The sequence below is a fragment of the Actinopolymorpha cephalotaxi genome (assembly GCF_013408535.1).
In the GTDB taxonomy this organism is placed as follows: domain Bacteria; phylum Actinomycetota; class Actinomycetes; order Propionibacteriales; family Actinopolymorphaceae; genus Actinopolymorpha; species Actinopolymorpha cephalotaxi.
The window spans coordinates 6302953-6359047 of the sequence record NZ_JACBZA010000001.1 but is presented as its reverse complement, the minus strand read 5'-3'; the positions used below and the strand labels follow the sequence as shown (position 1 = coordinate 6359047).

Below are 56095 nucleotides of genomic sequence, written 5' to 3'. Positions count from 1 at the left end.
GGCCCGTGGTGGGCCTGTCGGTTCCCCCGTACCGCCGGGCGCCCGCGGGCTCGGCACCTCCACGACAACGAACGGAAGGCTGACCAGATGCAGCGCCTCGTCAAGGGTCTGGTCGCCGGATGGCTGCTGGTGCTCGTGCTGGCACAGGCGGCCGTACTCGTACTCGTGTGGTGGATCTTCATCCGCACACCACACGGTCAGGTCCTGGACGCGAGCGTTCTCCGAGCGAGCGACATGGGCCGGGACCGGGTCGACGGACTCGTCACCGTCGTACTCGACGCTGTCTCGCTGGCGTCCCTCGTGGTGGCGACGGCCGTCGTCGCGTTCATCGCCGTCGTCCGCCGCCGGATCCGGCTGGCGCTGGTCGCCACCGTGCTGGTCGCGGGCGCGAACCTCACCTGTCAGGTTCTCAAGGACTACCTGATCGACCGGCCCGACCTCGGGATTCCCGGCACCAACATCGGCGCCCCCAACAGCATGCCGAGCGGGCACGTGACGGTGGCCGCGTCCATCGCCGTCGCCGCCGTACTGGTCCTTCCGCCGCGGCTACGTGGCCTGGCCGCGATCCTCGGCGCGGTCTACGTCTCGCTCACCGGGATCGCGACGTTGTCCGCGGGGTGGCACCGGCCGAGCGACGCCCTGGCCGCGCTCCTCATCGTCGGGATCTGGGCCGCCGCGGCGGGATACCTGCTCATCCTCGGGCAACGGCACGAACCCGTTCGCGAGCCTTCCAACCCTCACCACCGCACCGTGGCCGGCCTCGCCCTGGTGGGCGGCGCGTTCCTGGTGGTCGCCGTGCTTGCCATCGGGCTCGCCGACCGAGGCGGGTTGACCCCGCCGGTCGACCTCCACCCGGGCCAACTCGCCGGCGCGTACGTCGGTGGGGTGAGCGGTGTCGCCGGGGCGACCTGCCTCGCGCTGGCACTGGTGCTGTCGACGTTGCATCGCGTCGTCCCCGACCTCGAGCGGCCGGGCCTGGTCGAGACACTCGTGGAGAACCTGCGCCCTGGGACTCCCCCGACCGGCGTGGTCGCCTCGGCGGCTGACGGTGTGGCGAACACGCCGGGTCGGGAGAACTGAGACCTAAGGACCTTCGAATACCTATCCGAGACTCAGCGACGGGATCAGCGCCAGCAGGAGTCCGAGCCCGAAGAGAACCGCCGCCGCAATTCGTGCAATGCGGCTGGCTCCGCGACGCAGGAAATGGGCCAGAGCGGCGGCGAACAAGCCGGCAAAAAGAAGTACGACCAGTGTTTGACTCATTACGTCTCGCTTTCCTGCAGCATATTTCGGGGAATTGAGACCGGGCACCTTCCGAGGTGACCGGCGGCCGGATCGAACAGTGAGACATCACCTGTCCACGACGGACCGGACAGCGCTGACATCCCTTGCGTGGCGGGCGAAAACCCGTTCGGGAGGGGACGCTTCGTGCTCGATGAGCAACGCTTCGGCAGCGCCTCGATCAAATGCCGCACGGGCTTCTTCGGACTGGTCCCAGCTGTCGTATCCGTCGAACTCGTGCGGTGCCCGCCCAAGGCGTTCGTCCACCAATTTGTCATACGTCGGCGTGTCACTCATCGGTCCTGCTCCTTTGCCCTGGAAGGGCTCGGCCAAAGGTCCGCTTTTCCGGATCGGAACAGGTTAGCCATATCTCGGTCTTAGCGCACGACGAGAGCGGTGCGACAACAGATTCATCGCACCGATCTCACTGGTGAACTACTCGATGTGCCCGTACTGACCACTGGCCGTGTTCCGGGCGTCCCCGCGACGAGTCGTACGTCAGTCGGTGGAGGCCAGCGAGCGGAACGCGGCGACCCGCTCGGGCTGGTCGGTGGGGAGCGCCACCCGGCCGTAGATCCACAGCATCAGGTCGGCGACCGTGCCGGAGACGGCGGCCGGGCCGTCCGCGCCCGGAGTCCACGTCAGCGCCGCGGTGGGATCGGCCTGGGACACCGTCCACGACCGGTCGAGGTCGGTGGCGGTGAGCACGAGCGGCCCGGCCAGCGTGCGCCCCAACCGCGCGATGTCGTCGGCGTCTGCCAGCGAGCAGGTGAGGAACTCCTCGATCGCGTCCGCCGCCACCTCCGGGCGCACCGCCCAGGCGGCGCCGGCCGCGTTCGCCGCGTCCCAGTGGTGCACCGCCGCCTCCTGCACCTGGTGGCGGGTGATGAAGCCGATGTCCCGGCGGCCGGGGAACCAGGTCCACACCGGTGCGTCCTGATCGGCCCTGCCGAGCACGTCGACCAGCTCGGCGGCACCCCGCTCGAACGTCGCGACCAGCTCGGGCCGGTCGGCGCGGGCCGGTCGCCGGGTCCCCTCCGGCGGCGCGTCCAGCCGCTCGGCTGCGATGGTCCGCCAGAACCAGTGCACCTCGGTCAGGTGCTCCACGAGATCGGCGACGTCCCAGTCGGGACAGTGCTCGACCCGGGCATCCAGGTTGTCGCGTACGGCGGCGGCGAAGCCGGTGGAGTGCTCGGCGATGGCAGTCAGGCAGGCGTCGGTGGAGAGCGTCATGGCGCCACACCCTAGAGGTCGGTGCCGACAACGGCATCGAACTTTTCCCGAGGCTTCTCCGGACGGATGTCGAATCCGGGCGACCCGGATCGAAGGGTCGCTGAGGGGACCGGCCCCTCCATCGAAGAAGGAGATCGCCATGAAGCTCACAGTGCACACGTTCCTCACCGTCGACGGCGTCATGCAGGGCCCCGGAGGCGTCGAGGAGGACCCCAGCGGCGGCTTCACCCGCGGCGGCTGGCTGGTGCCCCACGCCGACCAGGACATGGGCAGGATCGTCGACGGATGGTTCGCCCGCGCCGAGGCGATCCTGCTGGGCCGGACGACGTTCGTGATGATGCGCGACTTCTGGAAGCAGATCACCGACCCGGACAACCCCGCCGCCACCGCGCTCAACGGACTGCCCAAGTACCTCGTCTCGAGCACCGTCACCCAACCGGACTGGAACGACACCACCGTGCTCCCCGGCGGCGACGCCGTGGCGCGGATCGCCCGGCTGAAGGAACGTCCGGGCGGGGAGCTCCAGGTCCACGGCAGCTGTGCACTCGCCCGTACGCTGCACGAGGCCGGCCTGGTCGACGAGTACCGCCTGCTGACGTTCCCGGTCGCCGTCGGGACCGGCAAGCGCCTGTTCACCGCGCAGGCTCCCGCCACCGGCTTCCGCCTGGTGGAGTCCGCCACCACGAGCACGGGCGCGACCTACGCCGCACTGGCCCCGGCGCCGTTCACCACTGGCGGGATCGATGCCGTGGACGGCAAGGAGCAACTCGTCTGAAGGCAGTGAAGGCAGCAGGAAGCCCGAACCTCTCCAACCGGCACAAAGCTGCCGTCGAGGTCCGCGTGATCTGACCCGAACCCCTGCCAGGACTCGTCTTTCCCGCGACGGAAGCGTAGAACTGTGCAGGGGCGAACACCCGGTCGGGGCAGGTGGGATCCCCTGCCTTCGCATAGATGACAAGTTCGGCTTGACAGTCGATCCGGTACGTAAAGGCTGTATGGCCCGTATTGACGTGCACTGACTTGAACTGACACCGACCGAAGGCGACGATGTTCGACGCGGTGAAGCTGACGCCTCTGGAACTCGCCGAATGCCTGCACCTCCTCGGCAGCACGCAGATCGGGAGGTTCGTGTTCCAGGACCGGATGCTGCTGAACGCCCACCCGGTGCACTACGTCCTCGACGGGGCGAGCGTGGTGTTCCGCACTGAGCACGGCGCGAAGTTCCGGGCCGCCTCACAGCGCACCGTCGTCGTGTTCGAGGTCGACGACATCAACGCCGACACCGGGGTGGGGTGGAGCGTCCTCGTCCGCGGACCGGCCGAACTCGTGACCCAGCCCTACGAGATCGGGCTCGTCGCCGAGGCGCTGCCCCGCCAGTGGGCGTACGACGAACCCACCGACTTCGTCCGCGTTCCGCTGGACGTCGTGCAGGGGCGGCGGTACAACGGCCACCTGCAGACCCCCCGTGGGCGGCGACGGCAGCGGGCGGCGGCCGGGCGGGGACCCACGCTGGAGTGGCCGCGGCTCACCCCGGACTGACGGCCGGACAGTCTGGCCCGGACCTTCACGGCCGGGTGCCGGCCTGTCCCGCGCCGACCTGGCTCGCCGTCCGGCCGAGCAGGTCGACGAACCGGTACCCACGTGCGGTGTACCAGTCGACGATCCGGGGCAGGGCCGCGACGGTGTTGCCGCGGTAGGAGGAGACCTTCGCCTCGTCCTCGTGGGACGCCTTGGCGGCATGCATCAACACGATCGGGTGCCGGCGGTGGTCGGGGTCCGGCGAGGTCGCCCGGTCGACGATCCGCGTCACCGCGTCCGGATCGGCGTACCCCGGCTGGGACCAGTCCCGTGCGTCCACCGACCACCGAACGGTCGACATGCCCTCCCGGGCCGCGGTCCTCAGGACGTTGGTCAGGTAGCCGCCCGGCGGGCGGAAGAAACAGGTCGGCCGGCCGGTGAGCCGGCGCTGCTGCGCGGACGTACGGCTCAACTGGTCGCGCAGATAGGCGACGGTCCACCCCGAGGGGGTCCCGGCCGGGTACTCGTGGTCCCAGGTGTGGTTGCCGAGGAGGAACCCCATCGAGGCCACCTTCGTGACAGTGGCCGGATCGGCCGCGTCGTGGGCACCGGTGTCGAAGAACGTCGCGGTGACGCCCTTGTCATGCAGGACGTTCGCGATGGCGAGCATCGCCGGGCCGGGCCCGTCGTCGAAGGTGAGGGCGACCGTTTTGCCCTTGCCCGGCGCCGAGCGGACCACCTTCTGCTCGGGCGGCGGGCAGGTGGGAGCGGGGGTGGGCGACGCTGACGTACGGTCGGCCGGCACGGTGCCGCTCGGGCCGGAGGTCCCGCCCGGCGCGGCGTTCCCGGTCACCGGCGCGGTCGGCTGCGGACCCGTCGGCGCCGGGGCGCACGCGGACAGCACCAGCCCTCCGGCGACCACCGCCGCCAGTCCACCACCCGCCAGTGCCGTCGTGAGGGACGGCCACCGGACTCTCGACATACCGCGAGCTTCCCCGCGCCGGCCCGCCTTCACGCCGGGGCGCGTGGACTCACAGGGGCGCTCGGGGTCTAGGTGGCCTGCCCGGCCGCGCGCCACTCCGGGGCGAGCACGGACCAGATCTCCACGTCGTGCCGCGTGCCTCGGTGCGGGGAGCTCTCCCGGAGCACACCCTCCCTGGTCATCCCGAGCCGGCGCGCGACCGCGATGCTGGCGGTGTTTCCCGTCGCCGCCCGCCACTCCACCCGGTGGATGCCCCGCTCCTCCACCGCCCAGTCGATGATCACCCGGGCTGCCCGGGTCACCAGCCCACGGCCCACCGCCGACGGCTCCAGCCAGCAGCCCGCCTCGGCGTTGCCGCGGGCGACGTCCATCGTCCGGAACAGCACGCCGCCGACCAGTTTGCCGTCGAGCCAGATGCCGTAGATCCGGCCGGTGTCGGTGGCGGCCTTGTCGGCGTACGACCGGAGGAAGGCGCGGCTGGAGTCGAGGTCGGCGACGGCGTCGGCCAGCCCGATGTACTCACCGACGAGCTCACGTCCCCGGTCCATGTGGGCCAGGAACTCCTCCGCCCGCCAGGGTTCGAGCGGACGCAGCTCGGCGCCGTCCTCTCCCAGAGACCTTGCCCACATGGTGTCCTCCTCGCTCCGTCCGGCCGCCCCGAGGAGGACGGCCCCCGAGGATCATGCCCGACGCCGCCGGCGGCGGGACGTGGGAGGTTCGCGGCGGTCAGGTCGCGAACGGTACCCGGGTCCAGCGCAGCACCTGGGGGTCGTGGTGGTCGACCGTGACCTTGAGCCAGTCGTTCACTCCGGTGGAGCCGTCGACGGTGATGCGGCGGAGGTTCGGGACCGGAGCGGAGACGCCGTAGAAGGAAAGCCAGCGCGACCCCGCCGCGAGGGGCTGGTCGGAGTTGTAGACGTGGCTGTCCCCGTTGAACAGGTAGACCGGCCCGTGGAAGGCCGCCGCCTGCTCCGCGATCACGTCGACGATCGGGGTGAAGGCCCCGAATCCGGCGGGGTCCGGCTCTGTGGCACCCGGGTCGAACATGTCGGCCTGGGTGAGCAGAACCACCGCCTTGGCCTTCTCCGTGTGCGCCTGCGCGAAGGTGTCCCGGATCAGCCGCACGTCGGCCGCGGTGCGGCCCTGCACCTCCGCGCGTTGCTCCACGGTCGGCGCGGTGTTGCCCGTCCACGGCGCGAGGCTGTTGTCGCTGCCCACGATGTGAACGGCGGCGAAGGTGACCCCGGCCCGGGTGTAGCGGACGTTCTCGGGATACCCCTGCGCGGCCTGGGACCTCACCGCGACGGGGTGCCGGCCGAGTGTCCTACCCGGCTGTGAGAAGAAGGTGCCGCGGACGGCGGTGAGACGTTCCAGTGGGTTGTACGAACCGTTGCTGGGCCGGTGGCAGTCGGTCCACTCGTTGTCGCCCGGGGTGTAGACCAGCGGGTCGGCGAACCTGTCGAAGTCGGACCTGATCAGCGCGAAGTAGTCGTCGGTGCACAGCGACGAGCCGTCCTTGATGTCGCCCAGATGGTCGACCATACGAACGTCGCGGTCGGCGTTGATCTGGTCGATGACATTCGGGAAGTCCGCGATCTGAGCCGCGCCGTACGGGATGTCGCCGATCACCGCGAAGCTGAAGTCACGCTCGTGGGAGTCCTGGGGGTTTTCCGCCGATGCTGTCCCGGGTGAGACGCCCACCGCCAGCGCGCTCGCCGCCATCATTCCCAGCGCCACGTTCTGCCACTTCCGCATACCTGTCTCCCTGCCGTCGCCGGTCGCGGGGCCACTGTGCACCGAGTACGTGAACCTCCGGTGGCAACCGGGGTGATCATCGATGAACACGGGCCGATCAACGGGCGGACGAGCGTTAGGCTGCGCGGACCATGGCAACAGCGCGAGGGCAGTCCGCCGACGGGGGTGACCTGTCCCGGCTCCGCCAGCTCAACGAGCGCGCGGTGCTGGCCGCCGTCCGCGCCGCGGGTGAGCTGCGGGCGGCGCAGATCGTCGAACGCAGCGGCCTCGGCCGGACCGCGGTGGAGGACGTGCTCGCCGGCCTGGTGGACCGGCGGTGGCTGGTCGAGGGGCGAGCGGAAGTACGCGGGCGTGGTCGGCCGGCGCGCAGCTACCGTTTCCGCGCCGAGGCGGGGTACGTCGTGGGGCTGGACATCGGTGCGTACTCGATCCGTTCGGTGCTCGCCGACCTCGGCGGCCGGGTCCTGGCGACGTCGCACCGCCGGGTGAGCCCGGACACCCGCAGGGCGGACCGGCTGGCAGCCGCCGATCGCGCGATCGCCGACTGCGCCCGCGGCGCCGGTGTCGCGACCTCCCGGATCTGGTCGGTGGGCGTGGGCACCACCGGACTGGTCGACCGGGAGGGCAGGGTCGTCCGGGTCAACGCCATCCCGGACTGGGCGGGGGCCGACCTGGCCGCACACTTCCGCCGGTCGGCGCGGCTGGTCGTGGTGGACAACGACAGCCAGTTGGCCGCGCTGGCCGAGCACCGCCTGGGCGTGGCGACCGACGTGGCCGATCTGGTGCTGCTGCACGCCGGCCGGCGTACCGGCCTGGCCCTGGTCGTCGACGGGACGCTGCGGCGCGGCTTCCACGGAGCGGCCGCGGATCTGTCGACGCTGCCGATGCTGCGCTGGGAGCCGGCGATCGACTACCTCCACCACTGCCGCGCGGTGCCGCCGGACGTGCCGCTCGCCGACCGTGCGGAGCACGCGTTCGCGGCTGCCCGGGAGGGCCGCCGGGCAGCGGTGACCGCCGTTCGCCGGTATGCGCGGGAGATGGCGCTCGCGGCCGCCACCGCGGTCGGCGTCGTGGACCCGCAGGTGGTGGTGCTGGGCGGCGCGTTCTCCCAGGCGGCCGACGTGCTGCTGGAGCCGCTCACCGAGGAGCTGACCCGGTTGTTCCCGCAGGGCCCGGAGGTACGCGCGTCCACGCTGGGCGCGGACTGCGTGGCGCTGGGAAGCGTCTGCCTCGCCCTGGACGCGCTGGACGAACGCCTGGTGGGCGCCGGCCGCGGCGCGCTTCCGGTTCTGGCCGCTCGCAGCGTCTGACCGTTCGCCTTACCCGTCACCGATGCGTTGACCGGCGTTCACCCGGTGCGAATAATGTCGGAGCCAGGCAAAAATGATCTCCGGTGCTGCCCGGAAGTCCGGTGCGGCTTCAGGAAGAAGGCTCCCAGTGGACAGACGGATTCCACGTCGCACCTTTCTCACCGCCGCCGGTGCGATCGCCACCGCCACCGCCGTCGGCGACATCGCCTATGCCACACCGGCCGCGGCGCAGGACGCACCCGAGTACGTCGACGTCCAACTGCTGAACATCACCGACCTGCACGGCTACCTGCAGCCCACGACACCCGGTCAGGGCAGCGTCATCACCGGCGCCGGTGGCGTGAAGGTGACGGTCGGCGGCGTGGGCTACATGGCCACGCACCTGAAGCGGCTGCGGGAGGGAAAGCGGAACTCCCTCTTCTTCTCCTCCGGGGACAACTTCTCCGGCTGGCCGTTCGAGGTCGACGCACACGCCAACGAGCCCACCATCGAGGCGCTCAACGCGATGGGCCTGGACTTCAGCACCGTCGGCAACCACGAACTCGACCAGAGCGTCGGCTTCCTGGTCGACCACATGATGAACGGCGAGCCCTACCCCGTGTCCGGCCGGGACGACGACTTCCTCGACTCCACCGGGCAACGGTTCCGGGGCGCGAACTTCGACTTCTACACCGCGAACATGGTGTGGGCGGACTCCGGGAAGACGATCCTCCCGCCGTACAACATCGAGTGGGTCGACGCCGGGAACGGCCGCAAGCTGCCGATCGCGTTCATCCACCTCACCGTTGTGGGCACCGAGGTCGGTTCGACGTCGTACCAGCCAGGTCTTCGGTCGCTGTCCGACCTCGACCAGGCGAACAAGCTCGCTGCCGAGCTCAAGGCCCGCGGCGTCAACGCGATCGTCATCAACATCCACGACGGCGGCGTCGCCGGCAACGACTACAACGCCGGCAGCAACCCGTCCGGCCCGGTGTTCCAGCTCGCGGCCAAGGCCTCTCCCGACATCGCCGCCATCGTCACCGGCCACTGGCACTGCCGGTTCAACATGATGGTGCCGGACCCGAACGGCGTTCCGCGCCCGGTGGTGGAGGCCGGCAACCACGGCTCGCTGATCAACGAGATCAACCTCAAGCTGGACCCGGACACCGGCGCGGTGATCCGCGAGCTCACCACCTCGACCAACCACGCCAACACCCGCGACGTGCCGCTGGACGAGGAACTGCAGGACATCGCCGACTACTGGACGGCGCAGGGCGCGAAGCGCTGGGCCACGCCGCTGGCAAGAACCACCGGCGACTTCACCCGCGTTCCGAACGCCTCCGGTGAGTCCACGATGGGCAACCTGGCCGCGGACTTCGCGTTGTGGGACGCGCAGCAGAGCCGGTCCGGTCGGGCCGACCTCGCCCTGGTCGCCACCAAGCCGGTCTCGGGTTCAGTCGCGCTGACCGGAGACCTGTTGTACGCAAAGGGTTCCAACGCCGCCGACGCGGACGGCACCATCCTCTTCGGCGAGGCCTGGGGCGCGTTCGGCTACGGCAACCCGGTGTTGACAGTGACCATGCCGGGGACCATGGTGCACGCGGCGCTGGAGGCCCAGTGGGTCGAGCAGGCCGACGGCTCGGTGAAGTTCGCGCCGTTCGCGGTGTCCCGCAACGTGTTCTACTCCTTCGACACCTCCAGGCCGGTCGGGAAACGCGTCGACCCGGCCGGTGTGCACATCAGCGGCGAGCCGCTGGACCTGAAACGCGACTACCGGGTCGCGGCCCTCGCCTACACCCTCATCGGCGGCGACGGGTACAAGGTCTTCGAGGGCTTCACCGACCCGGTACGCAACGACCGCGACCACGAGGGTTTCGTCGCCTACCTGCGGGCGCACCGCACGATCACCCCCGCACCCCTCAACCGGGCCCGCCCGGTGGCCTAGGACACGCCCTAGAGGTGTGCGACGTCCGGCCCGGTCGGCCACGGGGGACGACCGGGCCGAACGTCTGTCACCGGTGGCGTTCGCGGTCGCGGCGGTCCAGCGCCTCCAGTGCCTCGGCGAAGGGGCGTTCGAGCCAGGCGAGGTGGTTCGCCTCGCCGTGGTGGTGGGTGGTGAGGTCGTCCGGGCGGCGGATCGCGGTGTGGCGTACGTAGTCGCGGGCGCCCTCCACGACCGTACGGATGTAGTGCAGTCCGTCCGGGTCGGCCATCCCCCACGGCCCGCCACAGGCGACGAACACCGGCGAGGTGTGCGCGAACACCCGGCGGCCCCACTCGTCCAGGTGGTTGTCGCTGCCGAGTGCCCGCAGCGCGAGCCAGGAATGGCCGTCGACGCGGACCTCCTCGGTGAGGTTCAGCGCGCGCTCGCCCCGCCCGGCGACGGAGGCGACCACCTCGCCGTTGCAGACGAGTTCCAGGCCGTGCAGCGGGAAGATGCTGGTCACCGCGGCCTCGACGGTCACCGTGCCCGGCCCGGACAGCTCGACCGTGTCGCCGGCCTGCCGCCCGTCCACGGAGAAGGTGAGCAGCGGGCCGCCGGACAGGAACGTCCGTCCCTGCCGCACCGCGCGGCACCAGCCCTCGTAGGTGAACTCCTCGTCCGGGTCGAGCCGGGCGTAGGTGCGGTAGAGCCCCACCGGCACCGAACTCGACATCTTGTCCGTACCGCCGACGAGCGGGATCCGGTAACCGGAGTTGAGGTAGCGGTAGTACTCCAGCAGCGCGTCGTCGCCGTGGGCGAGCATCTCCACCGCGTCCGCCCGCCCGGTGGTGACCAGCACGGCCGGCTCGCCGTTGGGGTTGGGGAAGTGCGCGGCGACGACGGTGCCGCCCTGCGCGTGGGTACGGTCGGCCCAGTCGCTCAACGTCACGTCCAGGGCGCCGCCCAGCTCCGCCTCGTCCGGGCCGTCGCTGGACCACGGCATGACGGGTTCCTTCAACCCCCACAGCAGCATGTGGCCGAGGACGTGCTGGCGGTTCTCCTGGCCGACGTACGTGAGATAGTCGCCGCCGCCCCTGCCGTCCGCACCGTTGGCGCCGATCACCCGGCCGGTGAAGTCCTCGGTGTTGGTGAACAGCGCGCCCCACTGGGCCTGCAGGAGATTGACCACGCGCAGGTCCTCGCCCTGCTGTTCGAGCTGGGCGCCGGCGGTGGACAGGAAGTGCACGTGGGAGTCGCCGGACCACCAGCCCTGCGCCGCCAGGTCGGACGTACGCCGGATCCGCAGCGTCAGCTCCCGCTGGCCCTTCTCGATGCGCACGGTCTCCCGCAACGGTTCGTACTCGAACCCGCGGGCCACGTCGACGACCACCTCACCGCGCGGAAGCCAGCCCTGGCAGGTGCCGTCGACGTAGGCGTAGGTGCGCTGGCCGAGGATGACGTCGCCACCCACGTCGAGGTGCCAGCTGCCGATGTTCTGGTTGACGTGGTTGTGGTGACCGTGCGGCTGGTACGGAACCCCTTCCGGGGAACGGAAGTGCACCCGGCACGGCACCGGGCGTCCGGTCGCGTCGTCGAGCACCTTCACGTGCACCCAGTTGCGGCCCGGGTCGACGAGCTCGACCCGCACCCGGTCGGCTTCGGCGTGGCCGTCGCGTTCGACGTCACCCCACCGCACCCGGCCGAGCTCCTCGCCCTTGCTGCCGACGGTGAGGGTGGCCGACGGGAGGGCGGTGACGGAGGCGTGCGCGGGACTGGTGGCCGGCGGCCAGTCACCGGCGCCGAAACCCGCACGGTCGTTGCCGGTCGGGATCGGCTGCGGGTAGGTGGCCACGCCGCGGTCGACGTCGAGGTCGAGTACGCCGTCCCGCTTCGCGACGTCGGAGTCCTTGACCACCAGCCGGACCGGCCGTCCCGGCGTACGGACGAACGGATGCTCGTCGAGGTGGCCGAGGGTGACGCCGCCGACGAGGAACGGCAGGCCGCGCGGGACGATCTCCAGGCGTTCGATCACGGTGTCCGGCTCGGGGTTCTCCCACTGCCACAGGTAGAACGTCTGCGCCCAGCCCTTGCTGTGCTCGGTCATCCGGAAGCCGGCCATCCCCCAGCGGCCCTCGAACCGGGGCGAGTTGGCGTCGTGGGTGTCGCTGACCGCCAGGAACGGGTCGCGTCCCCAGGCGTGGCCGATGATCTGGATCTCGAAGCGTTCCCGGATCGGCACCTCGACGGTCCGCCCGCCGGCCAGGTGGAAGACGTAGTCGGCGACGTGTCCGCCGACGCCGTGCCCGGCCGGACCACCGGGCTCCAGCAGCCGGTGCGCGACGATGACGTGCCGGGCCGTGCGCCCGATGTCGACCGACACCGGCTGCGAGGGCGCCACGAAGCAGCGGTCCTTCGCGGGGGTTTCGGAACCTACGAGGAACGGCAGGCCGCGCAAGGTCACCTTGCCGAGCGGGGGTTCCTGCTCCGGAGCGCCGAGGATGTCGACGCCTGCGTTGCACACGGACTCGAGCGAGAGTGGTTCGTAGCCGGGCATTGCCCGATCGTAGATCCCCTTCTCCCCCGTGGCGCAAGACTTTTCGGTGTCCGGCCAAGGCCCGCCTCAGTGACCGGGGCTGGAGTAGTGCCTGATCTGCCGGTGGAAGAGCCGGACCGCACCGGCGTACAGCAGCAGTCCCACCGCCGGCGACGCGAGCGCCAGCCAGGTCGGGACGAACAGCTCATCGGTCCGTCCCAGCAGGATCGCGGCCGGGAAGAATGCCGCGTACGCCAACGGCAGCACGAACGTCAGCAGGTAGCCGACCGCCCGCGGCAGCACACTCAGCGGATACGGCCCGAACGTCACGAACACCCGGTCGGCCACGCTCAGCAGCGGGGAGGCGTCCAGCAGCCGGAACGTCGCCGAGGCCAGCGCCAGCATCACCGCCGACTCCACGAACGCGCTGCCGACCACGGCCGCCACCAGGAACGCGACCCGGCCGGCCGTCCAGTCCACCGGCGCGGCCACCGCCGTCACCGACAACACGACGACCCCGAACACCACGTCGCCAACGGCGGTGACCTGGAACTGCCGGGTCAGCAACTGGACCAGCGGGTCGACCGGCCGCAACAGGTACCGGTCGAACTCGCCCCGCCGCACCACGCTCTCGGTCGACCACAGCTGCCCGGACAACAGGCCGTGCAGGGCGTGCCCGGTGGAGCGGATGCCGTACACGAAGGCGACCTCGACGAAGCCCCACCCGCCGATGCTGCCGAACGCGTGCACGATCACCCCGACGAACGCCAGCGACACCGCCTCGTAGCAGATCGCCCCGACGGAGGTGAGCACGAAGTTCGCGCGGTACTGCGTCGCCGCCTTCAGCCCGATCCGGACCAGGACGGCGAACTGCCGCAGCGTCGAAGGCGGCCGGATCGCTTCGCCGGCTTCGGCGGCGCGGGCCGGGGACCTGGTGAGGTCAGCCACCCTGCACCACCACCCGGTGCCGCGCCCGTGACCACACCCACGAGCAGAGCCCGCCGAGCACGACGATCCACAGTGCCTGCACGCCGAGCGCCATCGGCACCCCGCCGGGTGGACGGCCGAAGTAGATCGCCAGCGGGGTGTACGTCGAGGCCTGGAACGGCAGTGCCACGGCGACCGCCTGCAGCCAGCCCGGCATGAACCACAGCGGCAGGATCGCACCCGACATGAACGTCCGCACCACGAAGAAGGTCATGTTGATGCCGCCCACCTCCAACGTCCAGAACGACGTCAGCGCCATCAGCATCGTGGTCAGCTGCGAGACGGCGAACGCGAACAGCAGGCTCACCGCGAACCACCCGGCCGCCGCCGCGCTCGTCGGCGGCGCGAGCCCGCCCACGACCAGGCCGGTGCCGAGGCCGACCAGGACCGTCGGCAACGAGGCGACGACCGCGCCGGTCTGGAAGGCGAGGTTCTGGGTCAGCAGGCCGATCGGCCGGGTCAGGTCCACCCCGATCAGACCTTCGCGCACCCGGGACGCGATCGACTGGTACGGCGAGGTGTTCAGGACTCCGGAGACGGTGAGGCCCAGGACGGCGTACCCCACCGCGGTTCGCACGTCCGATCCGGCGACCGTGCCGTCGTGACCGGCGTAGATCGCCCGCCACACCACGCTGTAGAGCGCGATCTGGACGGCGATGGCCGGGTAGCCGAGCAGGACCGACGTACGGTAGGCCCACGGTGTGAGCATGCCGATCCGCACCTGGCTCGAGACGGCGCGAAGCCGGGAGTGCGTTCCGTGCCGTGGGGCAGGACGTGGGTCGAGTCGCAGGCTGCTCATGCGACGCTCCGCGGCAGGGCGCGCTGTGTGTAGATCCGGCTGATGACCGCCTCCAGCCGGGGTTCGACGACGGACAGGTCGACGACCGCGTGCGCCGCCGTGACCGCCGCGATGATCTCCGGCGCCTTCACCTGGTCCGAACGGAACCGCAGGGTCACCATCGGTCCTTCCCGGGAGACCTGTTCGGCGCCGTCGACCGTGATGTCCGCGGACTCGGCCAGGGTGACGACCAGCTCGCGGTAGGGGCCGTAGCGCGCCATCAGCTCGGTGAGCGCGCCGTCGTACAGCACCCTTCCGTGGTCGATGAGGACGATCCGCCGGCACAGCCGTTCCACGTCCTCCAGGTCGTGGGTGGTGAGGACGACGGTCGTGCCGTGTTCGGCGTTCACCTGCGCGACGAACTCCCGGATGCGTTCCTTGGCCACCACGTCCAGCCCGACGGTCGGCTCGTCGAGGAAGAGCAGCCGCGGCTGGTAGAGCATCGCCGCCGCGAGGTCGCCGCGCATGCGTTGTCCCAACGACAGTTGGCGAACCGGCGCGTCGAGGAACTCGTCCATGTCGAGCAGTTCGACGAGTTCGTGCTGTCTGCGGTCGCCCTCCCGGGTTGGTACGCCGTAGAGGTCGCGGATCGCGCGGAACGACTCCCGCAGCGGCAGGTCCCACCACAGCTGGCTGCGCTGGCCGAACACCACGCCGATGTTGAGCGCGTTCGCCCTCCGCTCACGGGACGGGTCACGGCCCGCGACGGACACGGTGCCGGAGGTCGGGGTGAGGATGCCGGTGAGCATCTTGATCGTGGTCGACTTACCAGCGCCGTTCGGCCCGAGGTAGCCGACCAGCTCACCACTGTGGATGTCGAACGACACGTCGTCGACGGCCCGGATCACCTCGTGGTCGCCGCGGACGTACGCCCGGAGTGCGCCGAGTCGGCCCGCACCGCGCTTCGCCCGGCGGAACTCCTTGACCAGCCCGGTCGCGCGTACGAGCGGGCGCTGGGCGGTCGCGGCCGTTGTGGTCGATGCGGTCGCTGCGGTCGTGGCCTTCGCTGCATCCGGGGGGAGAGACACCGGCCACCCTGACAGCCGGTCCGGCGTACGGCAAGGACTTATCGAGGCGTACCGCCCACTCCTGGTACGACGGAAGGCGATCTGCCGCGAGCGATGGGTGAACCGGGTAGGTGGTGTCACGGCCATCCCTGCTGGGTCGAGAGGCCTGCCCTGCAGGGCGCGGACACGCTTGTTCTACAGGTGGAACACGCACCTGATCGCTCCTAGCGTTCGGGCATGGCGCTTTCCCCTGAGCACTCCACAGCTGCCCTCCCGATGGCCGACCTGCATGTGCACCAGGAACCCACGCCGCACCTCGACCGGGTTCTCGCGCAACGCGAGGGCAGGCCACCGTACGACTGGGCCGCGTGGCGACGGCGGCTGGTGGCGGAGTTCCCGCCCGGCCCGGAGCGGCTCGCCCAGGTCGGCACCATGCGCCCGGTCCCGCTGGAGGTCGACGCCGACGACGAACTGTTCGTCGCGCGCGTCGCCGACGTGCTGTCCGAGCACGCACGTTCCGGCGGAAGCTACATCGAGGTGCGCTGCGGTGGGGACGTCGTACTCCGGAACGGGTTCATGGAACTCTTCCGCCGGGCCGAACGTCAGGTGCAGGTCGACTTTCCGGCCCTGCGAGCCGAGCCACTGGCGATCGTGATGCCCGGTGCGGAGCCGCCTTCCGAGCTGGCCGCCAAGGTCGACGGGTGCGTACGCCTGGCGGGTGAGGGCCTTGCCGGCGTGGACCTGATGTGTTTTCCGTACCACTCGGAGGCGGACTGGACGGTCGCACATCGGCTGGCAGGGCGCTTCGCCGACGCCGGCCTCGGCATCACCGCGCACGCCGGCGAGCTCTCCACCGCCAACATCGCTGCCGCTGCCGCCACTCCCGGGCTGACCCGGATCGGGCACGGCATCCACGCCATCAAGGACCCCGCACTCGTCGACCTCCTGATCGACCAGGACATCACGCTTGAGTGCGCGCTGTCCTGCAACGTGCTGTTCGGTGTGGTCCAGTCGCTGGCGGAACATCCGCTGGTCCGGTTCATCGACGCCGGAGTGAAGGTGACGCTGGCCACCGACGATCCGGTGCAGGTGGGTACGACGATCGGCGCGGAGTACGCCGCCGCCGCGTCGCTCGGCCTCACCCACAACCAGCTCCTTGGGCTGACCCGTAACGCGATCGAGGCCGCCTTCACCACCGAGCAGCGCAGAGCGGAGCTGCTGGCCGAGATCGACGCGGCAGCCGTGTCCGCTGCGCGCTGAGGTCCGGGCCAAGCTGGTTCCCCGTGATTCTTCCGCGGAAGAATCACGCGACCCGAGGGGACTGCCGGCACGAGCCGGCTCGACCACACCCAGGGGCCGCGGGCAACCGAAGTGTGAAAAGTGCGGGTGGCCAGGACCACCCGGAAGCTTCGCACTACCGCGGCCGGCCGGTCCGGTCGGCCGCAGTGTGAAAGCCCGCGGTGGCCAGGACCACCTGCGGGCTTCACACTTTCCAGCGGCGAGCGCCGGCGGCAGGTCGTCGTCCAGCCCCACCTGGTCGTCCGCGAGTCGACGTAGTTGTGCGCCGGGCCGCGGCGACGCGCCGGCCTGCTTGGACCTCGGCTTCTTGTGCCCTACCAGACGTGTGGTGGCGGTGTCGTTCCGTCCAGGCGACATTGCGCGGCTTCCAGGTCGTACTCGATCTTCTCCGGCCGGAACCCGTTGCTGATCGAACGGTGAACGCTGTGGACACTGCGGTGGATCCGGTAGATGCGCAGGAGGTCTTCACCCAGCGTCGCGGCGAGGATCTCGTCGAGCCGGTCGACGGCCTCCTGAAAGCCTTCGCTGGAACGCCGTTCGATGACGAGGTTGTCACGCATGTCGAGAAGTGCGAAGCGCCGGTCACCGCGGGCGATGCCGAAGTTCCAGTCCACGACGGCGGACACCGTGCCGTGGTCGTCGAAGAGAACGTTGCCGAACGAGAAGTCGGTGTGTACGACGTCGTCGCCGGTCATCTCGAACGGCTCGCCGTCGTCGATCTCCAGGAACCGCTCGAGGATCCGCCGGCTTCGTTCGTCGTAGCGGCCCAGCGTTTCCTCCCACGGATGCTCGCCCGCGACGAGCCGGGGGAACTGTGGCGGCGGAGGGACGTCGGGCCGATCGGCCAGCAGCCCGGCGAACCTCTCGTTCGTGGCCACCATCTCCTCGATCAGGCCTGCACTGAATCGCGTCACGTGCTTGCCGGGAAGGCGTTCCTGCACGACCGTCACCATGCCGTCGGCCAACTGCAGGATCACGTCATACCGTGGAACGGGCAGGCCATGAGCGCGGACCATCCGAAGGATCTCGGCAGTGAGGTGCATGTACGCGAGCGGGATGGTCGGGCGGGTGACGACACCTGCTCGCCCGTCCGGCCACCGTACGTAGGCCGCGCTGCTCACGCCGCCGACCTGGTCCGACAGCCCCGTCAACTCCAGCTTGTCACCCGTCCTCTGGTTGATCTCGGCGACGACCTTCGTCGGAGCCCAGGGATTCTCGGACAGGGTGAACTCCAACGGATGCTCGTCCACTGCTTCTCCCAGGATCGTCGGGCATCGAGTCTGCGCAGGGTCGAGCTCGAAGAACAAGTCTTGTTTCTCTCCTCCGCCGATGGTCAACTTGGCGTGGCACATGCCTCAAGGCGCCGGGCTCCGACCTCTCCCCGGTAGCGCGATGGCGGGGCGGGAACCTTGCGATCCACGCAGAGGCAATCACCAGTCCGATCTTCACACCCGAAGTGTATTTTCTTCGATTCCGCTTGTGGGTAAAGGGTTTCCTGTGCACATGAGTCGATCTTGTGCGGTAGACTCGAACGCGTGAGCGACGGCGGTGGATACTTCGGCGACGACCTGGGCGAGGGCCCGGGTCGTCGCCGGGTGCTGCCGGATGGGTTCGCTGATGTGCCGGGTGGGCCGCGGCTTGCGGTGTTGCTCGCTTCGGTGGATCGCGGGGTGTGTAACGGGTTCGAGGTGGAGGAGCGGGCCAGGGCGTGGCGGCGGTTGATCGGCTGGGCGGAGGCCGAGTGCCTGTCGGAGGTGAACGAACTCGCCTACGCCGAACCCGGTATGCCCGACGAGCCGGCGCAGCGCAGTCCCGAGATGGACCCGATGACCCAGGCCGTCCTCGAACCGCTGCTGCGATGGTCGGGCTACCACACCAGCTGGTACCTCGCGCTGGCCCTCACCCTGCCCCGCCTGCCCCGTGTGCGTGCGGCGCTGGCGTCCGGTGGGCTGGAGCTGCCCGACGTGCGGGCGATCGTGGACCGGATCACCGACGCGAAACCCGACCTGTGGGATGCGATCGAGGACGCGATCTTCCCGAAGGTGCTGGAACTTCGGGGCGGGTTGTTGCGGGCGAAGGTGGAGGCGGAGGTCGTGAAGGCCGATCCCGAGGCTGCCGGCAAACGCCACCGCGCCGCGCGGACAGGGCGGAACGTCGCGATCTGGCCCGCCGTGGACGGGGTCGCCGACCTCGCGATCCGAGGCCTGTCCGCTGACCAGGCCGCGGAGGCGTACGGGTACATCGACGCGATCGCACGTGCCGTGAAGTCCGCCGGCGACCCGCGCAAGCTGAGCCAGCTACGTGCGGACGTCGCCTTCTCCCTGCTCAGCGGCGCCGCCGACCTCATCGATTGTTCCGCCCCCACGCACGCCGACGAGCCACACGACCAGGCCGAGCGGGACGAAGGCGCCCAGGGCCAAGCCGCGCAAGACCAGGCCGCGCAAGACGAGGTGCAGGACGACTCTGGGCAGGACGACTCCGGGCGGCGGCCCGCAGAAGACGAGACTCCCCAGGAGCAGGCCGACGCCGAGCAGGTCCAAGACGAGCCGCGAGCCCATGACGACACGCAGCCGGAGAGCGAGAACGCGCAGGCGCACAGCGAGAACGAGGCCGAGACCGAGCAGGGTGGGGAGGGACACTGTGGCGTTCACCGGTTCCCCGACCACGACCTGCACGACAGCTGGTGTGAATGTGGGAACTGTTCTCTGGCGCTAGGGCGTGTCCTGCGGATCTTCGGTGATCGTTCGGTCACGATGTGTGGGTGGTTGGACGGGGTGAGGTTACTGACCGGGCGTGGGCGCGGATTGAGCCGTTGTTGCCGGACGCTGGAACGCCTGGTGGCAGGTGGCGTGACCATCGGCAGGTGGTCAACGCCATCTTGTGGAAGTTGCGTACCGGGGCGCCGTGGCGTGACCTGCCAGAACGCTACGGGCCATGGAAGACAGCCCATGAGCGGTTAAGGAAATGGACCGCGGACGGCACCTGGGACACGCTGATGAGCGAGGTCGTCACCAAGGACGACTCGATCGGTGAGGTCGAGTGGGTGATCAGCGTGGACTCCACCTACATCCGGGCACACCAGCATGCTGCTGGGGCCCGGAAAAAGGGGGCTGCGCGAACTGGATCGAAGACCTCGCCATACCCGGAGAAGCCCTGGGCAGGTCCCGGGGCGGGCTGACCAGCAAACTGCACCTGGCCGTCGACGGCGCCGGGCTGCCGGTCAGCGTGATCCTCACCCCGGGTCCGGCGGGTGACAACCCTCAACTGCTGCCGCTGCTGGATGAGATCTCCGACCTGCGGATTGACGGGGTGCGGGTGCAGGTCGGGCGAGTGCTGGCCGACAAGGCCTACTCCCATCCCTCTACCCGCAAAGCCTTACGGCGCAGGCGAATCAAGGTCACCATCCCCGAGCGGGCCGACCAGATCCAACGCCGCAAACAACGCGGCCAAGCCGGCGGGCGCCCACCAGCGTTCGACGCCGAGATCTACCGGGACCGCAACGTGGTCGAACGCTGCTTCAACCGCCTCAAGCAGTTCCGCGGCCTGGCCACCCGCTACGCCAAAAGAGCCGCCTACTACCGCTCCGAAGTCCTCATCGCCTGCCTCATCCTGCTCCTGCGATGAAGATCCGCAGGACACGCCCTAGTCGGCAGCTGCAGTGTGTGCGGTGCGGCCGCGATGAACGGTGTCCGGGTCCACGACACCGCCGCCCACCACGCCGCCGCCCACCAGGCCGCAGCCCGCAACGCCGAGCCGCCGGGACAGCCCGATCCACCTGATCCACCTGAACCGCCTGATCCGCGGGGTCGGCCTGATCCGCCGACAGACAACTCCACACCGCCACCACCACCGCCGTGGACCTCTTCGCAGCCGAGCTGGGGTCCGATCAAGACGCGCGCCAAGGTGCAACTCAACATGCCGCTGACCACCCTGATGGGCCTGTCCACCCAGCCCGGGGAACTCGGCGGAGTCGGGCCCATCATCAACGAGGTGGCTCGCCGGATCGTGGCGAACCACCTCGACAACCCCGAAGCCCGCTTCAGCGTCGGGGTCACCCACCCGGTCACCGGACGGTTACTGCACCTGCATCCGATCCCGGCGAGGTTCCTGCGCGGACTGCAGGCAGAGCTCGTCCATGCCCGCGACCAGCGCTGCGTATGGATCACCTGCCGAAGACCCGCCGCGACCTGTCACCTGGACCACAACACCGAGTACGCCGACGGCGGAGAAACCTCCGTCGACAACATCGCCCCACTGTGCCCACGCCACCACAAGGCGAAAACCGAGAGGGACTGGAAACTGAAGCAGACCGGGCCCGGCGAACACACCCTCACCGACCCCTTCGGCCGCCAGTACAAAGGCACAGCGCCGGCCCTCACCGACCCGGTTGACGAACCAGCACCCGCCACCGCAGGCACACGGTCAGCTGACGACGACCTGCCACCGTTCTGAGCCGAACCGTTAATCGGTTGACCGGATGGCGGGCCGGGTCGAAGTTGAGGCATGACGACCGAATCGACCAAGACATCGCGGCCGACACTGCGGCCCGCGACACTCGACGACGTGGAACTCCTCAGTCAGATCGTCTACGCCACGTACGTCGCGGACGACCCGGACATGACGCCCGCAGAGAAACAGAGCTGGCTCGACGACTACCGGGTCAACACCCGGGACGAGGTGCTCGGGCGGGTGGAGAACAGCACGACGAACGTGATCCGCCTCGGCGACGAGGGCGTCGGCCGGCTGCGCGTCGTGCGTACGCCCGAGAAGATCTTCATCGGCGGGATCCAGATCCATCCCGCCTTTCAGGGCAGGGGAATCGGTACCGCGATCATCACCACGCTGCTGGAGGAGGCCAGCGGCAGGGAGATACCCGTCGAGCTGCGGGTACACAGGACCAACGGGAACGCCGAGCGCCTCTACACCCGGCTGGGCTTCCGGCGCAACGGCGAGCTCGGCGACGAGTACGTCATGACCACCGGGTAGGGCCGTCAGGACATCTCCACGATCACACCCGAGGGCTCCGGACGGTGCACGTTCGGCAGCGCCGACGCGAGGACGGCGGAGAACACCTGCTTGCTGTGCGCCATCCGCCCGAGCAGCGCCGCCACCGGCTCGGGCTCCTCGACGACCCCGTTGGCGAAGTCCGTCACGTAGCCGAGCAGGGCGTACGGCAACCTGACCTCACCCGACAGCACCGTCTCCGGCCCGCCGGTCTGGCTTACCGCAGCCACGCCCGCCGTCCGTAGCTGCGCGATCTCGCTGCGGGTGTTGAACCTCGGCCCGTCGACGTGGCCGTACGTGCCACTGCCCGCGAACGGAACACCTGCCTCGGGCGCCGCCGCCAGCAACGTCGCCCGGAGGTCCTCGCTGAACGGCCGGTCGAACACCCAGTGGCTGCGCCGCGGATGTCCCGCCGATTCGTACCACGTGCACAGTGTGCCGTCGGGCAGCCGGTTGGACGGGAAGTGCAGGTCGTCGAAGACCACCAGTGATCCGGGCCGCAGGTCGGGGTCGACGGCTCCGCAGACGGTGAGCCCGATCACTGCCGTCGCACCACACTCCACCAGGGCGGCGATGTTCGCCCGGTGCTGGACGTGGTTGGACAGCCGCTCGTGGCGATGCCCGTGCCGGGACACGTGCACCACCGCACGCCCGCGTACCGTCCCGGTCGTCACCTCCACGGTCCCGTGCACGGTGGCGATCTGCCGCTTCTTCGCGTCCCGCAGCTCCGGGAGCTCGTCGTTCCCGGACCCTCCGATGACACCCACGGGTTCGGCGCTCACGCCACCACCTCCGCCTTCCGGCCTTCCCTGCCTGTCGAGCCCGGCCTGTCGCACCCAGTCTGTCGAGCCTCGAACACTAACGTGCACACGTCGTCCGGCGTCGTGTCAACCTCGGCTGGACACTCGCGCCCGGACACCACCAGAAGGCCGCGTAGCCTTGCCCCGTGGATGATTCGCGGCTGCGCGACGGGACCGGCGCGGACCTGCTCGCCGTGACTGCCGGCGTCGTTCTGCTCGCGGCCGCCATCGTGGTGGGACGGGTGCTCCTCGCCCACGGCGTACCCCTGCACGCACCGGCCGCACCGTTGCTCGGTTTCTGGCAGCCACGCGTGGCGGCCACGACTCCGCTGACCTGTGCCGTCGCCGCCCTCGTGATCGGCTACGGCCCCACACTTGCCGGCCGCCTGCGCTGGCGCTGGACGCTGACCGCGGCCTGGGCCACGTCGCTGGCGTGGATCCTCAGCCTGGCTCTGGTGGACGGCTGGGCGAGGCTGGCCGAACGGCTCCCGAAGGACTACCTCGGCGAGATCCCGGCCGCGCCGCCGTGGCCGGAGCTGTTGCGGACGTACGCCGATCGGATCGTCGGCGGGCAGCCCAACTCCTGGACCACCCACGTGGCCGGTCATCCGCCGGCCACGCTGGGCTTCTTCGTGCTGCTGGACCGGATCGGCCTGTCCGGTGGCTCCTGGGCCGCGATCACCGTGATGGTGCTCGGCTCCACCGCGCCGGTGGCGGTCGCGGTCACCCTGCGCTTCCTGGACGGCGAGGACCTGGCCCGGCGTGCCCTGCCCTTCCTGGTCCTCGGACCAACGGCATTGTGGATCGGCGTCTCGGCTGATGCGATGTTCCTGGCCGTGTCCGCCTGGGGCATCGCCCTGCTGGCCGCGGCGATCAGGCTTCGCGGTGTGCCCGGAGTGCTCGCGGCCGTCGGCGGCGGCCTGGTGCTCGGGCTGTCCCTGTACCTCTCGTACGGCCTGGCGGTGTTCGGCCTGGTGGCGCTGGCGGTGCTCGCCGTTGGCCGGCGCTGGCGCCCGCTGCTGGTCGCCGGCGTGGGCGTGCTGGCGGTCGTCGTCGCGTTCACGGCCTCCGGCTTCTTCTGGTGGGAGGGGTACGACCGGCTGGTCGTGCGCTACTACCAGGGCTGGGGTGGCGAGCGTCCGTACTCCTACTGGGTGTGGGCCGACCTTGCGGCGCTGCTGCTGTGCGTGGGCCTGGCGGTGCCGGCCGGTCTGCGGCGGGTGCTGGCGGTGGCCGGACATTCCGTTCGTACGCGAAGCCTCCCGCGCGCCAAGACAGGGACCTGCGCGGTGGTGCTCGCAGTAATGGTCGCAGTGCTGGCGAGCACCCTGTCCGGGCTCAGCAAGGCGGAGGTGGAGCGGATCTGGTTGCCGTTCGCGCTGTGGCTGGTGGCCGCGTGTGCCCTGCTTCCGGTGCGTACGCACCGCGCCTGGCTCGCCCTGCAGGCGCTTACGGCGCTGGCGGTTCAGCATCTGGTGCTGACGAGTTGGTGAGTCCGCGGTCTCTTCGTGACCGAGGCCGTGCCCGCCAGGCCAGCAGCACCGCCGAGCCGGCGAACAGCGCCGCGGTGACCAGCAGCCAGTGCGAGAGGTACGGCGTGACCGGCCGGCCGGTGATGTACTCGAACCCCGGTGGCAACCGCAGGATCAGCGGAGCGAACACGAGAAACAACAACCCGGACAGGACGGCCGGCACCCGCAGGTAGTTGACCGACGAGCGGGACGGCAACGCCGCGGGCCGACGTCGGAGCACCGCGGCCGCGCCGAGGTCGAGCAGGCTGTAGAGGGGTAGCAGTACGAGGTCGTGGCAGACCACGGCGCCCACGAACCACGCCGCCACACCGACCGGGTTGGCGGGCACGAACCGGATCGCGGCATAGCCGGCGAGCGCGAAGGAGGCCACCAACACCAGCAGGTGCAGGGGTCCGGCGCCGTACCAGCGCCACGGTGCACGGAGGTCGATCCGCCTCATCGCCTCACACCTCGAAGGTCCCGTGGAACGTCATCGCCGAGACCCACTTCGTGTTGTGTACGCCGGGACCGTTCGCGACCATGACGCGGGCCGGGAAGCCGTGGTCCAGGGACAGGTCGGCGCCGTTGACCCGGAGCGCCAGCAGGGAACGCGGATCCAGGAGCTGGTTCGCCGCGAGGTTCGCCGAGCCGAACCCGCCGCCGCGCTGCAGCGATTCGACGTGAGCGCCGGCGAGTGTGCCAGGATCCTTCAGACCGGCAAGGCCGACGAGGTCACGTAGCCGTACGCCGGTCCAGTCCTGCACGGTCGACCACCCTTCCACGCAGGCGATCGGCAGCCGTTCGGTGTGCTGGGGAAGGGCGAGCAGGTCCGCGCGCGACAGCCGGACCGTGCGCCGCCCGACGAGGAGCAGCCGCCAGTCCGGGCCCGTCTCTGCGACGGTGATGCCGCGGTAGGCCGCGGTCTTGTTCACCGGGAAGTCGCCGGGCGCCGTGCCCTGCACGCCGCCGCGCGGGGCCAGCAGCGCGAGCCTTCGCAACGGCCCGCCGATCGTCTGCCCGGCCGACATCGCCAGGATCAGCAGCGAGCCGCCGCCTACCAGCGCGAGCAGGCCGCGCCGGGTCATCGTCGGCGGAGCCGGCGCCTGCGCCACCAGGCCGTGGCTGTCCGGCGGCTCGGGGTGGGTGTCGGCGAGGCCGGTCCGCAGTTCACCGCGGAGGCTGCGGGACCGCAGCGCGGTCACCACGATCCGGGTGCGGAACGCCACGTGCACGACCAGAGCAGCCACGAACACCCAGGCGCCGTAAAAGTGCGCGGCGTAGAAGCCGGTGGGAAAGACGTACCAGTACTGGATGTTGACGATGCCGGTCGCGAACTCGAAGAAGCCACCGCCGACGAGGAGGAGCAGGCTGAGTCGTTCGATCGCCTGGGCGGGCGAGGCGACCGGCGGCCACGCGAACAGCTTCGGGATCACCGACCACAGCTTCGCCAGGAGTACGGGCACCAGCGCGAGCCCCACCAGCACGTGCACGCCCTGCGTCAGCCGATAGAGCCACACCGGCCGGGTCGGCCACTCGAACAGGTAGAAGCCGAGGATCCCCCTGCCCGGTGTCGGGTCGTTGAACTTCCCACCGAGCCAGGGGTTGTACGCGTCGTAGGACAACAGTCCGGTGACGAACACGAGGGTCAGCCCCACCAGCAGGACCAGTCCCAGCACGGACGTCAGCCACGGTCCGCGTAGCGGGCTCCGCCAGAACGTCGGCCGGAACGGGTTCGTCCGCGTCGTATCGGGCATCACGCGTTCAGCCCCGCCATCGTGTGGGCGAAGCGGGTGTGCGGAGCCTGCGCGGCCACCGCGACGGCGTCGTCCCAGGTGTCCACATCCCGCAGCGGTGGCAGATCGGCGACCCGCAGACCGGACGCAAGGAGCCGTTGACGGAGCACCGCGCCGGTGTGGGAGACGGACATGGGTACGCCGAACACTGGTGCGGGATCGGGGTCGGCCAGCCCGAGCGCCCAGAACCCGCCGTCCTCGGCCGCGCCCAGGTAGGCGTCGGCACGGGAGAAGTCACACGTCAGCAGGTCCGTCGTGAGCTGCGGGGTGTCCATCCCGACCAGCAGTACCGGGCCGTCCACCGAGGCCAGTGCCGCCGCGATCCGCACGTTGAGCGAGCCCTGCACCTGCGGCACGACCTCGAAACCCGCCGGCACCCACGGTCCGGGCCGGCCCCGCAGGGCGAGCACGCGGCCTCGCGCGGGTGTCTGCCCCACCACCGCCAGGGTGTCCGCGAGTGCCGCCGCCGCCAGCCGGGACGCCTGCTCGGGTGTGCACGGCGGTGTCAACCGGGTCTTGACGTGACCCGGCCGCGGATCCTTCGCCAGGACGACGATCGTCACGTCCGCGGACGCCTTCGGGTCATCGGTCACGGGTGACCTGCCCGAGCACGGCGCGCATGTCCTTGACGGCACGGAACGTTCCACGCACGCTTCCGGTGACCTTCGACCGTCCGCCGACCCGCGGCCGGTACTCCACGTCGACCTCGACCACCCGCCACCCCTGCTCCGCCGCCCGGACGACCATCTCCAGCGGGTAGCCGAACCGCCGGTCCCGGATCCCCAGCGCCAGCAGGGCTTCCCGTGAGGCGGCCCGCATCGGCCCGATGTCGCGCACCCGGACACCCGTGCGCCGGCGCAACGTCCGGGCCAGCACCGCGTTGCCGAGTCGCGCGTGCACCGGCCAGGAACGCCGGCCGGTCGCTCGCCGTCTTCCCAGTACGAGGTCGGCTTCACCGGCCAGCACCGGACCGGCCACCGAGGGCAGGAGGCGGGGATCCAGGGAGCCGTCCGCGTCGCAAAAGGCCACCACTTCCGCGGTCGCGGCCCGCAGGCCCGCGTGACAGGCCGCGCCGAAGCCCCGCTGCGGCTCCCGCACCACCTCGGCGCCGTGGGCACGGGCAACCTCGACGGTCCGGTCCGTACTCCCGTTGTCGACCACGATCGGCCGGAAACCAGGCGGCATCCGGTCGAGCACCCAGGGCAGGGCCTCGGCCTCGTTCAGGCTCGGCAACACGACGTCGATCACCACCTCGACCACGCTACGAGCGACCGGCCGGGCCCAGAAGGCCGAGCGTGCTTACGAAACAGTGACGGGCATCCGGCGGAGCGACCGGAGACCACCCGCGGCGGCGAATCACCGTTAGCGTGGTCGGCATGCGCGTCCTGGTCACCGGCGGCGCCGGTTTCATCGGCTCCCACGTCGCCGAACTCCTCACCGAACGCGGACACGACGTCCTCGTCGTCGACGCCCTCCTACCCGTGGCGCACGGCGCCGAAGCGGCGCAGGCTCCGCTCTCCGCGGCCGAACTGCACCAGGTCGTCCGGGCAAGGATCCAGGACCGCGACGTCCTCGACTCCGTGCTGCCGGGCGTCGACGCCGTCTGCCACCAGGCCGCGATGGTCGGCCACGGTGTGGACCCGTCCGACGCGCCCGCGTACGCCGAGCACAACGACTACGCGACCGCCTGCCTGCTCGCCGCGATGCACGAACACGGAGTTCGCCGGCTCGTCCTCGCCTCGTCGATGGTGATCTACGGCGAGGGTGCCTATCGCTGCCCCGAGCACGGTCCGGCCCGACCGGGACCACGGCGCCAATCCGACCTTGACAGCGGGAAGTACGAGCCGGGATGCCCCGCCTGTGGGACCCCGCTGGCGCCGGGGCTCGTGCAGGAGGACGCCGCACCGGATCCGCGCAGCACCTACGCCGCGTCCAAACTCGCCCAGGAGAACTACGCGTCCGCGTGGGCCCGCCAGTCCGGAGGCAGCGTCTGGGCGTTGCGCTACCACAACGTCTACGGTCCGCGGATGCCCCGCGACACGCCGTACTCCGGTGTGGCGGCGATGTTCCGCTCCGCACTCGAGCGGGGCGAGGCGCCCACCGTCCTCGAGGACGGCCGGCAGTGGCGCGACTTCGTGCATGTGCGCGACGTCGCGCTCGCGAACGCGCTTGCGGTCGAGGCGGGGGCGGACACGGACACCGACACGGACGCCCACGCGGGCCGGTTCGAGGCGGTCAACGTGTGTTCCGGTGAGCCGCACACCATCGCCGACCTCGCCGGAACTCTCGCCGAGGCCTGCGGCGGCCCGGCACCGAGGATCGTCGGTGGAGCCCGGCCCGGCGACGTACGGCACGTGGTCGCCGACCCTGCGAAAGCCGTTGCCACGTTGGGGTTTCAGGCCCGTACCTCGTTCGCCGACGGAGTCCGCGCGTTCGCGACCGACCCGCTCCGTTGAGGGTTGGTGATCCCGGCGGCTCAGGCCGCCAGCGGCAGGCGCACCTCGAACCGGCAGCCCGGCCCGAGGTTGGCCGCCTCGATCCGGCCGTGGTGCGCCTCGACCAGTCCCCGGGCGATGGCCAGCCCGAGGCCGCTTCCGCCCTGCCGGCCGGTGAACTGCTCGGACGGCTCGGGTTCGGGCGAGCGAGCCTGGGCGCCCCGGAACGCCACCTCGAAGACCCGGGTGAGGTCCGCGTCCGGGATGCCGCCGCAGCCGTCGTCGACGAAGACCCAGGCCTCCGCGTCGTCGTGACCCACCTGGACCACGACACTGCCATCCGACGGCGTGTGGCGTACGGCGTTGGAGATCAGGTTACGTACGACGCGGGCGAGTTCGGGTGAGCTGCCGAGCACCGCGGGGCCACCGGCCGCGTGTGACCGGAGGACGACTCCCGCCCGCTCGGCGACCGGACGTTCGGCGGCCACCGCCTCGTCCACGACCTCGGCGAGATCCACCGCCGACAGGGTGAGCCGCAGTGCGCCGGCGGCGATCCGGGAGAGTTCGAAGAGGTCGTCGACCATGCCGCTCAGCCGCTGCGCCTCGCCGGTGATCCGCTGGGCGTACTCGTGCACCTCGCCGGGACGCGACACCACGCCGTCGGCAAGCGCCTCCGACATCGCGCGGATACCCGCCAGTGGCGTACGAAGGTCGTGGCTCACCCAGGCGACCAGTTCGCGGCGGGCGGCCTCGGCGGCGCGCTCACGTGCGCGGGCGTCGCGTTCCCAGACGCTGCGCCTGGCAAGGGATCGGCCGAGCAGCAGACCGGACGGCACGGTCACCGCCGCGACCAACAGGCAGATCACCAACGTGGTGGTGAGAATCGGCGTGAACATGAAGCCACTCACGCCGAGCACCCCGGCCAGCGTGGCGGCCAGCGGCGTCAGCACCAGCACGGTCGCGGAGGCGGTCAGGCCACGGCCCCGCAGCAGGTGCAGGGCGAGGGATCCGAGGAGGGCTACCGGCAGCGAGAACGCCACGGCGTACGGCGCGACGTGCACCACCTCGGTGAGGAAACCGGGATCGGCGGCTGTTGCCGCTGTCAATGCGGGCATGACAGTCACTCCCGGGGCTCGTAGCGGTAACCCACTCCCCAGACGGTGACGATCCGGGCGGGCTTGGTGGGGAGGGGTTCGATCTTCTCCCGCAGCCGCCGCACGTGCACCGTGACCGTGGAGTGGTCGCCGAAGTTCCAGCCCCACACGCGTTCCAGCAACTGCGTACGCGTGAACGCCGTACTCGGGTTGCGCATCAGGAACACCAGCAGGTCGAACTCGCGGATGGTCAGGGCGATCTCGCGGCCGGCGAGCTCGGCCCGCCGGGCTGCCGGGTCGACCGCGAGGTCACCGTCGACGAGGGGCCGGTCCACGTCGGGCGGCCGGTGAGTCGCCCGCGCCGCCTCGGTACGCCGCAGGACCGACAGCACCCGCAACGTGAGCTCTCGCGGGCTGAACGGCTTGGTCACGTAGTCGTCGGCGCCGACCTCCAGGCCGAGCACCCGGTCGTGCTCCTCGCCCAGTGCGGTCAGCATGATCACCGGCAGCGTGGACGCCCGCCGGATCCGCGTGCACACCTCGATCCCGTCGGCACCGGGGAGCATCAGGTCGAGCACCACCAGGTCCGGGGACTCCTCCGCGATGATCGCCAGCGCGGTCTCGCCGTCCCCGGCAAGCAGGACCCGCTGTCCTTCCCGTTCCAGATAACGGCGAACGACGTCGCGTACCGTGACGTCGTCGTCCACCACGAGTACGCACCAGGAAGCGTGCGCGGGCGAATCATCCGGGTTCGGCCGGGCGCTGGTGTCCTGGCGCTGGTCCATGGGCTCCATCATCGCGCCCGGGGGTCCGAGCAGGCCACGACCCGGGCGCGACGTCATCGTTCGGTAATGCGCCGGCCGGGCCGATCCGAGCCGTTCCCGCCCTATCTTCGACGCCGTGCACCCAGATCACGTCCGCGACCGCGGACCCAGAACGCGAGCCCCAGTTGGCGAAACCGTCATGCAGCGATCCGGTGGCGCCCGCGAGCCGGTGGACCTTGCCCGCTGGCTCGCACCGGCGGGCGCGAGCGACGCGGCCCTCCTCGACCCCTGCTCGCGGCCGACGCTCGACGTCGGGTGCGGCCCGGGCAGGATGGCGGCGAGCCTTACCGCGCGTGGCGTGCTCGCCCTCGGAGTGGACACCTCACCCACGGCGGTCGCGATGACCCGCGCGAGGGGCGCGGCCGCCCTGTGCCGGAGTGTCTTCGATCCGCTGCCGGGTGAACGCCGGTGGGGGCACGTACTGCTCGCGGACGGGAACATCGGGATCGGCGGGGACCCCGCCGCGCTGCTCCGCCGCGTCGCCGATCTGCTCGAACCCGGCGGCAACGTGCTGGTCGAGACCCATCCGCCGGGGTACGGCCTGCAGCGGGACCGGGTACGGCTGGTGGATGCGTCCGGGTCCGCCGGGCCGTGGTTTCCGTGGGCCTGGGTGGGTGCCGACGCGGTCGACGCGATCTGCGCCGCCGCGGGTCTTCACCGGCGCTGGTCGGTGTCGAAGGCCGGCAGATGGTTCGCCGAACTCGAGACGGCCGGTTCCGGCTACAAGCGGGGTGCGGGCGCACGAGGTGCGCAACGGTAGGAGTGGTGGACCACATCACATACCAGTTCGAGTACGACGAACGGATCCCGATCGCCTTCATCGGAGCCGGCGGCCACTCCTACCGCAACGTCTACCCGTCCTTCCAGTACGCGCCGGTCGACCTGCGGGCGGTGTGTGACCTCGACGGTGAACGAGCGGCGGACTACGCCCGGCTGTTCGGGGCACCGCGTTCCTACACCGACCACCGCGAACTGCTCGAACGTGAACGGCCGGCCGCGGTCTTCGTCGTCACGTCGTACGACGAGGACGGCCGGGTCCAGGCGACCGACCTCGCCCTGGACTGCATGCGGGCCGGCGCCCACGTCTGGATGGAGAAGCCCACTGCCGCGTCGGTCGCCGAGATTCACCAACTGCAGAAGGAGTCCGCGGCGGCGGGCAGGTTCGTGATGACCGGCCTGAAGAAGATCTTCACCCCCGCGATGGAACGTACGAAGGAGATCATCTCCGCACCGGAGTTCGGCGAGGTGACCTCGATCAGCGTTCGCTACCCGCAAAGCCTTCCCGCGTTCGAGAAACGCCACGACCTGGCGGCGATGCGTGGTTTCCTGGACCACATCTACCACCCGGGCGCGGTTCTGCACTACCTGATGGGCGACGTGCAGGGGTTCGGCTACCAGTGGGAACCGGTCTCCGGCGCCAGCACGGCGTCGCTGCGCTTCGCCTCCGGCGCGATCGGGACGCTGCACCTGGCCGCCGGCAGCGCGGTGACCAGTCCGCTCGAGCGGGTCGAGGTGGTCGGGCAGGACGCCAACGTCGTTGTGGACAACAGCGTCCGGCTCACCTACTACCGGAGGGGCGCGCGGCTCGGCTACGGCCGTTCGTCCTCCTACGTCGTCGACGAGGACCACGCACCGCTGCGGTGGGAGCCGGAGTTCTCGCTGGGCCAGCTCTACAACAAGAACCTCTTCTACCTCGGTTACGTACCGGAGATCCTGCACTTCTGCGACAGCGTTCTGTCCGGAACCCCACCCACCAAGGGGACTCTGGAGGACTCGCTCGCCGTCATGCGGCTGTTCGAGGCCTACCGGACCGTGCCCGCCGGAGCCTTCGTCGACCTTCCCCTTCCCCTGAGCCCGTCGTCGCCGAACGAGAACGGAGCATCCTGATGCCCGACGTCGCCACCGCCCTCGCCAACGTCCCCGACCACGAGATCGAGCAGACGCCCTGGGGTCGCCTCGTCTGGATGGTGTCCGGCCGGCTCGGCAACTCCACCACGATGACCGTGGGCCGGTGTTACATCGACCCCGGTCAGCAGAATCCCCGGCACTACCACCCCAACTGCGACGAGGTTCTGCACGTCCTGCGGGGCACGATCGAGCACAGCTTCGACGACGAGACCGTACGGATGAGCGCCGGCGACACCATCAGCATCCCGCAGGGCGTGTCCCACAACGCCCGCAACGTCGGCCCGGACACCGCCGTGTTCGTCGTCTCGTTCTCCTCCCCCGACCGACAGGTCGTCGGCGAGAACTGACCGCTGCCGCACGATGTCGTACGGCAGCGGCCGGTCGGGCCTGCGGTGTTCACTTCGCCTCGCGTCCTCCGGCTCCTCGGTCGAGGTGGTCCTTCAGGGCGTCGAGCGGGCTGTCCCAGTCGCGGGCCAGGGCGGCCAGGAACTGCTGGGCCACCTGCATCGGCGCGGAACGCAGGCGGTACCGCACCCGTCGGCGTTCGCCCGCCTCGGCGGTCACCAGACCCGCGTCGGTCAACAGGGCAAGGTGTTTGGCGATCGCCTGCCTGGTGATCGGCAGCCGGTCGGCCAGGTCCGTCCCCGTGGCCGGGCCCGCCGAGGCCAGCTCCGCCAGAATGGCGCGCCGGGTCGGGTCGGCCAGGGCGACGAACACCTGCTCGGCGGTGGCCTCGATGTCGGCGGGTTCAGGCCGCATCGAGGTAGTCGACGAGTTCGCCCAGTTCGTGCGCCCAGCCCTCGATGTTGCCCTTGTACGCCGCGTCGTAGGCGTCGTCGGGCAGCTGGGCGAAGCCGCTCTCGACCACGGTGAGCCGGGTGCCCGCCGCGGTGGGTTCGAGCGTGAACTCGACGTAGGTGCGACGCGGATCGTCCTCGGGAAGTCCGGAGATCTGCCAGGTATAGCCGAACACCTTCGGCTCCTCCACCCGCTCTACCCGTAGGTCGGCTTTCTGTCCGCCGTCCCACGTCATCTGCGCCGATCCGCCGGGACGCAGGTCGATCGTCGCCTGATTGCCGAACCAGGCACCCAGACCCTCGGCGGTGGTGAGGGCCGCCCACACCTTGGCCGGCGGGTGAGCGACCTCGACGGTCCGCTCGATGTGATCGGGAAAGCTCATGTGCAACCTCCAGTCAGTGGCAACCGTACGGTTGCCACTGTATGGCAACCGTACGGTTGCGTCAACTGGTGGTTGCGCCCGCCGGGAGAACGCCGGTCAGCTCGCCTCGGCCCGTTCCAGACATCTCCGGACGAACCGCAGGTCGGTGCGGGTCTGGTCGAGCACCTGCTCGTACGGCAGTTCGTAGTGGCTGTGGAACGACAGCAGTCCGTCGAATCCGGTCGTACGCAGGTGGTCCAGGATCTCCGGCCACGGCACCATGCCGTCGGCGAGGCCGAGCCAGTCCGACTGCCAGGCCCGCGCGCCGCTGTCCAGGGTGCCGCCCGCGAACCAGCCGCCGTTCTTCACCCCGACACACCGCAGCCAGGGCCGCAGCACGTCGAACGTCAGCCGCCAGTCCTCCCGGCCGTCCTGGACCACCTGGTTCCCGGGGTCGGGGTAGGCACTGACCGCCGCCGGGTCGCGGCCCTCCAGCAGCACCCGGGTGAGCGCTCCGGAGGAGTGGATCGTGCCGCCGTGCAACTGGATCGCCAGACCGACGCCGTACGACGCGGCGAGGCGTTCGAGCTCGTCGAGGTCGCGCCGCGCCTGGTCTCGGATGCCGTCGTACGGACGGGACCCGTCGTAGTTCCAGTAGCCCAGCCGGATCAGGCCGACTCCGGCCTCCGCGCACGCGCCGAACACCTTCGCGGTGGGGAAGTTCGCCGGGTCGGTGAGGTCGGTCGTCGCCATCGGCACGTCGAGACCGAGCGCCCGCAGGTCGGCCACGGCGCGCGGCAACCGGTCCGCCTCGTCCGGGGTCACCGAGAAGCCCGGCCGGATCAGCAGGTCGACGCCGTCGAAGCCGAGGTCGGCCACGGTGGGTCCGATCTCGTCCAGTCCGCGGGACCCGAACAGCTTGGTGAACAACACTGTGCGCATCAGATGGTCTCCTCCAGCCGGCATGGCCATCCGAAACCCTTACATGTCAGGGACTGGGCCTGCCAGTCCCTGCCCGGCAGTCAGGCGGCGAGGCACGGCATGAGTGACACGAAGGTGGCGCTGATCGGACTCGGCGCCATGACCCAGCGAGTGCATCTTCCTTCCCTGGCGTCGTTCCCGAACGTCGGCATCGTCGGCGCCTGCGACCTCGACCGGCAACGGCTGGACAGCGTCGCGGACCGCTACGGGATCGAGGGGCGCTACGCCGACTACCGGCAGATGGTGGAGGAGACCGCGCCCGACGGGGTGTACGCGGTCGGCCAGCCGCACCTGATGTACGACGTCTGGGTGTGGTGCCTGCAACAGGGGCTCAACCTCTATGTGGAGAAGCCGCTCGGCCTCAGCCGCCACCAGGCCCAGATGCTGGCGACCCTCGCCGAGGAGCACGGCGCGATCACCCAGGTGAGCTTCCAACGGCGTACCAGCCCACTGCTGTCGAAGCTGCGGGACGCGTGCCTGGAACGCGGGCCGATCGTGCACGCGGTGTGCGAGTTCTACAAGTGCGACCCGCGGCCGTTCTGGTCACCGCGCGACCGGATGCTCGACGACGGCGTACACGTCATCGACACGTTGCGCTGGATCTGCGGTGGGGACGTCGAAGGGATCGAGAGTCGCTGCGGGCGGATCGGCGTACCCGACATCAACTGGATCACCGCCACGCTGCACTTCAGCACCGGCGCGACCGGCGTGATGCTGTGCAACTGGGCCAGTGGGCGCCGGGTGTTCCGCGTCCAGATGCACGCTGCGAGCATCGCCTGCGACGCCGACCCGGAGACCGGTGCGCAGTTGTACGCCGACGGCGAGATCGAGCCGGTGGAGTACGACGCCCGCTCGGTGGCCGGCAGCGAGGAGCTCCATGTTTTCGGCGGGTTCCGGCAGAAGAACCGCGAGTTCGTCGACTCGCTGCTGGCCGGACGGGAGCTGACGAGCTCGCCGTTCCGGGATGCCGTGAAGACGATGGACGTCGCCGACCGGATCCTCGCCCAGGCTGCTCTACGCGGGGACTGAACCCGAGCGTCGTTGCGGCACTAATCGTCGGCGGACGTGCGGGCGGCGCGGATGCGGGCGAGTTCGGCGCTCTGCTCGGCGGTGAAAGGCCGGAGGACGCAGAACTCGTTGCCCTCCGGGTCGGTCATCACCACCCACGAGGCATCCGCGTCCTGACCTACCTCAGCCCGGGACGCACCCAGCGACTCCAGCCGTGCCACCTCGGCGGCCTGGCCCTCCGGGCGCAGGTCGAGGTGCAACCTGTTCTTGCCTGCCCTCTCGTCCGGCACCCGTACGAACAGCAGATCCGGCGCCACGCAGTCCCAGATCGAGCCGGCGGGGGGTTCCAGGGCAACCTCGTTGGGAGTGTCGTGGGTACGCCGCCAGCCGAGGGCCGCCTCCCAGAAGGTGGCCAGCCGGCCGGGGTCCGCCGAATCGACGACGACGCACTGAATGGTGAGAGTCATCCGGCCACCCTGCCGGGAGCCGGGTGCGGCAGGCAACCGGATTGCGCCGGGCCGGGACCGCCGGACACCCTCACGACGTGCGGCGCAGGGCGCGGGCGGTGGCACGTACGTCCGCGACGAACAGCCCGGGCTGCTCCCACGCCCCGAAGTGCCCACCGCGCGGCGGTTCGCTCCAGTGGACGATGTTGGTGAACCTGCGCTCGGCCCAGCGGCGGGACGGGCGCGGCGCCTCCGCCGGAAACACGCTGGCCCCGGTGGGGACGGCGATGGTGTCGGCGGTGGCGGAGGTGAACCACGGGGCCACCTCGTCGATGCTCTCCCAGTACAGCCGGGCCGAGGACGCCGCCGTACCGGTGAACCAGTAGATGCTCAGGTCGTCGAGCATCTGGTCACGAGTGAGGCCGCCGCTGCTCCGATCGGCCCACAGCCACAGCTTCTCCCCGATCCACCCGGCCAGGCCGGACGGTGAGTCGACCAGGCCGTACCCCACGGTCTGCGGCCGGGTGCTGTGCATCGCGGAGTAGCCGCTTCCCGTTCGGGTGCGCTCGTCGAGGTCGTCCAGGGCCGAGCGCTCGGCGTCGGTGAGATCGGGCGCATCGCGGTCGGGCGCGGCCAGCGGGGGCACGAGGTGCAGCCCGAGCAGCCGGTCCGGTCGCTGCAGGGCGATGCTGGTCGAGATGCTGGTGCCCCAGTCACTGCCGGCCGCGACGAAGCGGTCGTAACCGAGGCGGGTCATCAGCTCACACCAGGCGCGGGCGATGCGGTGGATGCCCCAGGCGGTCGTGGACGGCGTACCACTGAACGCGTAGCCGGGCAGCGAGGGCACCACGACATCGAAGGCGTCGGCGGGATCCCCGCCGTGCCGCTCGGGATCGGTGAGCGGTCCGATCGCCTGCTCGAACTCGCAGAACGAGCCCGGCCAGCCGTGAGTGAGCACCAGCGGCGTCGCGTCCGGGCGCGGCGACCGCACGTGCAGGAAGTGGATCTGCACACCGTCGATCTCGGTGCGGAACTGCGGGATCGCGTTGAGCCGGCGTTCCGTCGCGCGCCAGTCGTAGCCGTCCGCCCAGTACGCACACAGCTCCTGCAACTGCCGCAACGGCACACCCTGCGACCAGTCGCCCACCGGTTCGGGTTCGGGCCAGCGCGTCCGCGCCAGCCGCCGGCGCAGATCGTCCAGGGCCGACTGTGAAATCTCGATCGTGAACGGCTCGATCATCGGCGCGGCAACTTCCTTCCTGCCCAGGTGTGAAACGTCCACCCTAGAACGAGGTTGAGCCACACCGAGGTCCCGGCCCGCCGAGGCCTAACTCCGCCAGGATCCGTCGCGCCCGCGCCACCCGGGGTCGGGTGCTCCCCCGTGCGAGCACCCGACCCGTACACCCGACGTGCTCAGGCCGGCTGGAGCTTGCCCTTGAACATCAGCAGGGTGGTGAAGTTGTCGGCGTACGGCGCGTTCAGCATGATCGGGTCACTGTCCGGAGGCCACTCCTTCACGCGTACGCCCTGCAGGGCAGGGTTGTTCCCGTAGCGCTCCTCGATCGGGATGATCGGGAGCAGTTCGTTGAACGCCCGCGCGGCGATCGCAACGTTCTGCCGCTGCTTCTTCTCGTCCAGCCCGGCACCGGCGTCGTGCACCACCTTCTCCAGGTCGACCTTCCCGAACGCCTTGGTGTTCTGGGTCAGCGGGAACGCGATTCCCTTGCCGCCCTGGTTGGCGGCGATCGGGATGTTGTGGGTGAAGAACGCGGCCACGAAGGAGAAGTGCGGATGCGGCGCACTGGACGCACCCCAGCCCTGCATGGCGAACTCGAACCGCCCCTTGTCCAGGTCGATCGGCTGCTGGGTGAACGTCACACCCCGCATGTTGAGCTGGATGCCGAACTTCTTGAGCTGCCGGGTGATGCTCTGCGCCGCGGCCACGTAGTCGAAGTACTCAGCGGGATAGTTGATCTCGTAGGTGGCCGGTTTCCCCTGCGGGGTGAGCCATTTCCCTCCGCGCCTGGTCCAGCCCGCGGCCGTCAGGATCGACGCCGCCTGGTCCTGGTCGTGCTCGTAGTGGTTCAGCCGTGCCTGGTCGGCGTCGGAGAGCCACTGGGGCACCAGGATGTCGGAGAACCCGGCCATCAGCTGTACGGGCTTGTAGGAGTCGCCGCCGACCTCGGCGGCCAGCCGGCGGTCGATCGCGTGCGCCAGACCCTGCCGGGCACGGACGTCGCGGAACTCGGGAAGCTTGTCCAGGTTGAGGAACAGCCCGCCGCCGGCGTAGGTCGGCGGGCGAATGATCCGAAAGCCCTTGCTGAGCAGCTCCTTCTCGGTCGCGGTCGGGAAGCCGTGCGTCGCGTAGTCGACGTTCTTCGCCAGCACCACCGGCGTGACGTCGGTCGTCTCGCCGTTGAAGACCGTGATCGTGTCGAAGTTGATCCGGTCCGCTCCCCATCCTTTGTCGTTCTTGCGTAGCGTGAGCTGGGCGTTGGTGATGCTATTGAAGTCGTAGCGGAAGGGGCCGCTGGTGAGCACCTCCTTCTCCGGGTTCTTCGGCCGGTACGCCTGCAACTCCTCGTTGAGCTTCTTCCCGTCCGCGTCGTCCAGGCTCCCGCCGCCGGAAAAGAGATCCGTTGCCCGCTTGGCGAAACCTCCGTACATCGCGTGCGGGAACACCGCCGCTCGCACGACGTACCGCTCCACCACCGTCGACGGGTTGTTCATGGTGAACACCACGGTGCGCTCGTCCGCGGCCTCCAGCTTGGTCACGAACTCCCACTCCGACTGCCGCATCACCCGCCGGCACCAGAAGGTCGACAGCACGTCCTGGCTGGTGATCGGCGAACCGTCGTTCCAGGTGAGCCCGTCCTTGATCGTGTACAAGAAGGTGCTGGTCTTCTCCTCGAACCCCCACTTCTGCCCCAGCAGGGGTTCCCACTTCTGTTCCTTCCAGTACCACATCCCGCCCGGAAGGAAGATCAGGTCGAGGTACATGCCCAGCCCGATCGCGTCGGTGACGCCCGACATCAGGTTGAAGTGGCCCTTCGGCGGCACCTGGTAGGGCCAGGCGCCGTGGAACTCCTGCGCCTTCCCGGACTTCCCGTCACCGCCCTGGCCGCGTGGCTCGGCGGCGCAGGCAGCCGTGCCGGCCGCTGCTGCCGTTCCCACGGCACCGAGGCCGACGAGTTCCAGCAGCCGCCGCCGGGAGAGGTTCCCTCTCGACGTGTCCCGCACAGGGAGAGCCGGCATCGTCATCCTTCCGTCCGCGTCGCGGCCTGGGCACGTTGCGCCCGGGCGGTCGTCTGCTGCCCGGCGCGCCAGGGGTACTCCCTGGGCACCGCCACCGGCTCGCGTGGTGTGCCGCCGCCGACGATGTAGGCGCGCCGGTGGTCGTCGGAGTGGTTGGCCGACGCGTAGTGCACGGTCCGGTTGGTGTGGATGGTCGCGCCGCCCGGCGGGAGGGGGCAGGCCACGGCGGCGGACACGTCGATCGTTCCGGGCACCACCTCCAGCCCGTGCACGCGCGGGTCGCCGCCGATCGGGCGGTGCGGCAACACCTCGCCACGGTGGGAGCCGGGAACGAACTGCATGCAGCCGTTGTCGACGGTGGCTTCCTGCAGCGGGATCCAGATACTGAGCGAGCGGTAGGTGTACGCCGGATCCCAGTACGCCTCGTCCTGGTGCCAGGGTGTCTCCGCACCGTGGCGCGGCGGCTTGTTGATGGCGTGGTCGCCGCCCATCGTCGCGGTCGGCCCGAGAAGTGCCGCGAGGACGGCCAGCACCCGCGCGACGGTCTCGCTGCGCAGAAGCTCCGGTGCGTACTGCGACGGCTTCAGGATCTGCGGCAGCCGGGCCGCGCTGTCGTCCTCGTCCGCACCGGCGAGGTCGAACTGGTCACCGGCCGAACGCCCCGCCCGGTCGGCGAAGAGCCGGTCGTAGATGGCCCGCATCCGCTGCACCTCGTCGGCGGAGATGAACGACTCCAGGGCGAGGAAACCCTGCTCGTGGTAGCGGTCGACCTGCTCCGCGGTGAGGTTCGCCTTGTTCGCGTCAGCCATGCACCGACGGTATTCACGTTGTGGCGGAAGGGAATCCTCGTCGCTGGCCGCTACCGGCGTTCGTACGACCGACACCGGCGTCCGTCACATTCCGCACGTCCGTCGCGTCCGTCACGTCGGTCACGTCGGTCACCTGCCACCGCTGGTTGGGTCCGGCGTTGGGCGGCCACACACCGACTGCCGAGCCGTCGGCCATCGCCTGGCCGGTGACCTCGATGTTCCCCGGCCCGGCGACACTCGCCATCGTGTAGGTGCCGTCACCGGTCGTGGACAGGTACCACCGTGCCGCCTCGTCCGGGGTCTCCTGCGCCGGCTCGAGGACGAGCGCCCCGGACCGTACCGCCACCTGCCGGCCGTCGTGTGCGCGCAGCTGGTGGTGCTCGCGGTTGGTCCAGCCGCCGGTCAGCCGGGTCACGGTCCACAGTTGGTCGTCGCTCGCCACGTCGGTGGTCCGGACGACCAGGCCGTCCCGTCCCGACCGATCGACGGCCAGCGACCTGCCGCACTGGACGCCGACGAACCGGTAGCGGTGCCCGTCCCGGAAGGTGGCCGCGTCCTCGGCCACCCCCGCCACGTCGGTCACGACCAGTGTGGTGACCGACCTCGCCGGCACCCGTACGTTCGTCTCCACGCCGTCGACCGGGACCGGGGCGCTCGCCCGCAGGGCGCCGGACCGGTCGGTGACGATCGCGGTGACGGTGGCGCCCGGTCCCACTGTGGCGAACTTCGACAGGTCGAGCAGCAGGTCGCGCGGGTCCGGCGTCGGGTTGGTGTGCACGAGGGTGATGGTGTGCGCGCCGGGGCGGATCGCCGCGACCGTGTTGGCGTCGTCGACCTTCACCAGGTGGTCACCCGGCCGGATGTGGTGGGTGAAGTTGCGGGCGGTGTTGAACTTCTGGTTGGTATGCACCGGGCAGGTCCGCGACGTGTCCTCGCCGGTGCAGTCGAACGGCACCTGGATCTCGCCCCAGTTGCCGCCGAGGTCTCCCTGGCCGCCGGGCGTCATGTTGTCGTAGTCCTCGACCGGCTGCCAGAACACCCAGGCCGAGGGTTCGAGCTCCCGCAGGTCGTCGGTGATGTGCTGGGCCAGCCCCAGCCCGGGCTCCATGTCCTCGAAGTCCTGGCCGTGGCCCCAGTCGCCTTCGACCTCCGACATCCACAGTGGCTTGCCGTCGGACTTGGCCAGGTCGCGGACCGCGGTACGCCGGGCGGTGGCGTACGTGTGCACGTTCATCCTGCCCACCGCCGCCTTCACGTCGGCGGGATAGCTCGTCCAGTTGCGTACGAAGATCGACGGATTGGTCTCGTCCATCGCCGCGATCCGGGCCTCGGTGGCCGAGCCGGCCAGGGCGTCCGCGAGCGCGTGGACGACCCGCTGCTGGAGCTCTGGGCCGAGGTGGGCGCCCTCCTGGCGTACGCCGACCGGCCGCCCGTCGAAGCCGAGGATGGTGACCCAGTGGTTCGTGTTCGGCTCGTTGAACGGGTCGATGCTGTCGACCCTGATGCCGTGCGCGGCCTCCAGGCGCTCGGTGACCCCAACGACGTAGCGCGCGAAGTCGTCGACGCTCGTGGCCTTCAGCTGGTCGTTCCAGGGGAGGAACCCGCCGGACACGTAGCCGGACCGGGTCATGAACCACGGCGGGGAGTTGGCGAACGTCTCCCACTTCGTGACGTACGGCCTGATCCGGTCCACCCACCAGCGCTGCGTGGAGTCGGCGTCGACGTTCCAGTCGGCCGGGTCGTCCGCCGACCACCAGTCGACGTCCCCGCGGGTGGTGCCTTCCGGCGCCTGCCACCAGCCCTGCACGGCGCCGCCGGGGCGGAGGTAGTCGCGGACGTCGGGCGCGTTGCCGCCGCCGATGTTGTAGCGGGCGATGGTGAGGCGGAGCCCGTCCTCACCGAAGACCAGCCGCACCAGCGTCTCCCGCAGCTCGTCGGGGTAGTCGCCGGTGGCGTTGGCGAACCAGACCAGGCTGGTGCCCCAGCCCTCGAACGCCGGATGCTGGTACGACGGGTCCGGCCGAACGGTCACCATGGGGACAGTGTCGCCCCAAGTAGCCCAGGATCAACCACTGCCGGGCGCCCGGCCGAGGCCGGTCTCCAGGGCACGTCCGATCCGGTAGAGGCGGGCCTCGCTCCACGCCGGACCGCTGAGCTGCAGGCCGACCGGCAGGCCGTCGCGGGAGAGGCCGCAGGGTACGGACAGGCTGGGGGTTCCGGTCACGTTCGTCGGTACGGCAAGCCGGGTCAGCGCCCAGCGCACCGTCTCCTCGACGCCCGCCGCGTCGGTGTCGACCTGGCCCAGCCGCGGGGCGGTGACCGCGACACTCGGCGTGGCCAGGGCGTCCACCCCGTTCACCCCGCCCGCGGCCATGAGCCGGGTGAAGGTGCGCCGCGACTCCCCCAGCAGCCGCAGCGCCTCGGCGTACTCCCAGCCCTCGATCGCGCTCCCGTCGAGCAGCCGCTGCCGCACGATCGGATCGAACAGTTCCGGGCTCGCGTCCAGCCGCTCCCGGTGGATCGCGTACGCCTCGACGCTGATGACGGTCCGGTGCGCGTCCCGGAGCGCGGCGAGATCGGGAAGGCCCGGGAGGCCGGGGAGGCTGACCGGCCGGACGGTCGCGCCGAGGTCGGCCAGCGTGCCGATCGCGGCCCGCACCAGGCGGTCGACCTCGGGGTCGAGGTGGTCGAAGTAGTAGCCGTCGGGGACGCCGACCGTGAGCCCGCGGACGCCGAAGTCCAGCTCGCGGGTGAAGTCCTCGTCGTCGCGCCGTAGCGAGTCCGGGTCCCGGTCGTCGTACCCGCACAGCACCCCGAGGACGCGGGCGTTGTCGCCGACCGTCCGGGTGAGCGGGCCGATGTGGTCGAGGGTCCACGACAGCGGGAAGGCGCCGTACCGGCTGATCCGGCCGTACGTCGGTTTCATCCCCACCACGCCGCACAGCGCCGCCGGGATCCGGACCGAGCCGCCGGAGTCGCTGCCGAGCGCGGCGGCACACATGCCGGTGGCCACCGCGACGGCCGAGCCGCCGCTGGACCCGCCGGCCATCCTGCCGGGGTCGTGCGGATTGCGTACGGGACCGAAGCAGGAGGCGTCCCCGCTCGGCCCGAACGCGAACTCGTGGGTGTGCAGCTTTCCGATCACCACCGCACCGGCGTCGCGGACCCGGCGTACGACGTCGGCGTCCTCGTCCGGCACCCGGTCGCGGAAGAACTCCGAGCCGACGGTGGTCCGGACTCCGGCGGTGTCGAAGATGTCCTTCACCCCGAACGGGATCCCGTGCAGCGGGCCCCGCCAGTGCCCGGCCTGTAGTTCCGCGTCGGCGGCCTCGGCGTCCCGCATGGCACCGTCGGCGAGCAGGGTGACGACGGCGTTCAGGTGCGGGTTGGCGGCCTCGACGCGTTCCAGGGCCGCGGCGGTGAGCTTCGCCGACGTGGTCGTTCCGTCCCGCAGCCGGCGGGACAGCTCGGCCAGGTCTCCCTCGAAGTCGCCGCCGACGTCGCTGCTCGTTGTCATTCCGCACCACCTACCGGAGCCGTCGGCCGCTTGTCGAGCAGCCTCGGCGCACCCGGTCGGGATCGGCCGCCATCGGCCGCCATCGGACGTCTTCGGCCGCCATCGGCCGACGTGCCGCCCCCACTCTTGACGGGATCCGTGCCGGACCGGACCGTGTGGGACTGTGTCTCCAGCGAAGACTCCAGCGCATCGTGGGCCGTCGAGTGAGTTCCCCCGCCGACGCACCCTGTTGAAGGCCTCGGCCGCCGTTCCGGCCGCCGCCCTGCTGGGCAGCGCGTCGCCGGCGCGCGCCGCCCGGCAGAGCCCGTTCGTCGGTACGGACGGAACACGTTTCACCCACAACGGCAGGCCGTTCGCCGTCGCCGGCTTCAACAACCACTACCTCGGCTGGGGTACGCGGGCCGAGGTCGACGACGTGCTCGAGACCGCCAAGCGGTCCGGCGCGAGTGTCGTACGGACCATCCTGCACTCGGTGATCGGGTCGCCCGACGGGTCGGTGCCGTCCACCTGGAACTGGCAGAGCACCGCCGACGCCTCGAACATGGGCATGCACGGCACCTACCTGATGTCGTGGGACGCGGGTCGCGGCACCTGGGCATTCAACGACAGCGCAGTGAACGGCCTCGGCCGCTGGGACTACGTGATCTGGAAGGCCGAGCGGCTCGGCCTCAAGCTCGACATCGCGCTGATCGACTTCTGGCAGTGGGCCGGCGGAGTCCAGCAGGTGTGCCGGTGGTTCCTGCCCGACTACAACAGCCGGGCCTACAAGGACGAGCCGGCCGTCTTCGCCTGGGACCTGATGAACGAGCCGGAGGCCGACAACACCAGGTTGACACCCGACGGCACGCCGCTGTCGGAAGACTGGATCTCGCGGATGTCGGCGTACGTGAAGTCGATCGACGCCAACCACCTGGTGTGCGTGGGCGGCGAGGGCTTCTACGACCGATCCAGCTTCGTCGATCCCGGCCGCGAGCTCGCGATCCCCACCATCGACTTCGGCACCTGGCACACCTATCCGGACTACCACGGCCTCACTCCCGCCCAGGTCGTCGAGCTGATCCACCGGCACGGTGAGACAGCGCGCCAGGCCGGAAAACCCATTGTTTTGCAGGAGTTCTCCTACAGTTCCCTGCACGAGGACCAGCCCGAGGCGCTGCGCTCGTGGGTGGAGGCGATCGCCGCGGACAGCTCCTGCGCGGGCTGGTTGTACTGGCGGCTCGTCGGACGCGTCACGCCGGCGCCGACCCGGGCCTTCCCCGAGGCGGAGAACGACCCGCCGACCGTGTTCGCACCGGACAACGGCGAACACTTCGACGTGGCCGCAAACCCGGACGCGACGCCGGCCAACGTGTGGAGGTCGTACCAGGTCCTGGCCGGCGCCGCGCGACAGCTCACCCGCCCGAACCAGCCGCAGGCACCTGCCCGTAGGTGAGCGCGTGCATCGGCGTCAGCTGCACCGAACCGATGTGGGTGAAACCGTGCCGGGCAAGGAGTTCGTCGTACGTCGACCGGGGTACGAGCTGGTCGTCGATCTGCGCCTCGAAGAACTGGATGCCACACATCACCTGACCGGGCGGGCTCCGCAGCCCGGCGTCGGAGTCCGGGAACGGGAAGTCCGAGATCACGAACCAGCCGCCGGGTTCGAGCGCGGCGGCGACGTTTCGGGTGACCAGGTCGGCGTCCCGGCACTCGTGCATCGAGATGTTGTTGACCACCAGCCCGGCCCGCTCGTCCAGGACCATGTCCTCCAGCGGACTGCACACCAACCGGACGCGGTCCTCCAGCCCCGCGGCGCGGATCCGCTCGCGGGCCAGCTCGACCGAGTGCCGGTCACCGTCGACGCCGACCACGGTGCAGTTCGGGTAGGTGGCCGCCAGCCGGACCAGTCCCACACCGGACCCGCACGCGGTGTCGACGATGCGGCAGCCGTCGGTGAGCCGTTCGGCCAGGCCGGGCACGTGCGCCAACCCCGCCGGGATCAGCCGGGTGTAGAACGGCGTGCCGGCACCGGCGACCCCGTTGATCCAGTCCGGAGTCGTGTCGTCCCACCACATCCGCCGACCACTGGCGAGGTTCTCCTCGAACCGGCCGAACATCTCCGGTGCGTCGCAGACGAGGAACACGTCGCCGAGGTAGGCGGGTGAGGAGGTGTCGAGGAGCAGGGTGTCCAGGTGGGGTTCGAGCTCGAACCCGCCGTCGCCGTCGCCGTCGCCGCTGCGGGCGAGGATCCCGGCCGCGAACGCGCTCCGGCACCACACCGAGACGTAGAACGGGTCCAGGCCCAGGCCGGCGGCGAGTTCGTCCGCGCCGATGCCGGGCCGGTCGGCCACGGCGCTCAGCAGCCCGGCCCGCAGGCCGATCACCACCGTGCGGTGCGCGACATATCCGGCGATCCTGGACAACAGCACGGGCGCCTGCTCGGCGAGGGTGGGCTGCGTGGTGGTCGTCCCGGGAGTCTGCCCGGGAGTCTGCTCGGTTGCCTGGACGGTCGGGATGCTCATGATCGTGCCTTTCGTACGCCGGTATGCCGTCGACACGATCGTCCGGTCCGGCGCGGGCCCGCCCCCAGTACTCGGTCTGTACCTGGGCAGTACAACTTCTGTACCGGCATTGCGCTCCCGAGGGCGGGCTCGCAACACCTACCCTCGACGGCATCGGCGGAAGGAGTACGGCCATGCCGACCAGCTACGGGCAGTTCTGCCCCGTCGCCAAGGCCATGGAGTTGCTGGACGAACGCTGGACGCTGCTGGTCGTTCGCGAACTCGTGGCCGGCAGCCGGCACTTCAACGCGTTGCGGCGCGGCGTCCCCCGGATGTCGCCGGCACTGCTGTCCAAGCGGCTGAACACCCTGGTGAGGGCAGGCGTGGTCGAACGCCGCCAGGCCGGCAACCGGATCACCTACGAGCTGACCCCGGCGGGCCGGGAGCTCGAACCCGTCATCGACGCGCTCGGCCGGTGGGGTATCCGCTGGGTCCCCGAACTCGGCGACGCCGACCTCGACCCGCACCTGCTGATGTGGGACATCCACCGCAACCTCGCCTACGACGCGGTCCCGGACTCCCGGACAGTGCTGAAGTTCAGCTTCCCCGACGTCACCGACGCGCCCCGCGACTGGTGGCTGGTCATCACCACCGACGGCGTGGACGTCTGCGACCACGACCCCGGCTTCGACGTACTCGTCACCGTCGAGACCTCTCTGCGTACGCTCACGCAGGTGTGGCGCGGAGACCTCACCTGGACCGCGGCGCTGCGTTCCGGCGACCTCGACGTACGCGGAGATCCCAGCGCACGCAGGGCATTGCCGCGCTGGCTTAAGCTTTCACCGCACGCCTCCACCCCTCGCCCCGCATAGCTCCGCGCTATCACCGGCACCCAAAGGAGGATCGGTGACATCGATCAGGATCGACCTCGACCGCACCCTCGGCAACGTCGACCGGCGCATCTTCGGTGGCTTCGTCGAGCATCTCGGACGTTGTGTCTACGGTGGCATCTACGAGGAGGGTTCACCGCTCTCCGACGGCAACGGCTTCCGGCGTGACGTCCTCGGGGCGGCCAAGGACCTCCGAATGCCTCTGTTGCGTTGGCCCGGCGGCAACTTCGTCAGCGGTTACCACTGGGCGGACGGCATCGGCCCGCGAGGCGAGCGGCCGCGCCGGCCCGACCTGGCGTGGAACACCGTCGAGCCGAACCACTTCGGCACCGACGAGTTCATGACGTACTGCCGCGAGCTCGGCACCGAGCCCTACCTCTGCCTCAACATGGGGACCGGCACGCTCGACGAGGCCCTCGCCTGGGTGGAGTACTGCAACGGCTCCGGAGACACCTACTGGGCCGACCGCCGGAGACAGAACGGCCGCGAGGAGCCGTACGCCGTCCGCTACTGGGGTCTCGGCAACGAGATGTGGGGCGACTGGCAGATCGGCAGCCTGTCCGCCGAGGAGTACGTCGCGAAGGCCGTGCGCTGGGCGAAGGCGCTGCGCCGGCTCGATCCGGAGATCGTGCTCGTCTCCTGTGGACAGGACGGCTGGTCGGAGTGGGACCGGATCGTCATCGACGGCCTGGTGAAGCACGTCGACTTCCACAGCATCCACATCTACACCGGGTCCGACGACTACTGGACCAACGTGCTCGAACCCCACCAGGTCGAGCGTGCGCTGCGGACCTGCCAGACGTTGATCGACCGGGCACGCCACCTGCAGCAGGTCGACCGGCCCGTGCACGTGGCCTACGACGAGTGGAACGTCTGGTTCGCCGGCCGCGCCAACCGGGACGAGCACTACTCCCTGGCGGACGCGCTCGCGGTGGCGACGTACCTCAACGCGTTCGTACGACAGTGCCAGTCGGTGCGGATCGCCAACCTCGCGCAGATGGTCAACGTCATCGCGCCGATCTTCACCGACGAGAACGGCCTGTTCCTGCAGACGATCTACCACCCACTGCGGCTGGCGGCCGAGCACACCCAGGACGTCGCGCTGGACGTACACGTCGACTGCGACACGGTTGAGCACACCGACGCACGCGACGCCGCGCACCGCATCGCCGACCTGGGACCATTCCCACTGCTGGACGTGGCGGCCACCCGCGACTCCGACCGGAGCCGGGTCGTGGTCTCGGTCGTCAACCGGTCACTCGACGAGCCCGTCAAGGCGACGCTGGAGGTCGCGGACGCCGCGCCGTCCGGGCGGGTGGTCGCCCGGGTCGTCACCGGTGACGACGTGGACCTCCGCAACTCCTTCGACCGGCCCGACGCGGTGACGGTCACCGAGCACACCAGCACCGGCTCGGGCCTTGTGCAGTACGAGTTCCCGCCGCACTCCTACACCCAGCTCGACATCATGATCGGAGCGCAGTAGCGAACGAACCACCAGGTGCCGGCAGCCCAGGTACCCCCACGGGGGGACACCGAGGTCCCACCGTCGGAGGTTTCCGGCCGCGGGCGGGCGTTCGTACGGTGATGGCGCGTCGAACTCCACCTCGGGAGGTCCGGTCATGTCCTTCGCTCTCGCCGCCACCGCCACCACCGCCGCCACCTCAACGTCCTCTCGTCCACAGCGCCTGCTCCACCGACTCACCGCGGCGTCGGTCGTCGGTGGCCCGCTGTGCTTCTGGCTCGGCGGTCTGCTGGCACCGCCGTCGATGCACACCGACGGCGGGCAGACCGTCGCCGCGAACCTGGCCGCCGACCCTGCCACCAACACCGCACACCTGATCGCGTTCTTCGCCGCGAGCTTTCTGCTTCCGGTGAGCATCGTCGGACTCGCCCGGCTGTCCTGGGCGCGTACGCCGTGGCTGTCCGCCCTCGGCGGGCTGGCCGGCGTCGTCGGGTGGATCCCGCTCTCGGCCCTGACCGCGCTCGACGCCGCCGCGGTCGCCATGGCCCGGATGCCCGGCAGCTCTTCCTACGGCAGGCTGTACGACGCGTTCGCGTACGGACCGCTGATGAACGCGTACCTGATCGTCTACATCGTCGGCCACCTGGCGGCGTACGTCCTGCTCGGGATCGCACTGCGGCGGGCCAGGGTCGTTCCGGCATGGGCGGCCTGGGCGATGGTCGCCAGCAGCCCACTGACGATGGCGATGTTCGTCCTCCCGGGCAACCCGGTCGCGGTCGGCGCCGTCGCCATCGGGCTGCTCGTGGCCGGCAGCGTCCCCGCCGCCCGAGCACTGTGGACCACCAGCTAAGGCATGTTGCTGGCCGACGGCTTGGTAGCCGCGACGCGACGTGACCTGCCCGCGCGAGCGAAGCGTGAACGTTCCGGGTGGTCAGAACCCCCACGAAACTTCACGCTTGCGGCTCGGTCCGATCGTTTTCGTTGAAGCGTGGAGGCTTACGGGGCCTATAACCCCCCTAAGTCTCCACACTTCAACGACGACAGAGGTCCAGGCCGGCCGATGATCCGGCCGACCTGGACCTCTCTGCAACGCCTTGTTCTGGTCGGAGATCAGCGCAGCTCGAACCGGTCGAGGTTCATGACCTTGTCCCAGGCCGCCACGAAGTCACGGGCGAACTTCTCCTTGGCGTCGTCGGCCGCGTAGACCTCGGAGATGCCACGGAGCTGGGCGTTGGCGCCGAAGATGAGGTCGACGGCGGTGGCCGTCCACTTGACCTCACCGGTGGCGCGGTCCCTGCCCTCGTAGACGTTCTCCGCCGACTCCGACGGCTTCCACTCGGTGGCCATGGTGAGCAGGTTGGCGAAGAAGTCGTTCGTCAGCACACCAGGCCGGTCGGTGAGGACGCCGTGCCGGGTCTGCCCGTGGTTGGCGTTCAGCGCCCGCAGACCGCCGACCAGAACAGCCATCTCCGGCGGGCTGAGGTTCAGCATGTACGCCCGCTCGAGCAACAGCGTCTCCGGCGACAACTTCTCGCCCTCGCGCAGGTAGTTGCGGAACCCGTCGGCCTTCGGCTCCAGTACGGAGAACGACTCCACGTCGGTCTCCTCCTGCGAGGCGTCGGTACGCCCGGGCGCGAACGGCACCGTGATGTCGTAGCCGGCGTTCTTCGCCGCCTTCTCGACAGCCGCGGAGCCACCCAGGACGATCAGGTCGGCCAGCGAGATCTTCTTGCCACCGGACTGCGCGCTGTTGAAGTCCTGCTGGATCTGTTCGAGAACCGGCAGCACCTTGGACAGCTCGGCCGGGCTGTTGACCTCCCAGTCCTTCTGCGGCGCGAGGCGAAGGCGGCCGCCGTTGGCGCCGCCGCGCTTGTCGGTGCCGCGGAAGCTGGCCGCCGCCGACCACGCGGTGGAGACCAGCTGGGAGGTGGACAGGCCGGAGTCGAGGAGCTTCGCCTTGAGCGCGGCGATGTCGTCGGCGCCGACCAGCTCGTGGTCGACCGCGGGCACCGGGTCCTGCCACAGCTGCGGCTCGGCCACCCACGGGCCGAGGTAACGCGAGACCGGGCCCATGTCACGGTGCAGCAGCTTGTACCAGGCCTTGGCGAACGCGAGCGCGAACTCCTCGGGGTTCTCCAGGAACCGGCGGGAGATCCGCTCGTACACCGGGTCGAACCGCAGCGCCAGGTCGGTGGTCAGCATCGTCGGGCGACGCTTCTTCGACGGGTCGTGCGGGTCCGGGATGGTCGCCTCGGCGTCCTTCGCGACCCACTGGTGCGCGCCGGCCGGGCTCTGCGAGAGCTCCCACTCGAACTCGAAGAGGTTCTTGAAGAACCCCATGCTCCACTTGGTCGGCGTGCTGGTCCAGACGACCTCGAGGCCGCTGGTGATCGCGTCCCCGCCCTTGCCGGTGCCGTAGGTGCTCTTCCACCCCAGGCCCTGCTGCTCGATGGGCGCCGCCTCCGGCTCGGGGCCGACGCTGTCGGCGGGGCCCGCGCCGTGGGTCTTGCCGAACGAGTGACCGCCGGCGATCAGCGCGACCGTCTCCTCGTCGTTCATCGCCATCCGGGCGAACGTCTCGCGGATGTCCCTGGCGGCCGCGATCGGGTCCGGGTTGCTGTTCGGGCCCTCGGGGTTGACGTAGATCAGGCCCATCTGGACCGCGCCCAGCGCGCCGGACAGCTCCCGGTCGCCGCTGTAGCGCTCGTCGCCGAGCCAGGTGTCCTCTGGACCCCAGAAGATCTCCTCGGGCGCGTAGATGTCCTCACGCCCGAAGCCGAACCCGAACGTCTTGAAACCCATCGACTCCAGGGCGCAGTTGCCGGTGAAGACCAGCAGGTCGGCCCAGGAGATCTTGCGGCCGTACTTCTGCTTCACCGGCCACAGCAGCCGGCGGGCCTTGTCCAGGCTGGCGTTGTCGGGCCAGCTGTTGAGCGGCGCGAACCGCTGGGCGCCGGCGCCGCCACCGCCGCGACCGTCGGCGATGCGGTAGGTGCCCGCGGAGTGCCAACTCATCCGGATGAACAGCGGGCCGTAGTGGCCGTAGTCCGCGGGCCACCAGTCCTGGGAGTTCGTCATCACCTCGACGACGTCCCGCTTGAGCTCCTCGAGGTCGAGGGTCTTGAACTCCTCCGCGTAGTCGAAGTCCGGGCCCATCGGGCTGGTGCGTTCCGAGTTCGGCGCCAGAACCTTCAGGTCCAGCGCGTCGGGCCACCAGTCCTGGATCGTCCTCGGCCGGTCCGTCTTCGGAGTCGGGGAGGGGATTGCTGGGTTCTCACTCTCGCTGGCATGGTCAGACACGTCTGTCCTTCTCCCGTCTCGCTGTCACTTTGCGCCGGCTGCTTGCTGGTCGCCTTGCTGGTTGCTGATCGCCACACACTCAGGACATCTGCCCCAGTAGATGACCTCGGCCTCGTCGATCTCGTACCCCGAGTCGTCGGCCGCCGTCAGGCAGGGCGTCTCGCCCACCGCGCAGTCGACGTCGGCGATGGCGCCGCACGACCGGCAGACGATGTGGTGGTGGTTGTCGCCCACCCTCGCCTCGTATCGCGCCACCGAGCCGAGCGGCTGGATGCGGCGCACCAGGCCCACGGCGGTGAGCGCGTGGAGTACGTCGTAGACGGCCTGGTGGGAGACGACGCCGAGGTTCTTCCGTACGGCACCGATGATCGAGTCGGTGTCGGCGTGCGGAAGGTCGTGCACCGCGGACAGCACCGCCACCCGCGGACGCGTCACCCGGAGGGCGGCGTCGCGGAGCATGCGCTCGAAGTCCGCGGGGGTCGGCACGTGGCCGAGTCTGGCGGATTCTCTTGAATCAATCAAGTCTTGGTCGCCGATTGGGGACTTTCGGCCCGGATCGCGCACGGGAGTCTGCCCGGATCGCGCACGGGAGTATGCCGGGGAGTACGCACAGCGACCGGCCGGGACGTCCGTACTTCTCGACGTCCCGGCCGGCCACGGTCCTGCTTCGTCAGTCCTGGGGCAGCTGCGTCTTCGCGTCCTCGTAGGTGCCCTCGGGAGCGGAGTCGTCGTTGGTGTAGACGAGGTGGAGTACGCCCGTGCTGAACGTCGTCGACGACAGCAGCCGCAGCGGGAGCGGGGTGTCCGCGTCCTCGAACAGCCGCGCGCCCTTGCGGACCGCGATCGGGTGGACCAGCAGGTGCAGCTCGTCGAGGAGGCCGGCGGCCAGCAGTTGGCGTACGACGGAGACCGACCCGCTCATCCCGATGTCGCCGCCCGGCTCGTTCTTCAGCGCGGTGACGGCCTCGACCAGCTCGCCCTTCAGCACCTCGGAGTTGCGCCAGGTGAAGTCGAGGTCCTGCCGGGACACGACGACCTTGCGCGCGTCGCCGAGCTTCTTGGCGAACGGTGCGTCCTCCCCGCCGGCCTCCTCGCGGTCCGGCCACGCGCCGGCGAAGCTGTCGTAGGTCACCCGGCCGATCAGCAGCGTGTCGGAGGCGCCGAGCTGGGCGTCGACGGCGGCGCCCATCTCGTCGTTGAAGTACGGGAAGTGCCAGTCCTGCGGGTCCTCGATGACCCCGTCCAGCGAGATGAACAGACCAGCGGTGATCTTCCGCATCGAAGTGCTCCTTGATCGTGGTGCCGCGAGAGTGGATGTACGCGGTGTTCGGGTGTACGCCCAGTCTGACCGCACCCGCGGCCCGAACTCATCGGCGTTCTGCCCCTTCTTCGAACGAGGAGCGGCGGGATCGACATCACCGAGAATGACGGCATGACGACCGAGCCGACCCCGTGCCGGGCCTCCGAGCTCGTCGGCCGCCTTCGGGCGTTCGATGCCGGCCCGGCAACTCTGGAATCACTGCAGAGCGTCGTCACCGAGCTGTGCTGCCAGTACTCCTACCGCGACGCCCGCGACCTCCGCACCGACGCGCTCCACTGGCTCGGCCACCTGCGCCGCATCCTCCGCGAACCGGTCGGACTGCGCGCCCACACCGAACTCCTCATCGTCGCCGGATGGCTCGCGTTGCTGATCGGTTGCCTGGAGTACGACCTGGGCATCCGTTCGGCGGCCGAGGTCTCCCGTCGTACCGCGCGCCGGTTCGGCGAGGAGGCGGGGCACGGCGAGATCGTCGCCTGGACGTACGAGATGACAGCAGAGGGCTCACTTACAGCGCCGCCGCTCGCCGCGTCAGCAGTCACGCTCACCAAGCTGTCGGCAGCTCCAGCACTTCGAGACTCCCGAGCGCGGGCGGACGGGGCCTCTTGCATCGTCCTGGATGCAGCCCTTGAGAGCCTGGGCGAAGAACCGAGACGCGAAGTCACGCCCGAGGACCTCGAGGCATTCGCCCAGTTGCTTGCGTTCGCGAGCCGACTCCGAGATGCATTGGTCGCGACCTGAGCCGTGGCGAAACGTCAGCGAGTACTGGCACAGCTCCGTCAAGCATCTACTGCGTCAAAGACAGGGGCCGACTCGTCTGGGTGGCCGACACCCGACGGTCGTACGCCGGGTGATGTGCGACAGAGCGAGAGCGCGGATAGCGGCATGTGGGTGGGTCCCGTGGACGCTACGTGGGGCAGGCTTGTCACGTGATCGAATGCCCGGTCTGCGGTTCACGAGAACTGACAGCACCGCCGTACGCCATCTGGCCGCCGCCGGCCGGTGTGGACCTCGTACCCCCGTACGAAGTCGCGTTGGGGTCTCCCTCGTATGAGGTCTGCCCCAACTGTGGCTTTGAGTTCGGGAATGACGACAACCCGGGGACTTCGGCTCCTGCTTCGTTCGATCAGTACCGCGCTGAATGGGAAGCAGAAGGCCGACGGCGCTTCAACGCGTGAGCGCGCGGAATGCGGCAGATCCGTACGTTTATGGGCTCTGCGTGTGCCGTGGTAGCCAGGTCAACAGTTCAGTCCCGAGGGTGCGCACCAACTCTTCACCCCAGACGGTCAGCGACTGCTGCCACGGGTGTCCGAACGTGCCCCACCGCAGGTCCGACGTGGTGTGGACGTAGTAGTCGCCGTTCGGGAACACCGGGACGGGCCATCCGACGTTCGCGAGAGCGTGCGCGGCCGGCGAGTAGCGGTATGGGGTGTGCTGCCAGTCCAGCGCGGTCAACTCCTCCTCGTCGGTGAACCAAACAAAGTTCCGGAGGGCGGCCGCAGTGATCGCCGCTTCACCGGACGCGAACCGAGCGCCCTCGTGAGCAAAGACAGGAGCGAGGTCGATCACAACACAGCCGTCGGGCAGCCGGATGGCAGGCACAGCACGTTCGTAGTAGTCCGGCTTGAAGTCGAAGCGAGCGTCGAACCCCGCCCACGCTTCGGCGTATTCAATCGGCCGCCAGACCCCTTCGACCCGGAATCCTTCACTCATGGGCAGAGGCTAGTTTGGCGCGACCCTGGACGCCTGAACTTTCCTATCGGCGGCGGAAGCGGACGTTTCAGGGGCTCGTTCCCTGCCGAACCTGCACCATGGCCTCGTCCGCCCACTCCAACGCTGATTGGGGAGGCGGTAACTCGACTCCCGCCACTCCGCCGTGTGCGTTGAACTCGGCACGCAGGGAAGCCATGAGAGCTGCTCCGCGCTTCCAAACCTCGGGCGAGTTGTCGGGGTCATCGAGGCCGAGGCCCAGTACAAGGTCCCCTTCCTCCGTGATCGTGATGATTGCCTCGTAGTGGTGCTTCGCGCCCAGGTACAGGGTCAAGCCTCTGTCCCGTGGTGGCTGTCTGCGGAGATCGACGAGGCCCTCCTGATCGCCTGGACTCGGCGCCTCCTGAACGTACGTGCGCACGAACGCGCCGAAGCGCGGCTCCCTGGGACTATGGCCATCGACGTAGCTGTCGATAAAGCGCGCGAGCACGCCGGGCCGGTCCTCCGTGTGGACCCAGACGTAGACGTCGAAGCAGGGTGGCACGTGAGCAATGTAGCGATCTCGCGGCCACTCAGTCGGACTATCGGTACGCATCGACCGCCGTGGCCAACGTCCTCAATTCGGCACGATCGGGCGCGGATCGCGGCACAGAGTGGGTATCAGCTCCAGTCAGCAACGCCAGGGGACGGGGCAATGGCATCGGTCACGCCGGTTGCCATGTAGAAGCGCCGGGGCTCCTCTGCGGGGTACTTCGAGGCCCGCAGGCTGACCAGCTCGGGTGCGCTCTCCAGTTCCTGCAAGGACCTGCTCGCAGGTTGGATCCCAAACAGTTCCAGGTGCTTCAACCCGGGCAGGTTCGCCAGTGGTTGCAGGGAATCGACGACGGTCACCTTCCCCGATGAGTCCCAGCCGGGTGACGTAGCCAGCCGGACGGTGCGCAGATGCCTCAGCCCCTCCAGCGGCGCCAGGTCCCGCACGTGTGGCATATGCAGGAGCGAGAGGTACTCCAACCCTGCGAGCGCCGCTAGGGCTTGGACGTCTGAGTCCGGGTAGCTGGCGACCACGAGGGTGCGCAGGTTGGGGTACTGCTCCAGGGGAGCGAGTGACCAGTAGTTGCAGTGCCACACTCGCAGGGCGGTCACGTGGGCTGCATTTGCATCGGTGGGCAAGGCCTTGGCCTTGTCGCGCACCAGATCCCGGATCACGCGGCGAGCGTAGTGCCGATTACCGCTCATCGGCATGACCGCGGATCGCAGCATGAGCGAGCGGTCCCGCTACTCGTAGCCGGAGGCGGCAGCAATGCTCTCAGCGAACAACTGCCAAGTGGGCTCTTCCCTCTCTGTCTGATCGTTGACCCGTGCCAACGCGAACGCCGCGAGCCCGTCGAGGAAGTGCTCCAAGGTGCTGTTCGTCCACTCTGCAGCTCCTGTCTCTCGGTAGTCGTCCAGGACACGCAGTAGGTACTCGCCGAACTCATCGCGGGTCCTGATGCCCGACGGAATCTCGTCGGTTGGTCGGCCCGTCTCGTACCCGTCTGCCATGCCGAGATGCTGTCACGTCGCTGCGACCAATCAGCCGCTCATCGACCAGAGTTGGCGCGCGGATCGCGGCATGAGAGTGCGTCTAGGGAATCTCGGCTGTTCGGCGCCAGAACCTAGCCGCCGCCCAAGCGATGTCCTCCCGTTCGTTCCGGCCCAGGTCCGAGGCCTCGTCAATTGAATTCATCAAGTCGAGCAGAGTGGCA

The 56095-nt window shown here is 69.9% G+C and carries 53 protein-coding genes and 1 pseudogene; 20 read left to right on the top strand and 34 right to left on the bottom strand.

The window, feature by feature from the left end; translation table 11 throughout:
* Positions 1–87 precede the first annotated feature (87 nt).
* Entirely contained in the window at positions 88–1080 is a 993-nt protein-coding gene (locus FHR37_RS28325) for a phosphatase PAP2 family protein (RefSeq protein WP_092886627.1), read from the top strand.
* A 270-nt stretch (positions 1081–1350) separates the two neighbouring features.
* On the opposite strand, the gene FHR37_RS28315 is transcribed toward FHR37_RS28325, so the two are convergent.
* On the bottom strand, positions 1351–1578 hold the full coding sequence (locus FHR37_RS28315; RefSeq protein ID WP_139239111.1) for a hypothetical protein: 228 nt from the start codon (positions 1576–1578) through the stop codon (positions 1351–1353).
* Between the two features lie 201 nt (positions 1579–1779).
* Positions 1780–2514: a maleylpyruvate isomerase family mycothiol-dependent enzyme gene (locus tag FHR37_RS28310; RefSeq protein WP_175542705.1), complete on the bottom strand. Its 735-nt coding sequence runs from the start codon at positions 2512–2514 to the stop codon at positions 1780–1782.
* A 139-nt stretch (positions 2515–2653) separates the two neighbouring features.
* Between FHR37_RS28310 and FHR37_RS28305 the strand changes: the two genes are divergently transcribed.
* Positions 2654–3289 (top strand): dihydrofolate reductase family protein, encoded by a 636-nt coding sequence (locus FHR37_RS28305; protein ID WP_092886629.1) that lies wholly within the window; start codon positions 2654–2656, stop codon positions 3287–3289.
* 284 nt (positions 3290–3573) lie between these two features.
* The gene (locus FHR37_RS28300; RefSeq protein WP_175542706.1) at positions 3574–4053 is read left to right on the top strand and encodes a pyridoxamine 5'-phosphate oxidase family protein; all 480 of its coding nucleotides are present in this window, start codon (positions 3574–3576) and stop codon (positions 4051–4053) included.
* Between the two features lie 25 nt (positions 4054–4078).
* Here FHR37_RS28300 and FHR37_RS28295 read toward each other — a convergent pair whose 3' ends face one another.
* The 3 genes from FHR37_RS28295 to FHR37_RS28285 all read right to left on the bottom strand — a co-directional run bounded on the left by FHR37_RS28295 (position 4079) and on the right by FHR37_RS28285 (position 6769).
* Entirely contained in the window at positions 4079–5014 is a 936-nt protein-coding gene (locus tag FHR37_RS28295) for a polysaccharide deacetylase family protein (protein WP_092886632.1), read from the bottom strand.
* A gap of 68 nt (positions 5015–5082) precedes the next feature.
* Positions 5083–5643, bottom strand: coding sequence for a GNAT family N-acetyltransferase (locus FHR37_RS28290; RefSeq protein ID WP_092886634.1), 561 nt, complete (start codon positions 5641–5643; stop codon positions 5083–5085).
* Positions 5644–5740: 97 nt separating this feature from the next.
* Positions 5741–6769 (bottom strand): metallophosphoesterase, encoded by a 1029-nt coding sequence (locus tag FHR37_RS28285; protein ID WP_139239112.1) that lies wholly within the window; start codon positions 6767–6769, stop codon positions 5741–5743.
* A 131-nt stretch (positions 6770–6900) separates the two neighbouring features.
* Between FHR37_RS28285 and FHR37_RS28280 the strand changes: the two genes are divergently transcribed.
* Together FHR37_RS28280 and FHR37_RS28275 are read left to right on the top strand one after the other, a co-directional pair.
* Entirely contained in the window at positions 6901–8079 is a 1179-nt protein-coding gene (locus FHR37_RS28280; protein ID WP_092886636.1) for an ROK family protein, read from the top strand.
* Positions 8080–8206: 127 nt separating this feature from the next.
* Positions 8207–10003: a bifunctional metallophosphatase/5'-nucleotidase gene (locus tag FHR37_RS28275; protein ID WP_237768995.1), complete on the top strand. Its 1797-nt coding sequence runs from the start codon at positions 8207–8209 to the stop codon at positions 10001–10003.
* Positions 10004–10070: 67 nt separating this feature from the next.
* Here the strand turns inward: FHR37_RS28275 and FHR37_RS28270 are convergent, their stop codons facing one another.
* The 4 genes from FHR37_RS28270 to FHR37_RS28255 all read right to left on the bottom strand — a co-directional run bounded on the left by FHR37_RS28270 (position 10071) and on the right by FHR37_RS28255 (position 15368).
* On the bottom strand, positions 10071–12536 hold the full coding sequence (locus tag FHR37_RS28270) for a CehA/McbA family metallohydrolase (protein ID WP_092886640.1): 2466 nt from the start codon (positions 12534–12536) through the stop codon (positions 10071–10073).
* Between the two features lie 66 nt (positions 12537–12602).
* The gene (locus FHR37_RS28265; RefSeq protein ID WP_092886642.1) at positions 12603–13463 is read right to left on the bottom strand and encodes an ABC transporter permease; all 861 of its coding nucleotides are present in this window, start codon (positions 13461–13463) and stop codon (positions 12603–12605) included.
* Positions 13456–14301 (bottom strand): ABC transporter permease, encoded by an 846-nt coding sequence (locus FHR37_RS28260; protein ID WP_092886644.1) that lies wholly within the window; start codon positions 14299–14301, stop codon positions 13456–13458. The genes FHR37_RS28265 and FHR37_RS28260 overlap by 8 nt, the downstream gene beginning before the upstream one ends.
* Entirely contained in the window at positions 14298–15368 is a 1071-nt protein-coding gene (locus FHR37_RS28255) for an ABC transporter ATP-binding protein (RefSeq protein ID WP_202818286.1), read from the bottom strand. Before FHR37_RS28255 ends, FHR37_RS28260 begins: the two co-directional genes overlap by 4 nt.
* 216 nt (positions 15369–15584) lie before the next feature.
* On the opposite strand from FHR37_RS28255, the gene FHR37_RS28250 reads away from it, so the two are divergent.
* Complete coding sequence (locus tag FHR37_RS28250) at positions 15585–16607, top strand: amidohydrolase family protein (RefSeq protein ID WP_092886646.1); 1023 nt, start codon at positions 15585–15587, stop codon at positions 16605–16607.
* Between the two features lie 353 nt (positions 16608–16960).
* On the opposite strand, the gene FHR37_RS28245 is transcribed toward FHR37_RS28250, so the two are convergent.
* Positions 16961–17896 carry a phosphotransferase gene (locus tag FHR37_RS28245; protein WP_175542707.1) on the bottom strand — a complete coding sequence of 312 codons (936 nt, stop codon included), beginning with the start codon at positions 17894–17896 and terminating at the stop codon, positions 16961–16963.
* 1511 nt (positions 17897–19407) lie between these two features.
* Here FHR37_RS28245 and FHR37_RS28240 point away from each other — a divergent pair.
* The 3 genes and pseudogenes from FHR37_RS28240 to FHR37_RS28230 all read left to right on the top strand — a co-directional run bounded on the left by FHR37_RS28240 (position 19408) and on the right by FHR37_RS28230 (position 21632).
* Positions 19408–20270, top strand: a pseudogene (locus tag FHR37_RS28240) (IS5 family transposase).
* Positions 20271–20561: 291 nt separating this feature from the next.
* Positions 20562–21098 (top strand): HNH endonuclease signature motif containing protein, encoded by a 537-nt coding sequence (locus tag FHR37_RS28235; RefSeq protein WP_238344821.1) that lies wholly within the window; start codon positions 20562–20564, stop codon positions 21096–21098.
* Between the two features lie 51 nt (positions 21099–21149).
* On the top strand, positions 21150–21632 hold the full coding sequence (locus FHR37_RS28230) for a GNAT family N-acetyltransferase (RefSeq protein ID WP_092890651.1): 483 nt from the start codon (positions 21150–21152) through the stop codon (positions 21630–21632).
* Between the two features lie 5 nt (positions 21633–21637).
* Here the strand turns inward: FHR37_RS28230 and FHR37_RS28225 are convergent, their stop codons facing one another.
* Positions 21638–22432: an MTAP family purine nucleoside phosphorylase gene (locus FHR37_RS28225; RefSeq protein WP_202818426.1), complete on the bottom strand. Its 795-nt coding sequence runs from the start codon at positions 22430–22432 to the stop codon at positions 21638–21640.
* Positions 22433–22596: 164 nt separating this feature from the next.
* Here FHR37_RS28225 and FHR37_RS28220 point away from each other — a divergent pair, with 164 nt between their 5' ends.
* Positions 22597–23943, top strand: a complete 1347-nt coding sequence (locus tag FHR37_RS28220; protein ID WP_092890648.1) for a hypothetical protein — start codon at positions 22597–22599, stop codon at positions 23941–23943.
* On the opposite strand, the gene FHR37_RS28215 is transcribed toward FHR37_RS28220, so the two are convergent.
* From FHR37_RS28215 to FHR37_RS28200, 4 genes are read right to left on the bottom strand one after another with little or no spacing between them, the layout of a single operon-like run.
* Entirely contained in the window at positions 23900–24421 is a 522-nt protein-coding gene (locus FHR37_RS28215) for a hypothetical protein (RefSeq protein WP_092890645.1), read from the bottom strand. The genes FHR37_RS28220 and FHR37_RS28215 overlap by 44 nt on opposite strands.
* A gap of 4 nt (positions 24422–24425) precedes the next feature.
* A complete protein-coding gene (locus FHR37_RS28210) occupies positions 24426–25715 on the bottom strand; it encodes a molybdopterin-dependent oxidoreductase (RefSeq protein WP_092890643.1) in 1290 nt (429 codons plus the stop codon).
* Complete coding sequence (locus FHR37_RS28205) at positions 25715–26347, bottom strand: TIGR04282 family arsenosugar biosynthesis glycosyltransferase (protein WP_202818425.1); 633 nt, start codon at positions 26345–26347, stop codon at positions 25715–25717. Before FHR37_RS28205 ends, FHR37_RS28210 begins: the two co-directional genes overlap by 1 nt.
* On the bottom strand, positions 26337–27005 hold the full coding sequence (locus FHR37_RS28200; protein ID WP_237769139.1) for a glycosyltransferase family 2 protein: 669 nt from the start codon (positions 27003–27005) through the stop codon (positions 26337–26339). The genes FHR37_RS28205 and FHR37_RS28200 overlap by 11 nt, the downstream gene beginning before the upstream one ends.
* 125 nt (positions 27006–27130) lie before the next feature.
* On the opposite strand from FHR37_RS28200, the gene FHR37_RS28195 reads away from it, so the two are divergent.
* Entirely contained in the window at positions 27131–28210 is a 1080-nt protein-coding gene (locus FHR37_RS28195) for an NAD-dependent epimerase/dehydratase family protein (protein ID WP_092890657.1), read from the top strand.
* A gap of 20 nt (positions 28211–28230) precedes the next feature.
* Here FHR37_RS28195 and FHR37_RS28190 read toward each other — a convergent pair whose 3' ends face one another.
* Positions 28231–29304 (bottom strand): sensor histidine kinase, encoded by a 1074-nt coding sequence (locus tag FHR37_RS28190; protein ID WP_092890640.1) that lies wholly within the window; start codon positions 29302–29304, stop codon positions 28231–28233.
* A 5-nt stretch (positions 29305–29309) separates the two neighbouring features.
* Positions 29310–30068: a response regulator transcription factor gene (locus FHR37_RS28185; RefSeq protein WP_092890637.1), complete on the bottom strand. Its 759-nt coding sequence runs from the start codon at positions 30066–30068 to the stop codon at positions 29310–29312.
* A gap of 178 nt (positions 30069–30246) precedes the next feature.
* Between FHR37_RS28185 and FHR37_RS28180 the strand changes: the two genes are divergently transcribed.
* Genes FHR37_RS28180 through FHR37_RS28170 form a run of 3 tightly spaced genes read left to right on the top strand, consistent with a single transcriptional unit; the run spans position 30247 to position 32362 of the window.
* Positions 30247–30867, top strand: coding sequence for a methyltransferase domain-containing protein (locus tag FHR37_RS28180; RefSeq protein WP_092890634.1), 621 nt, complete (start codon positions 30247–30249; stop codon positions 30865–30867).
* 5 nt (positions 30868–30872) lie between these two features.
* The gene (locus FHR37_RS28175) at positions 30873–31994 is read left to right on the top strand and encodes a Gfo/Idh/MocA family protein (protein ID WP_202818423.1); all 1122 of its coding nucleotides are present in this window, start codon (positions 30873–30875) and stop codon (positions 31992–31994) included.
* Positions 31994–32362: a cupin domain-containing protein gene (locus FHR37_RS28170; RefSeq protein WP_092890628.1), complete on the top strand. Its 369-nt coding sequence runs from the start codon at positions 31994–31996 to the stop codon at positions 32360–32362. The genes FHR37_RS28175 and FHR37_RS28170 overlap by 1 nt, the downstream gene beginning before the upstream one ends.
* Positions 32363–32411: 49 nt before the next feature.
* Here FHR37_RS28170 and FHR37_RS28165 read toward each other — a convergent pair whose 3' ends face one another.
* The 3 genes from FHR37_RS28165 to FHR37_RS28155 form a co-directional block, all read right to left on the bottom strand.
* On the bottom strand, positions 32412–32774 hold the full coding sequence (locus FHR37_RS28165; RefSeq protein WP_092890625.1) for an ArsR/SmtB family transcription factor: 363 nt from the start codon (positions 32772–32774) through the stop codon (positions 32412–32414).
* Positions 32764–33195: an SRPBCC domain-containing protein gene (locus FHR37_RS28160; RefSeq protein ID WP_092890622.1), complete on the bottom strand. Its 432-nt coding sequence runs from the start codon at positions 33193–33195 to the stop codon at positions 32764–32766. Before FHR37_RS28160 ends, FHR37_RS28165 begins: the two co-directional genes overlap by 11 nt.
* Before the next feature lie 96 nt (positions 33196–33291).
* Positions 33292–34116, bottom strand: coding sequence for a sugar phosphate isomerase/epimerase family protein (locus tag FHR37_RS28155; protein WP_175542857.1), 825 nt, complete (start codon positions 34114–34116; stop codon positions 33292–33294).
* Between the two features lie 99 nt (positions 34117–34215).
* Between FHR37_RS28155 and FHR37_RS28150 the strand changes: the two genes are divergently transcribed.
* Positions 34216–35184, top strand: a complete 969-nt coding sequence (locus FHR37_RS28150; protein WP_092890616.1) for a Gfo/Idh/MocA family protein — start codon at positions 34216–34218, stop codon at positions 35182–35184.
* Positions 35185–35204: 20 nt separating this feature from the next.
* Here the strand turns inward: FHR37_RS28150 and FHR37_RS28145 are convergent, their stop codons facing one another.
* From FHR37_RS28145 to FHR37_RS28120, 6 genes are all read right to left on the bottom strand, one after another.
* Positions 35205–35630, bottom strand: a complete 426-nt coding sequence (locus FHR37_RS28145) for a VOC family protein (protein ID WP_092890613.1) — start codon at positions 35628–35630, stop codon at positions 35205–35207.
* A gap of 70 nt (positions 35631–35700) precedes the next feature.
* Complete coding sequence (locus FHR37_RS28140; RefSeq protein ID WP_092890610.1) at positions 35701–36849, bottom strand: epoxide hydrolase family protein; 1149 nt, start codon at positions 36847–36849, stop codon at positions 35701–35703.
* Positions 36850–37022: 173 nt separating this feature from the next.
* Entirely contained in the window at positions 37023–38864 is a 1842-nt protein-coding gene (locus FHR37_RS28135) for an ABC transporter substrate-binding protein (protein WP_092890607.1), read from the bottom strand.
* Between the two features lie 2 nt (positions 38865–38866).
* Positions 38867–39673, bottom strand: coding sequence for a phytanoyl-CoA dioxygenase family protein (locus tag FHR37_RS28130; protein ID WP_092890604.1), 807 nt, complete (start codon positions 39671–39673; stop codon positions 38867–38869).
* A 13-nt stretch (positions 39674–39686) separates the two neighbouring features.
* Complete coding sequence (locus FHR37_RS28125; RefSeq protein WP_092890601.1) at positions 39687–41708, bottom strand: RICIN domain-containing protein; 2022 nt, start codon at positions 41706–41708, stop codon at positions 39687–39689.
* A 30-nt stretch (positions 41709–41738) separates the two neighbouring features.
* Positions 41739–43190 carry an amidase gene (locus FHR37_RS28120; protein ID WP_092890596.1) on the bottom strand — a complete coding sequence of 484 codons (1452 nt, stop codon included), beginning with the start codon at positions 43188–43190 and terminating at the stop codon, positions 41739–41741.
* Between the two features lie 229 nt (positions 43191–43419).
* Here FHR37_RS28120 and FHR37_RS28115 point away from each other — a divergent pair, with 229 nt between their 5' ends.
* The gene (locus FHR37_RS28115) at positions 43420–44622 is read left to right on the top strand and encodes a cellulase family glycosylhydrolase (RefSeq protein WP_175542856.1); all 1203 of its coding nucleotides are present in this window, start codon (positions 43420–43422) and stop codon (positions 44620–44622) included.
* On the opposite strand, the gene FHR37_RS28110 is transcribed toward FHR37_RS28115, so the two are convergent.
* The gene (locus FHR37_RS28110; RefSeq protein WP_092890590.1) at positions 44582–45691 is read right to left on the bottom strand and encodes a class I SAM-dependent methyltransferase; all 1110 of its coding nucleotides are present in this window, start codon (positions 45689–45691) and stop codon (positions 44582–44584) included. The two genes, FHR37_RS28115 and FHR37_RS28110, sit on opposite strands and share 41 nt — an antisense overlap.
* 173 nt (positions 45692–45864) lie before the next feature.
* Between FHR37_RS28110 and FHR37_RS28105 the strand changes: the two genes are divergently transcribed.
* The 3 genes from FHR37_RS28105 to FHR37_RS28095 all read left to right on the top strand — a co-directional run bounded on the left by FHR37_RS28105 (position 45865) and on the right by FHR37_RS28095 (position 48872).
* Positions 45865–46542, top strand: a complete 678-nt coding sequence (locus FHR37_RS28105; RefSeq protein WP_092890587.1) for a winged helix-turn-helix transcriptional regulator — start codon at positions 45865–45867, stop codon at positions 46540–46542.
* Positions 46543–46576: 34 nt separating this feature from the next.
* A complete protein-coding gene (locus FHR37_RS28100; protein ID WP_092890584.1) occupies positions 46577–48043 on the top strand; it encodes an alpha-N-arabinofuranosidase in 1467 nt (488 codons plus the stop codon).
* 136 nt (positions 48044–48179) lie between these two features.
* A complete protein-coding gene (locus FHR37_RS28095; RefSeq protein ID WP_092890580.1) occupies positions 48180–48872 on the top strand; it encodes a hypothetical protein in 693 nt (230 codons plus the stop codon).
* A 260-nt stretch (positions 48873–49132) separates the two neighbouring features.
* On the opposite strand, the gene katG is transcribed toward FHR37_RS28095, so the two are convergent.
* The 3 genes from katG to FHR37_RS28080 form a co-directional block, all read right to left on the bottom strand.
* A complete protein-coding gene (gene katG, locus FHR37_RS28090; RefSeq protein WP_092890577.1) occupies positions 49133–51322 on the bottom strand; it encodes a catalase/peroxidase HPI in 2190 nt (729 codons plus the stop codon).
* Between the two features lie 24 nt (positions 51323–51346).
* Positions 51347–51781: a Fur family transcriptional regulator gene (locus FHR37_RS28085; RefSeq protein WP_175542859.1), complete on the bottom strand. Its 435-nt coding sequence runs from the start codon at positions 51779–51781 to the stop codon at positions 51347–51349.
* Positions 51782–51992: 211 nt separating this feature from the next.
* Positions 51993–52601, bottom strand: coding sequence for a dihydrofolate reductase family protein (locus FHR37_RS28080; RefSeq protein ID WP_092890572.1), 609 nt, complete (start codon positions 52599–52601; stop codon positions 51993–51995).
* 153 nt (positions 52602–52754) lie between these two features.
* On the opposite strand from FHR37_RS28080, the gene FHR37_RS28075 reads away from it, so the two are divergent.
* Positions 52755–53381: a hypothetical protein gene (locus tag FHR37_RS28075; protein WP_092890569.1), complete on the top strand. Its 627-nt coding sequence runs from the start codon at positions 52755–52757 to the stop codon at positions 53379–53381.
* 465 nt (positions 53382–53846) lie between these two features.
* Here the strand turns inward: FHR37_RS28075 and FHR37_RS28070 are convergent, their stop codons facing one another.
* From FHR37_RS28070 to FHR37_RS28055, 4 genes are all read right to left on the bottom strand, one after another.
* Complete coding sequence (locus tag FHR37_RS28070) at positions 53847–54353, bottom strand: DUF2716 domain-containing protein (protein WP_092890566.1); 507 nt, start codon at positions 54351–54353, stop codon at positions 53847–53849.
* Positions 54354–54420: 67 nt separating this feature from the next.
* On the bottom strand, positions 54421–54894 hold the full coding sequence (locus tag FHR37_RS28065) for a hypothetical protein (RefSeq protein ID WP_092890563.1): 474 nt from the start codon (positions 54892–54894) through the stop codon (positions 54421–54423).
* 116 nt (positions 54895–55010) lie between these two features.
* Complete coding sequence (locus FHR37_RS28060) at positions 55011–55556, bottom strand: leucine-rich repeat domain-containing protein (protein WP_202884572.1); 546 nt, start codon at positions 55554–55556, stop codon at positions 55011–55013.
* A gap of 69 nt (positions 55557–55625) precedes the next feature.
* Entirely contained in the window at positions 55626–55892 is a 267-nt protein-coding gene (locus FHR37_RS28055; RefSeq protein ID WP_092889556.1) for a DUF7660 family protein, read from the bottom strand.
* Positions 55893–56095 lie beyond the last annotated feature (203 nt).

Bases quoted from the DNA above. Each gene is read 5' to 3' on its own strand.
- FHR37_RS28325 (WP_092886627.1), top strand. From the start codon at position 88: ATGCAGCGCCTCGTCAAGGGTCTGGTCGCCGGATGGCTGCTGGTGCTC.
- FHR37_RS28315 (WP_139239111.1), bottom strand. From the start codon at position 1,578: ATGAGTGACACGCCGACGTATGACAAATTGGTGGACGAACGCCTTGGG.
- FHR37_RS28310 (WP_175542705.1), bottom strand. From the start codon at position 2,514: ATGACGCTCTCCACCGACGCCTGCCTGACTGCCATCGCCGAGCACTCC.
- FHR37_RS28305 (WP_092886629.1), top strand. From the start codon at position 2,654: ATGAAGCTCACAGTGCACACGTTCCTCACCGTCGACGGCGTCATGCAG.
- FHR37_RS28295 (WP_092886632.1), bottom strand. From the start codon at position 5,014: ATGTCGAGAGTCCGGTGGCCGTCCCTCACGACGGCACTGGCGGGTGGT.
- FHR37_RS28290 (WP_092886634.1), bottom strand. From the start codon at position 5,643: ATGTGGGCAAGGTCTCTGGGAGAGGACGGCGCCGAGCTGCGTCCGCTC.
- FHR37_RS28285 (WP_139239112.1), bottom strand. From the start codon at position 6,769: ATGCGGAAGTGGCAGAACGTGGCGCTGGGAATGATGGCGGCGAGCGCG.
- FHR37_RS28280 (WP_092886636.1), top strand. From the start codon at position 6,901: ATGGCAACAGCGCGAGGGCAGTCCGCCGACGGGGGTGACCTGTCCCGG.
- FHR37_RS28270 (WP_092886640.1), bottom strand. From the start codon at position 12,536: ATGCCCGGCTACGAACCACTCTCGCTCGAGTCCGTGTGCAACGCAGGC.
- FHR37_RS28260 (WP_092886644.1), bottom strand. From the start codon at position 14,301: ATGAGCAGCCTGCGACTCGACCCACGTCCTGCCCCACGGCACGGAACG.
- FHR37_RS28250 (WP_092886646.1), top strand. From the start codon at position 15,585: ATGGCGCTTTCCCCTGAGCACTCCACAGCTGCCCTCCCGATGGCCGAC.
- FHR37_RS28235 (WP_238344821.1), top strand. From the start codon at position 20,562: ATGCCGCTGACCACCCTGATGGGCCTGTCCACCCAGCCCGGGGAACTC.
- FHR37_RS28230 (WP_092890651.1), top strand. From the start codon at position 21,150: ATGACGACCGAATCGACCAAGACATCGCGGCCGACACTGCGGCCCGCG.
- FHR37_RS28215 (WP_092890645.1), bottom strand. From the start codon at position 24,421: ATGAGGCGGATCGACCTCCGTGCACCGTGGCGCTGGTACGGCGCCGGA.
- FHR37_RS28210 (WP_092890643.1), bottom strand. From the start codon at position 25,715: ATGCCCGATACGACGCGGACGAACCCGTTCCGGCCGACGTTCTGGCGG.
- FHR37_RS28195 (WP_092890657.1), top strand. From the start codon at position 27,131: ATGCGCGTCCTGGTCACCGGCGGCGCCGGTTTCATCGGCTCCCACGTC.
- FHR37_RS28190 (WP_092890640.1), bottom strand. From the start codon at position 29,304: ATGCCCGCATTGACAGCGGCAACAGCCGCCGATCCCGGTTTCCTCACC.
- FHR37_RS28185 (WP_092890637.1), bottom strand. From the start codon at position 30,068: ATGGACCAGCGCCAGGACACCAGCGCCCGGCCGAACCCGGATGATTCG.
- FHR37_RS28180 (WP_092890634.1), top strand. From the start codon at position 30,247: ATGCAGCGATCCGGTGGCGCCCGCGAGCCGGTGGACCTTGCCCGCTGG.
- FHR37_RS28170 (WP_092890628.1), top strand. From the start codon at position 31,994: ATGCCCGACGTCGCCACCGCCCTCGCCAACGTCCCCGACCACGAGATC.
- FHR37_RS28165 (WP_092890625.1), bottom strand. From the start codon at position 32,774: ATGCGGCCTGAACCCGCCGACATCGAGGCCACCGCCGAGCAGGTGTTC.
- FHR37_RS28160 (WP_092890622.1), bottom strand. From the start codon at position 33,195: ATGAGCTTTCCCGATCACATCGAGCGGACCGTCGAGGTCGCTCACCCG.
- FHR37_RS28155 (WP_175542857.1), bottom strand. From the start codon at position 34,116: ATGCGCACAGTGTTGTTCACCAAGCTGTTCGGGTCCCGCGGACTGGAC.
- FHR37_RS28150 (WP_092890616.1), top strand. From the start codon at position 34,216: ATGAGTGACACGAAGGTGGCGCTGATCGGACTCGGCGCCATGACCCAG.
- FHR37_RS28145 (WP_092890613.1), bottom strand. From the start codon at position 35,630: ATGACTCTCACCATTCAGTGCGTCGTCGTCGATTCGGCGGACCCCGGC.
- FHR37_RS28140 (WP_092890610.1), bottom strand. From the start codon at position 36,849: ATGATCGAGCCGTTCACGATCGAGATTTCACAGTCGGCCCTGGACGAT.
- FHR37_RS28135 (WP_092890607.1), bottom strand. From the start codon at position 38,864: ATGCCGGCTCTCCCTGTGCGGGACACGTCGAGAGGGAACCTCTCCCGG.
- FHR37_RS28130 (WP_092890604.1), bottom strand. From the start codon at position 39,673: ATGGCTGACGCGAACAAGGCGAACCTCACCGCGGAGCAGGTCGACCGC.
- FHR37_RS28125 (WP_092890601.1), bottom strand. From the start codon at position 41,708: ATGGTGACCGTTCGGCCGGACCCGTCGTACCAGCATCCGGCGTTCGAG.
- FHR37_RS28120 (WP_092890596.1), bottom strand. From the start codon at position 43,190: ATGACAACGAGCAGCGACGTCGGCGGCGACTTCGAGGGAGACCTGGCC.
- FHR37_RS28110 (WP_092890590.1), bottom strand. From the start codon at position 45,691: ATGAGCATCCCGACCGTCCAGGCAACCGAGCAGACTCCCGGGCAGACT.
- FHR37_RS28105 (WP_092890587.1), top strand. From the start codon at position 45,865: ATGCCGACCAGCTACGGGCAGTTCTGCCCCGTCGCCAAGGCCATGGAG.
- FHR37_RS28095 (WP_092890580.1), top strand. From the start codon at position 48,180: ATGTCCTTCGCTCTCGCCGCCACCGCCACCACCGCCGCCACCTCAACG.
- FHR37_RS28085 (WP_175542859.1), bottom strand. From the start codon at position 51,781: ATGCTCCGCGACGCCGCCCTCCGGGTGACGCGTCCGCGGGTGGCGGTG.
- FHR37_RS28080 (WP_092890572.1), bottom strand. From the start codon at position 52,601: ATGCGGAAGATCACCGCTGGTCTGTTCATCTCGCTGGACGGGGTCATC.
- FHR37_RS28075 (WP_092890569.1), top strand. From the start codon at position 52,755: ATGACGACCGAGCCGACCCCGTGCCGGGCCTCCGAGCTCGTCGGCCGC.
- FHR37_RS28070 (WP_092890566.1), bottom strand. From the start codon at position 54,353: ATGAGTGAAGGATTCCGGGTCGAAGGGGTCTGGCGGCCGATTGAATAC.
- FHR37_RS28055 (WP_092889556.1), bottom strand. From the start codon at position 55,892: ATGGCAGACGGGTACGAGACGGGCCGACCAACCGACGAGATTCCGTCG.